At 43.6% G+C, this 55,183-nt stretch carries 56 protein-coding genes and 1 pseudogene (1 of these 57 running past the window's edge); 48 read left to right on the forward strand and 9 right to left on the reverse strand.

Annotated elements, in window-relative coordinates:
• The 36 genes and pseudogenes from ypeB to BLT29_RS13340 form a co-directional block, all read left to right on the forward strand.
• Positions 1-1,146: the 3' portion of a germination protein YpeB gene (ypeB, locus tag BLT29_RS06815; RefSeq protein WP_090775562.1), read on the forward strand. 231 nt of this gene lie to the left of the window's left edge; 1,146 of the gene's 1,377 nt are visible here — the last part of the coding sequence; its start codon lies off the left edge, out of view; the stop codon is at positions 1,144-1,146.
• A gap of 248 nt (positions 1,147-1,394) precedes the next feature.
• On the forward strand, positions 1,395-2,072 hold the full coding sequence (gene cmk, locus BLT29_RS06820) for a (d)CMP kinase (protein WP_090775563.1): 678 nt from the start codon (positions 1,395-1,397) through the stop codon (positions 2,070-2,072).
• Entirely contained in the window at positions 2,069-2,647 is a 579-nt protein-coding gene (locus tag BLT29_RS06825) for a lysophospholipid acyltransferase family protein (RefSeq protein WP_090775564.1), read from the forward strand. Before cmk ends, BLT29_RS06825 begins: the two co-directional genes overlap by 4 nt.
• Positions 2,648-2,696: 49 nt before the next feature.
• Complete coding sequence (rpsA, locus tag BLT29_RS06830; protein ID WP_090775565.1) at positions 2,697-3,854, forward strand: 30S ribosomal protein S1; 1,158 nt, start codon at positions 2,697-2,699, stop codon at positions 3,852-3,854.
• Positions 3,855-3,968: 114 nt separating this feature from the next.
• Complete coding sequence (locus BLT29_RS06835) at positions 3,969-4,592, forward strand: YphA family membrane protein (RefSeq protein ID WP_090775566.1); 624 nt, start codon at positions 3,969-3,971, stop codon at positions 4,590-4,592.
• A 65-nt stretch (positions 4,593-4,657) separates the two neighbouring features.
• Positions 4,658-5,968, forward strand: coding sequence for a ribosome biogenesis GTPase Der (der, locus tag BLT29_RS06840; RefSeq protein ID WP_090775567.1), 1,311 nt, complete (start codon positions 4,658-4,660; stop codon positions 5,966-5,968).
• A 21-nt stretch (positions 5,969-5,989) separates the two neighbouring features.
• Entirely contained in the window at positions 5,990-6,607 is a 618-nt protein-coding gene (gene plsY, locus BLT29_RS06845; RefSeq protein ID WP_090775568.1) for a glycerol-3-phosphate 1-O-acyltransferase PlsY, read from the forward strand.
• 12 nt (positions 6,608-6,619) lie between these two features.
• On the forward strand, positions 6,620-7,639 hold the full coding sequence (locus BLT29_RS06850) for an NAD(P)H-dependent glycerol-3-phosphate dehydrogenase (protein ID WP_090775569.1): 1,020 nt from the start codon (positions 6,620-6,622) through the stop codon (positions 7,637-7,639).
• A gap of 76 nt (positions 7,640-7,715) precedes the next feature.
• Entirely contained in the window at positions 7,716-7,982 is a 267-nt protein-coding gene (locus BLT29_RS06855) for a stage VI sporulation protein F (RefSeq protein ID WP_090775570.1), read from the forward strand.
• A 201-nt stretch (positions 7,983-8,183) separates the two neighbouring features.
• The gene (locus tag BLT29_RS06860) at positions 8,184-8,387 is read left to right on the forward strand and encodes a DUF2768 domain-containing protein (protein ID WP_090775571.1); all 204 of its coding nucleotides are present in this window, start codon (positions 8,184-8,186) and stop codon (positions 8,385-8,387) included.
• A 24-nt stretch (positions 8,388-8,411) separates the two neighbouring features.
• Complete coding sequence (locus BLT29_RS06865; RefSeq protein ID WP_090775572.1) at positions 8,412-9,137, forward strand: YphF family lipoprotein; 726 nt, start codon at positions 8,412-8,414, stop codon at positions 9,135-9,137.
• Between the two features lie 223 nt (positions 9,138-9,360).
• Positions 9,361-10,839, forward strand: a complete 1,479-nt coding sequence (gene spoIVA / locus BLT29_RS06870; RefSeq protein ID WP_090775573.1) for a stage IV sporulation protein A — start codon at positions 9,361-9,363, stop codon at positions 10,837-10,839.
• Positions 10,840-10,995: 156 nt separating this feature from the next.
• Positions 10,996-11,553, forward strand: a complete 558-nt coding sequence (gene folE / locus BLT29_RS06875) for a GTP cyclohydrolase I FolE (protein ID WP_090775574.1) — start codon at positions 10,996-10,998, stop codon at positions 11,551-11,553.
• Between the two features lie 83 nt (positions 11,554-11,636).
• Positions 11,637-12,395: a heptaprenyl diphosphate synthase component 1 gene (locus BLT29_RS06880; protein ID WP_176763844.1), complete on the forward strand. Its 759-nt coding sequence runs from the start codon at positions 11,637-11,639 to the stop codon at positions 12,393-12,395.
• A complete protein-coding gene (locus BLT29_RS06885; protein ID WP_090775576.1) occupies positions 12,396-13,115 on the forward strand; it encodes a demethylmenaquinone methyltransferase in 720 nt (239 codons plus the stop codon).
• A 15-nt stretch (positions 13,116-13,130) separates the two neighbouring features.
• Positions 13,131-13,997 carry a UbiA-like polyprenyltransferase gene (locus BLT29_RS06890; protein WP_176763845.1) on the forward strand — a complete coding sequence of 289 codons (867 nt, stop codon included), beginning with the start codon at positions 13,131-13,133 and terminating at the stop codon, positions 13,995-13,997.
• Between the two features lie 27 nt (positions 13,998-14,024).
• Entirely contained in the window at positions 14,025-14,873 is an 849-nt protein-coding gene (locus BLT29_RS06895; RefSeq protein ID WP_176763846.1) for a menaquinone biosynthetic enzyme MqnA/MqnD family protein, read from the forward strand.
• 46 nt (positions 14,874-14,919) lie between these two features.
• Entirely contained in the window at positions 14,920-15,891 is a 972-nt protein-coding gene (gene hepT, locus BLT29_RS06900) for a heptaprenyl diphosphate synthase component II (protein WP_090775578.1), read from the forward strand.
• 165 nt (positions 15,892-16,056) lie between these two features.
• Positions 16,057-16,500, forward strand: a complete 444-nt coding sequence (ndk, locus tag BLT29_RS06905) for a nucleoside-diphosphate kinase (protein ID WP_090775579.1) — start codon at positions 16,057-16,059, stop codon at positions 16,498-16,500.
• Positions 16,501-16,614: 114 nt separating this feature from the next.
• Positions 16,615-17,889, forward strand: a complete 1,275-nt coding sequence (locus BLT29_RS06910) for an AAA family ATPase (RefSeq protein ID WP_090775580.1) — start codon at positions 16,615-16,617, stop codon at positions 17,887-17,889.
• Between the two features lie 27 nt (positions 17,890-17,916).
• A complete protein-coding gene (gene aroC, locus BLT29_RS06915) occupies positions 17,917-19,089 on the forward strand; it encodes a chorismate synthase (RefSeq protein WP_090775581.1) in 1,173 nt (390 codons plus the stop codon).
• 2 nt (positions 19,090-19,091) lie between these two features.
• The gene (gene aroB / locus BLT29_RS06920; RefSeq protein ID WP_090775582.1) at positions 19,092-20,174 is read left to right on the forward strand and encodes a 3-dehydroquinate synthase; all 1,083 of its coding nucleotides are present in this window, start codon (positions 19,092-19,094) and stop codon (positions 20,172-20,174) included.
• 2 nt (positions 20,175-20,176) lie between these two features.
• Positions 20,177-21,469 carry a 3-phosphoshikimate 1-carboxyvinyltransferase gene (gene aroA, locus BLT29_RS06925; RefSeq protein ID WP_090775583.1) on the forward strand — a complete coding sequence of 431 codons (1,293 nt, stop codon included), beginning with the start codon at positions 20,177-20,179 and terminating at the stop codon, positions 21,467-21,469.
• 270 nt (positions 21,470-21,739) lie between these two features.
• The gene (locus BLT29_RS06930; RefSeq protein ID WP_090775584.1) at positions 21,740-23,008 is read left to right on the forward strand and encodes a tetratricopeptide repeat protein; all 1,269 of its coding nucleotides are present in this window, start codon (positions 21,740-21,742) and stop codon (positions 23,006-23,008) included.
• Between the two features lie 130 nt (positions 23,009-23,138).
• Positions 23,139-23,675, forward strand: a complete 537-nt coding sequence (locus BLT29_RS06935; RefSeq protein ID WP_090775585.1) for a ReoY family proteolytic degradation factor — start codon at positions 23,139-23,141, stop codon at positions 23,673-23,675.
• Positions 23,676-23,796: 121 nt separating this feature from the next.
• On the forward strand, positions 23,797-24,255 hold the full coding sequence (locus tag BLT29_RS06940) for a YpiF family protein (RefSeq protein WP_090775586.1): 459 nt from the start codon (positions 23,797-23,799) through the stop codon (positions 24,253-24,255).
• A 94-nt stretch (positions 24,256-24,349) separates the two neighbouring features.
• Positions 24,350-24,426 (forward strand): annotated as a pseudogene (locus tag BLT29_RS14070) (transposase); the annotation flags it as partial.
• A 426-nt stretch (positions 24,427-24,852) separates the two neighbouring features.
• Positions 24,853-25,179: a hypothetical protein gene (locus tag BLT29_RS06945; RefSeq protein ID WP_090775587.1), complete on the forward strand. Its 327-nt coding sequence runs from the start codon at positions 24,853-24,855 to the stop codon at positions 25,177-25,179.
• 258 nt (positions 25,180-25,437) lie between these two features.
• On the forward strand, positions 25,438-25,935 hold the full coding sequence (locus tag BLT29_RS06950; RefSeq protein ID WP_090775588.1) for a Rieske (2Fe-2S) protein: 498 nt from the start codon (positions 25,438-25,440) through the stop codon (positions 25,933-25,935).
• Between the two features lie 16 nt (positions 25,936-25,951).
• A complete protein-coding gene (qcrB, locus tag BLT29_RS06955) occupies positions 25,952-26,623 on the forward strand; it encodes a menaquinol-cytochrome c reductase cytochrome b subunit (protein WP_090775589.1) in 672 nt (223 codons plus the stop codon).
• Between the two features lie 28 nt (positions 26,624-26,651).
• Positions 26,652-27,434: a menaquinol-cytochrome c reductase cytochrome b/c subunit gene (locus BLT29_RS06960; RefSeq protein ID WP_090775590.1), complete on the forward strand. Its 783-nt coding sequence runs from the start codon at positions 26,652-26,654 to the stop codon at positions 27,432-27,434.
• Between the two features lie 59 nt (positions 27,435-27,493).
• Entirely contained in the window at positions 27,494-28,105 is a 612-nt protein-coding gene (locus BLT29_RS06965) for a DUF1405 domain-containing protein (RefSeq protein WP_090775591.1), read from the forward strand.
• Between the two features lie 108 nt (positions 28,106-28,213).
• The gene (locus BLT29_RS06970; protein ID WP_090775592.1) at positions 28,214-28,993 is read left to right on the forward strand and encodes a sporulation protein YpjB; all 780 of its coding nucleotides are present in this window, start codon (positions 28,214-28,216) and stop codon (positions 28,991-28,993) included.
• 205 nt (positions 28,994-29,198) lie between these two features.
• The gene (locus BLT29_RS06975; RefSeq protein ID WP_090775593.1) at positions 29,199-30,095 is read left to right on the forward strand and encodes a DUF6612 family protein; all 897 of its coding nucleotides are present in this window, start codon (positions 29,199-29,201) and stop codon (positions 30,093-30,095) included.
• A 76-nt stretch (positions 30,096-30,171) separates the two neighbouring features.
• Positions 30,172-31,389, forward strand: a complete 1,218-nt coding sequence (locus BLT29_RS06980; protein WP_090775594.1) for a DUF418 domain-containing protein — start codon at positions 30,172-30,174, stop codon at positions 31,387-31,389.
• Positions 31,382-31,558 carry a hypothetical protein gene (locus BLT29_RS13340; protein WP_176763847.1) on the forward strand — a complete coding sequence of 59 codons (177 nt, stop codon included), beginning with the start codon at positions 31,382-31,384 and terminating at the stop codon, positions 31,556-31,558. Before BLT29_RS06980 ends, BLT29_RS13340 begins: the two co-directional genes overlap by 8 nt.
• Positions 31,559-31,607: 49 nt before the next feature.
• On the opposite strand, the gene BLT29_RS06985 is transcribed toward BLT29_RS13340, so the two are convergent.
• On the reverse strand, positions 31,608-32,789 hold the full coding sequence (locus BLT29_RS06985; protein ID WP_090775595.1) for a GNAT family N-acetyltransferase: 1,182 nt from the start codon (positions 32,787-32,789) through the stop codon (positions 31,608-31,610).
• Between the two features lie 368 nt (positions 32,790-33,157).
• Here BLT29_RS06985 and BLT29_RS06990 point away from each other — a divergent pair, with 368 nt between their 5' ends.
• Both BLT29_RS06990 and BLT29_RS13345 read left to right on the forward strand, forming a co-directional pair.
• Positions 33,158-33,910, forward strand: a complete 753-nt coding sequence (locus BLT29_RS06990) for a type II toxin-antitoxin system SpoIISA family toxin (protein WP_090775596.1) — start codon at positions 33,158-33,160, stop codon at positions 33,908-33,910.
• A gap of 77 nt (positions 33,911-33,987) precedes the next feature.
• Entirely contained in the window at positions 33,988-34,134 is a 147-nt protein-coding gene (locus BLT29_RS13345) for a hypothetical protein (RefSeq protein ID WP_176763848.1), read from the forward strand.
• A 156-nt stretch (positions 34,135-34,290) separates the two neighbouring features.
• Here BLT29_RS13345 and BLT29_RS06995 read toward each other — a convergent pair whose 3' ends face one another.
• Positions 34,291-35,772, reverse strand: a complete 1,482-nt coding sequence (locus tag BLT29_RS06995) for a YncE family protein (protein ID WP_090775597.1) — start codon at positions 35,770-35,772, stop codon at positions 34,291-34,293.
• 122 nt (positions 35,773-35,894) lie between these two features.
• Between BLT29_RS06995 and BLT29_RS07000 the strand changes: the two genes are divergently transcribed.
• Together BLT29_RS07000 and BLT29_RS07005 are read left to right on the forward strand one after the other, a co-directional pair.
• Complete coding sequence (locus tag BLT29_RS07000; protein WP_090775598.1) at positions 35,895-36,908, forward strand: S66 family peptidase; 1,014 nt, start codon at positions 35,895-35,897, stop codon at positions 36,906-36,908.
• A 28-nt stretch (positions 36,909-36,936) separates the two neighbouring features.
• The gene (locus tag BLT29_RS07005; RefSeq protein ID WP_090775599.1) at positions 36,937-37,656 is read left to right on the forward strand and encodes a YebC/PmpR family DNA-binding transcriptional regulator; all 720 of its coding nucleotides are present in this window, start codon (positions 36,937-36,939) and stop codon (positions 37,654-37,656) included.
• A 110-nt stretch (positions 37,657-37,766) separates the two neighbouring features.
• On the opposite strand, the gene BLT29_RS07010 is transcribed toward BLT29_RS07005, so the two are convergent.
• From BLT29_RS07010 to BLT29_RS07030, 5 genes are all read right to left on the reverse strand, one after another.
• Positions 37,767-38,213 (reverse strand): ASCH domain-containing protein, encoded by a 447-nt coding sequence (locus tag BLT29_RS07010; RefSeq protein WP_090775600.1) that lies wholly within the window; start codon positions 38,211-38,213, stop codon positions 37,767-37,769.
• Positions 38,214-38,215: 2 nt separating this feature from the next.
• A complete protein-coding gene (bshB2, locus tag BLT29_RS07015) occupies positions 38,216-38,893 on the reverse strand; it encodes a bacillithiol biosynthesis deacetylase BshB2 (protein ID WP_090775601.1) in 678 nt (225 codons plus the stop codon).
• Positions 38,890-39,264, reverse strand: a complete 375-nt coding sequence (locus tag BLT29_RS07020; protein WP_090775602.1) for a YojF family protein — start codon at positions 39,262-39,264, stop codon at positions 38,890-38,892. Before BLT29_RS07020 ends, bshB2 begins: the two co-directional genes overlap by 4 nt.
• Before the next feature lie 117 nt (positions 39,265-39,381).
• On the reverse strand, positions 39,382-40,527 hold the full coding sequence (locus BLT29_RS07025) for a S8 family peptidase (protein WP_245701135.1): 1,146 nt from the start codon (positions 40,525-40,527) through the stop codon (positions 39,382-39,384).
• 284 nt (positions 40,528-40,811) lie between these two features.
• The gene (locus tag BLT29_RS07030; protein ID WP_090775604.1) at positions 40,812-41,999 is read right to left on the reverse strand and encodes an MFS transporter; all 1,188 of its coding nucleotides are present in this window, start codon (positions 41,997-41,999) and stop codon (positions 40,812-40,814) included.
• Between the two features lie 181 nt (positions 42,000-42,180).
• Between BLT29_RS07030 and BLT29_RS07035 the strand changes: the two genes are divergently transcribed.
• From BLT29_RS07035 to BLT29_RS07055, 5 genes are all read left to right on the forward strand, one after another.
• Positions 42,181-42,456 carry a hypothetical protein gene (locus BLT29_RS07035; protein WP_090775605.1) on the forward strand — a complete coding sequence of 92 codons (276 nt, stop codon included), beginning with the start codon at positions 42,181-42,183 and terminating at the stop codon, positions 42,454-42,456.
• Positions 42,457-42,734: 278 nt separating this feature from the next.
• Positions 42,735-45,587 (forward strand): 2-oxoglutarate dehydrogenase E1 component, encoded by a 2,853-nt coding sequence (locus BLT29_RS07040; RefSeq protein WP_090775606.1) that lies wholly within the window; start codon positions 42,735-42,737, stop codon positions 45,585-45,587.
• Positions 45,588-45,589: 2 nt separating this feature from the next.
• Positions 45,590-46,825, forward strand: coding sequence for a 2-oxoglutarate dehydrogenase complex dihydrolipoyllysine-residue succinyltransferase (odhB, locus tag BLT29_RS07045; protein WP_090775607.1), 1,236 nt, complete (start codon positions 45,590-45,592; stop codon positions 46,823-46,825).
• 60 nt (positions 46,826-46,885) lie between these two features.
• Positions 46,886-47,089: a DUF6501 family protein gene (locus BLT29_RS07050; protein ID WP_090775608.1), complete on the forward strand. Its 204-nt coding sequence runs from the start codon at positions 46,886-46,888 to the stop codon at positions 47,087-47,089.
• 18 nt (positions 47,090-47,107) lie between these two features.
• On the forward strand, positions 47,108-47,680 hold the full coding sequence (locus BLT29_RS07055; protein WP_090775609.1) for a tetratricopeptide repeat protein: 573 nt from the start codon (positions 47,108-47,110) through the stop codon (positions 47,678-47,680).
• Between the two features lie 137 nt (positions 47,681-47,817).
• Here the strand turns inward: BLT29_RS07055 and BLT29_RS13865 are convergent, their stop codons facing one another.
• A complete protein-coding gene (locus BLT29_RS13865; protein ID WP_090775610.1) occupies positions 47,818-50,199 on the reverse strand; it encodes an alpha-helical endospore appendage domain-containing protein in 2,382 nt (793 codons plus the stop codon).
• A gap of 574 nt (positions 50,200-50,773) precedes the next feature.
• Here BLT29_RS13865 and BLT29_RS07065 point away from each other — a divergent pair.
• Genes BLT29_RS07065 through BLT29_RS07075 form a run of 3 tightly spaced genes read left to right on the forward strand, consistent with a single transcriptional unit; the run spans position 50,774 to position 54,000 of the window.
• A complete protein-coding gene (locus tag BLT29_RS07065) occupies positions 50,774-51,889 on the forward strand; it encodes an HBL/NHE enterotoxin family protein (RefSeq protein ID WP_090775611.1) in 1,116 nt (371 codons plus the stop codon).
• Positions 51,890-51,912: 23 nt separating this feature from the next.
• Positions 51,913-53,073 (forward strand): ClyA family alpha-helical pore-forming toxin, encoded by a 1,161-nt coding sequence (locus BLT29_RS07070; protein ID WP_090775612.1) that lies wholly within the window; start codon positions 51,913-51,915, stop codon positions 53,071-53,073.
• A gap of 27 nt (positions 53,074-53,100) precedes the next feature.
• Positions 53,101-54,000: an HBL/NHE enterotoxin family protein gene (locus BLT29_RS07075; protein WP_090775613.1), complete on the forward strand. Its 900-nt coding sequence runs from the start codon at positions 53,101-53,103 to the stop codon at positions 53,998-54,000.
• Between the two features lie 92 nt (positions 54,001-54,092).
• Here the strand turns inward: BLT29_RS07075 and BLT29_RS07080 are convergent, their stop codons facing one another.
• A complete protein-coding gene (locus tag BLT29_RS07080) occupies positions 54,093-54,989 on the reverse strand; it encodes an RpnC/YadD family protein (protein WP_090775614.1) in 897 nt (298 codons plus the stop codon).
• Between the last annotated feature and the right edge of the window lie 194 nt (positions 54,990-55,183).

Genomic DNA, 55,183 nt, shown 5'->3' on the forward strand with positions numbered 1-55,183 from the left:
CGAGTGACAAGTCTGGCGCAAAAAAGTCTCGCCGATTTGCCATTACAAGGAACAGATTTAGAACAGTCGGAGGAGTATTTGTTTAAAGTCGGCGACTTTTCTTATCGTACAGCCGTCCGTGACCTTGAAAAACAGCCGTTGACACCACAAGAGTATGAAACATTACAAAAGCTTTATACACAAGCAGGAACAATTCGTTCATCTTTGCGAGAGACGCAGGCGATGATGATGGGGCAAGATATGAAGTGGCTTGCACTTGATGAATCGAAAAGAGATGAACCAACTGCAGCTGCGGGGCAAAATGCGTTTGAAAAAGTGAATGCTTCTGTGCAAGGATTTAGTGAAGTCGAGTGGGGGGCAACGGATGCAGCCATTCGCAATTTGAACGGTGAATTAAAAGATGCCCTTGCAGGACGTCCGAAAGTGAGTAAGGAAGAAGCGAAAGAAAAGGCGCGTCTTTATGTTCAACTAGATGAAGAAGCAGAGATAAAAATAAGTGATTCTGCGAAGGCGCTTAAGTATCCAGCGTATTCACTTGTGCTAGAAGATCCTCAAAATCATGTGCGATATCATATGGATATGAGTGTTGAAGGTGGCGAGCCTATTTGGTTTATGCAAGATCGACAAGTGACCCAAACAAATATTGGTTTGTATGAGGCGGAGCAAAAAGCAGAAGAATTTTTAACAAGAACGGGTAAATCATCTATGCGTTTACTAGATAGTGCACAGTATGGTCATATCGGTGTATTCACGTTCACAAGCGTGCAAGACGAGGTGCGTATTTATCCAGATACAGTCATTGTTGAGGTAGCGCTAGATGATGGTGGAATTTTTTCATACGTTGGAAGAGGTCACATCATTTATCATGACGCCACTCGAATCATACCAACACCGATATGGTCAAAGGAAGCAGCTCAAGAAAAATTAAATCCACGTGTCGATGTGATGGAGAGTCATATGGCTGTGATTGAAAATGACCGTAAAGAAGAAGTGCTTACTTATGTATTTTATGGGACGATTGATAGGGATACGTACCGGATTTTTATTAACGCACAGACGGGTGAGGAAGAAAAAGTGGAGCGGATGGATCGCCCTGAAGCGCCATATCAACCAAAAGATCATGAGATAAAGGAAGTTCTCCGATAAGGAGAGCTTTTTTTATCGAGGGCTTGAAATTTGGTCAAATGATGGGATAATAAAGAAAGTAGCCTCATGTCGGTTTTCTGTGTGTAAGTATGGTGAGTAAGGATTGAAATCTGAAGCGCTTCGTTGTATTGTAAAAGAGAGGATGGAGAGGCTCACCTTGGGACTAAATTTGTATGTGTAGGAACATAGGTGATTTCTTGAAAACAACTAGAGCAGTTGAAACATGGTAGGAGTGTGTTGTAAAGAATATGAAAAAGACGGTGAATGTGGCAATAGACGGACCAGCAGGAGCTGGCAAGAGCTCAGTTGCAAAAAAAGTAGCCGAGCGGTTACGTTTTCTGTATATTGATACGGGTGCGATGTATAGAGCCCTTACATATGCAGCAATCAAAAAGAACTTGGACTTACATGATGGAGAGGCGCTGGCGGACCTTTTATCAGAAAGCGAACTCTCACTCGTTCCTTCTCCTGAACAAACAGTTGTCTATTGGGATGGGAGTGAGGTAACGGATGATATTCGAACGAACCGTGTTAATGCTCAAGTGTCGCTTGTTTCTAGTCACCAAGCTGTCCGTGAGGCGATGGTTGGGAGGCAGCAAGCCCTTGCTGCTGGTAAAGATGCTGTGCTAGAAGGGAGAGATATTGGTACGCATGTGTTGCCGCAAGCGGATGTCAAAGTATTTTTGACAGCGTCGGTTGAAGAGCGCGCGCGCAGACGTCACTTGGAACAACAAGAAAAAGGTTTTCCATCTCACTTTGAGCAGTTAAAACAGGAAATTGCAAAACGTGATGAACTGGACTCCACTCGGACGCATTCCCCATTGAAGAAAGCCGAGGATGCGACAGTCATTGATACAACAGCAATGGGGATGGATGAGGTGATTACAGCGATCTATTTGCTGGTGAAGGAGAAATTGGCGCAATGAGCTTGTATCGTACAGGTCAAGTCATTTGTAAATCATTTTTTAATATCAGTTACAAAGTACAAGTGATTGGGCAAGAGCATATTCCTAAGGAAGGTGGCGTGCTATTATGCTGTAATCATTTAAGTAACTTAGACCCGCCACTATTAGGCGCTTACTTACAGCGCCCCGTTCACTACATGGCAAAAAAAGAGCTGTTTGAAGTACCGCTCTTTGGTACATTACTGTCAAACTTGGGGGCTTTTCCAGTCAAACGTGGTGCCGGCGATCGACAAGCACTTCGTACAACGTTGAATATGTTGAAAGAGGGTAAGATGATTGGTCTATTTCCTGAAGGGACCCGTTCAAAAACTGGAGAAATTGGAGAAGGGCTGGCTGGCGTTGGATTCTTTGCCGCACGTAGCGAGGCTGCAGTTGTTCCTGTAGCCATTATTGGTCCGTACAAGTTTAGAAAACCGTTGACAATCGTTTACGGGAAGCCACTCGACATGCAACAACTTCGTGAGCAGAAGGCGTCTGCGGCGGAAGTGACAGCGGTCATCATGACTGAGATTAAACAGCTAAAAGCGCGTTTCTAAAGTCATTAGATAAATGCCGGCATGACCGGATTGAGGGAGGAATTTGTTGATGGTAGAAAAAATGAATGAAGACGTTCATGAGATGAAAGTTTTTTCAGTTGGGGATGTGTTAAAGGGGAAAGTAACAAAAGTAGAGGATAAACAAGTGTTTGTTGATGTTGGCTTCAAGGTAGATGGGATTGTTCCCGTAAGTGAACTATCAAGTTTACACGTTGAAAAAGCGAGCGATGTTGTTGCACTTGATGATGAGTTAACATTATTTGTAACAAAGGTGACTGATGATGAATTAATTTTGTCAAAGAAGGAAGCGCTGGCAAAAGAAGCATGGAAGCGCTTGGCGCAATCGTTTGAGCGTGGTGAGATCATTGAAGCTCCTGTTGCAGAAGTAGTAAAAGGTGGCCTTGTGGTTGATGTAGGTGTGCGTGGATTCATCCCAGCTTCGTTAGTGGAGCGACACTATGTTGACGATTTTTCTGACTACAAGGGGAAAACATTGCGCTTAAAAGTGGTCGAAATGGAACAAGAAAAAAATAAACTGATTCTTTCTCAACGTGCTGTTTTGGATGAGGAAATGGAAGAAAAAAAGAAAGACATTTTAAAGTCATTACAGCCCGGTGATGTTGTAACAGGAACGGTTCAGCGCTTAACGAGTTTTGGCGCATTTGTTGATGTAGGTGGTGTGGATGGTCTTGTACACATCTCCCAAATTGCACATGAACGTGTAGAGTCACCTCGGGACGTATTGAGTGAAGGGCAAACATTGCAAGTGAAGGTGCTCTCTGTCGATCCAGATAGTGAGCGCGTGTCACTATCTATTAAAGAAACACTTGCTGGACCGTGGGAAAAAGTAGCATCAACGTTTCAAATTGGTGATGTTGTTACAGGTACTGTCAAGCGGCTTGTATCTTTCGGTGCGTTTGTTGAAGTAGCACCAGGTGTGGAAGGACTTGTGCACATTTCTCAAATCTCTCATCAACACATCGGTGTACCACAAGAAGTGCTAGAAGAAGGGCAAGAAGTGCAAGTGAAAGTATTAGACGTGAATGGTGCTGAAAAGCGCATTTCATTGAGTATACGTGAAGCAAGCAATGACCAGGAAGACATGTCTCAATTCAAAGCGTATGAAGAAAAACGTACTGATGACGCAAGTGGTTTTTCCTTAGGAGATATGATTGGGGATCAATTAAAGAAATACCGAGACGAATAAGAGCTCTTGTGGATACGAAAAGAGTGACGTGTATGACCGGGTAGGGATACGCGTACTCTTTTTTTGTCTAAATGCAAGCCTATCTGCCCATACTAGTGCAGGGAGGTGCCTTGGGTGGATGGGACATTGGTGTACTGGTTGGGCTGGTTTGTATGGGTGATCGGAACGTTCTTTTTACAAAAGAGTCAACAAAGAATATTGCTTTGTATGTGTGTGCTTGCTTTACTGGCTTTTTTACCGTGGGTTATTTCGTTTGGGACATGGTCAATTAGTCTTGGGTATGTGTTCTCACTTAGTGTTGGTTATTTATTTTTACGGACATTTTCCTTTAAACAATTGCTTCATACGTGGTTTGTCACGATGTGTATTGCGGGTGCGTATATAGGGATTTTTGTGCTGATTCAAAATGATCCTGTGTTGTTATTGATAGATTTTCCTTATATTGTCATGTGTTGTATGCTCATTGTGGCATTTTTGTTGGCAAAGAAAACGACCATTCGTTTATGTAGTATTGCTATAGGCATGCTACATGGGGAGGCGGTGCAGGCATACATCATTGGACAGCAAGGTTACATGTATACAGTTGGATCACTTGCTTTTTTTGATATATGGGCTATGTCTTTGGTAAGTGGGGCAAGTCTTTCTTTTGTCTTTTTCTTAATAGAAGTGTTAAAACAGCGTGTGCAGAGAACGACCAATCCATCAGTAAAGAGGATAGACAAGCATGCATCAGTTTAGTAAAATGAAAAGGTTAGTACCCAATTGAGTTTATAGAGTAGTGGGAGAAAGGTAGTGAAGGAACGTTGAAACCTGTTGTTGCGATTGTCGGTCGCCCAAACGTAGGAAAATCAACAATATTCAATCGTGTTGTAGGAGAACGTGTTGCGATTGTAGAAGATTTACCAGGGGTGACGCGAGATCGATTGTATAGTAAGGGCGAGTGGTTAAATCAGGAATTTTATGTCATTGATACAGGCGGAATTGAAATTGGTGATGAACCACTGCTCGTCCAAATGCGTCATCAAGCAGAGATTGCTATTGAGGAAGCACATGTCATCATTTTCATGGTCAATGGTCGTGAAGGTGTCACTGCAGCAGATCAAGAAGTGGCCAATTTGTTATTTCGTTCGAAAAAGCCAGTGGTATTAGCGGTAAATAAAGTCGATAATCCTGAAATGCGCGATAGTTTATATGATTTTTATGCACTTGGTATGGGGGAACCGTATGGCATTTCTGGATCGCATGGGTTGGGCATAGGTGATCTTTTAGATGCGGTCATCGCACACTTCCCATCTGACCAGGAAGAAGAGATACGAGAAGATACGATTCAAATGGCACTGATTGGACGTCCGAATGTTGGGAAATCTTCTCTTGTGAACGCATTACTCGGCGAGGAACGCGTGATTGTGAGTCAAATTCCTGGTACGACGCGGGATGCGATTGATACGTCATTTACACGTGATGGACAAGATTATGTTGTGATTGACACTGCTGGGATGCGTAAACGTGGGAAAGTTTATGAGGCAACAGAGAAATATAGTGTCCTTCGGTCGTTAAAGGCGATTGAACGTGCCAATGTCGTGTTAATTGTTTTAAATGGGGAAGAAGGCATTATTGAGCAAGACAAGAAAATTGCTGGTTATGCACATGAAGCGGGGCGGGCCATTGTCATTGTCGTAAACAAATGGGACGCTGTTGAAAAAGACGAAAAGACCATGCAGGAATTTGAAAAAGACATTCGGACAGAATTTCAATTTTTATCTTATGCCCCGATCTGTTTTCTGTCAGCAAAAACGAAGCAACGTGTTCATTTGCTGTTGCCGCAAGTACAAAAAGTAGCTGAAAATCATCATTTACGTGTTCAAACACACATATTAAATGATATGATCATGGATGCTGTTGCGATGAATCCTACACCTACTGACAAAGGCAAAAGGTTAAAGATTAATTATGTGACACAAGTAGCAGTCGGGCCACCTACTTTTATATTTTTTGTCAACGATCCGGCGTTGTTGCATTTTTCGTATAGGCGTTTTTTAGAAAACCGTCTACGGGCAACATTTACATTTGAAGGGACACCGATTCATATTATCGCTCGAAAAAAGAACGACTAATCATTTATAGGGGGAAAATAAGTGATCATTGCGCTTGTCGTTACGATTTTTTTAGGCTATCTGTTAGGATCGATCAGTTTTAGTTATCTTTTAGCAAAGCACTTGCGAAAAATTGATATTCGGACGTCTGGTAGCGGAAACGCCGGTGCGACGAATACACTTCGGGTCCTTGGTGTGGGCCCAGCAATTACTGTATTGGTCTTAGATATTTTAAAAGGGGTTGTCCCAGTCTGGGTTGCATTACTGTGGGTGGGGGAGAGCAGTCCTGTTATCCCAGCGCTTGCCGGCTTGGCAGCAATTATTGGACATAACTGGCCGGTTTTCTTTCACTTTCGTGGTGGGAAAGGTGTGGCGACAACAATTGGGGTACTTGCGACATTACTCTTTTATCCGTCCTTCATCGCAGGCTGTATTGCAATTATTAGTATTGTCGTGACGCGTTATGTGTCACTCGGATCATTATTGTTTGGCATCATGACTCCGGTCATGGCTTGGTGTTTACTGCCGTTTCGTTTTTATCCATATGAGTATATTTTTTTGTCGATGTTGCTAATGATCGTTTCTCTATGGCGTCATCGTGAAAATGTGAGTCGTCTTTTATCAGGAACAGAAAATAAGATAGGGAAAAAACAGATGTAGGGAGTGGTAATCATGACAAAAATCGCGGTCATTGGTGCAGGTAGTTGGGGTAGTGCGCTTGCACTTGTGTTGGCAGATAATGGTCATGAGGTGCGTTTGCATGCAAGACGAGAAGATCAAGTTGATGAGATGAACCAGTGTCATACAAATGAATCTTATTTGCCTGGGGTTGTGTTTCCGGCATCGATTCGAGCTTATACAAAGATGAAAGAAGTACTGCAAGGAGTAAGTGTTGTTTTAATTGCGGTGCCAACAAAGGCAATGAGGGAAACGATGCGCGCACTTTTGCCTAGTTTAGCAGAAGACGCAATGGTCATTCATGCAAGTAAGGGGATTGAACCAGTGACGCATAAGCGTGTATCGGAAATCATTGCTGAAGAAGATAAACAGATGAAAAAAATTGCTCATATTGCCGTGTTGTCTGGACCAAGCCATGCAGAAGAAGTAGCTTTGCGTCAACCGACAACTGTCACAGTGGCTTCAGAAAATATTGAGGCAGCACAGTTTGCCCAAAATTTGTTTATGAACAAGCAATTTCGTGTCTATACAAATCCCGACCTCATCGGTGTTGAGATGGGCGGTGCGTTAAAAAACATTATTGCGCTTGTGTGTGGGATAACAAATGGCTTAGGTTTAGGTGATAACACAAAAGCAGCAATTATGACGCGTGGTCTTGCAGAGATGAGTAGACTCGGTGTACATATGGGTGCAAACCCGCTTACTTTTTCTGGGTTATCTGGTTTAGGCGATCTCATTGTGACATGTACAAGTGTGCACTCTCGTAATTGGCGGGCTGGTCGTATGATTGGTGAGGGGTTGTCTATGGACGAGGTGCTGGCGCAAATGGGGATGGTTGTCGAAGGCGTTCGCACGACAAAAGCAGCGTACGAATTGGCACAAGAGAAAGGTGTGGAGATGCCGTTAACAGAGGCGCTCAATTCTGTGTTGTTTGAAGGAGTGACACCGCAAGAAGCAACAGAACAGTTAATGGCGCGTATGCGCACACATGAGGTAGAAACGTTATTTGAATGAACGTAAGGACGTTTTGGGCACCATTTTAGCCCTTCTGCATACGATAAGGAGAAACATCGTAGGAAGGGGGATAATCATGTTTAAAAAGAATGACTCATTTTTTGATGAGGTGCAAAAGGAAACAAAAGTAAATCCGCAAGAACTGTTACAATTGGCAAGTACAGTGAGCAAAGCAAATTTAAAAGATGAAGGTACAATTAGAAAGCTCATTCATCGGGTTGCGTCATTGGCAAATAAGCCGGTTTCTCGCGAAAAAGAAGATAAAATTGTTGAAGCGATTTTAAACAATGATATGCCAGCAGATCTGTCTTCTCTTGGGAAAATGTTTAATAGCAAAAAGTGATTTTGCTTATACATCTCTGACATGGTCAAACGTCCAAGCCAAATGTTGTAGCCTGCATATACTTTAATAGAGCACCTACTACTAAAAAGGGCATTAGCAAAAAGGGTTTAGTCAAGCCAGGAGCAGAATGCCCCATTCTGTTCCTGGCTCTCCTTTTTTTGCCCATATTTATGTTATAATGACGAGGATGGGGGTGTGAAGATGTCTCAAGCAATGTTGAATATGTACATATCGTTTGTTGGTTTATTATTAATGTTTATTTCAGCAGGCACTGCGTTATGGGCGCGGACAAAGTTATCTGGGTTAGCCGCGAAAATGGTTCTGACAGTTTCTTTTTGCTGTTTGCTCATTGCAGGTGTCATTGTATTTTATATTGTTGTTGGTGGACCAACGTCAAAAGCATAATCTATAAGAGAAAGAGGTGGATCAATGAAGGATCGACTAAAGCTTGTTTTTGCTAGTTTATGTATCGTGTTGTTTAGTGGCTGTTTTTTCCCGAATGAGCAGCGGGTTGAAAACCAAATAACCTATCCGGATCAATTAGCGAGTGTTCAAACGGCCATTGAGCAATTTCAAGTAGACAACGGAGGATTGCCCATTCGGACGTTCGATGAGTCGGTCCCGATGTATCACCGTTATGTCATTGACTTTAGTCAATTGGTTCCACGGTATATGCAGACCCCTCCAGGAACGGCGTTTGAGAACGGGGGGACACATCAGTATGTGCTTGTCAACGTAGAGGACGATCCGCAAGTAAAAGTGATTGACTTAACGAGTGTGAAGGTCATTCGTGAACTACAAGAACGGGTGCGCGATTATCGTCGGGCGCATACATACGCACCTGTTGAGGAGACACTTGATCAAGGATTATTTACATTAGACTTTGAGGCTTTGGGATATGAAGAAGCTCCTTACGTGCAAAGTCCGTATCATGAGACAATCCGCTTGCCATTGTTATACACGAACGAAGGCAATGTGGTCATTGATTATAAGATGGATTTAACCATGTATATGCAGGATGCTGCTGAGATTCCTGAAGAAGGCATTGATTTACGTCCATTATTATACGAAGAGTCTCCGTATGCCCCGGCACATTCTGTCCCGTATTCCCTTGATAAAGAAGGAGAAATCATCTATGATCGCGGTTTAGAGTGAGTCCGAGTATAAGTGAAAAACAAGGTCTATTTTGCCTTTTTCGTTGATACACTATCAATGGAAGGGGCATTTTTTGTATCGCCTCCCATCTCGTATGGGGTGCAGGGCGAAAAAATTTCCATGCAGTTAGTCATAATAAATGGACAATGTCATAGACATGGTAGTGGTTAGAGCTTGGGAGACTCGGCTGCATCAATTTTACTTGACATGGGAGGGGATCTTGTTGGAGAAGATAGATATCTTTAAAGATATCGCAGAGCGAACGGGTGGCGATATTTACTTAGGGGTTGTGGGCGCTGTTCGCACTGGAAAATCAACATTTATTAAAAAGTTCATGGAGCTTGTTGTATTACCAAATATTGAAAATGAAGCGGATAAGGTTCGCGCGCAAGATGAACTACCACAATCTGCTGCAGGAAGAACGATTATGACGACAGAGCCGAAATTTGTCCCAAATCAAGCGGTGTCGATTCATGTAGATGAAGGGCTGGATGTAAATATTCGCCTGGTGGATTGTGTTGGTTATGCTGTACCCGGGGCGAAAGGATATGAGGATGAAAATGGACCAAGAATGATTCACACACCGTGGTATGAGGAGCCAATTCCTTTCCAAGAAGCTGCAGAAATTGGCACGCGAAAGGTCATTCAAGAGCACTCTACTCTTGGGGTTGTCATTACGACAGATGGCACCATCGGAGAGATTCCTCGATCAGAATATGTTGAGTCTGAAGCACGTGTCGTTGAGGAATTAAAAGAGGTTGGCAAACCGTTCATTATGGTCGTTAATAGTATCAGACCACATCACCCTGAGACAGAGCAGCTGCGGATGTCTTTAGCAGAAGAGTATGACATCCCTGTGCTAGCTATGAGCATTGAAGCGATGAGCGATTATGATATTAATAGTGTATTACGAGAAGTGTTGTTCGAATTCCCAGTGCATGAAGTGAATGTCAATTTACCAAGCTGGGTGATGGTACTAAAGAGTGATCACTGGCTTCGAGAAAATTATGAGCAGTCTGTTCGTGAGACAGTGAAAGATATTAAGCGGCTTCGTGATGTAGATCGGGTTGTAAGTCACTTTGGAGAGTTTGAGTTTATTGAAGAAGCAAGGTTAGCTGGGATTGAAATGGGGCAAGGGATTGCAGAAATTGATTTGTATGCGCCAGATGAGTTGTATGAGCAAGTGTTGAAAGAAGTGGTTGGTGTAGAAATTCGCGGTAAAGACCATCTCCTTTCATTGATGCAAGATTTTGCCCATGCGAAGTCTGAATATGATCAAGTGTCTGATGCATTACGGATGGTCAAACAAACAGGGTACGGGATTGCTGCACCGGCACTGTCGGAGATGAGTTTAGATGAACCAGAAATTATTCGCCAAGGATCACGCTTTGGTGTCCGGTTAAGAGCAGTTGCACCATCGATTCATATGGTGAAAGTCGATGTTGAATCAGAGTTTGCACCAATTATCGGTACAGAAAAGCAGAGCGAGGAATTGGTTCGTTATTTGATGCAAGACTTTGAGGAAAATCCGCTCTCAATTTGGAACTCTGACATTTTTGGCCGTTCCCTCAATTCAATTGTGAGAGAAGGGATTTCTGCCAAGCTGTCATTGATGCCAGAAAATGCCCGCTACAAACTGAAAGAGACGTTAGAGAGAATCATTAACGAAGGGTCAGGTGGTTTAATTGCCATCATCTTATAAAAAACCCGGAGCAAGAAAAAACTCATTGCACACGCGATGAGTTCTTTTTGCTTTTCTGGCGTTCTTTTGCTACGATTTAGAAGGAGCTTTAGATAGATCAGATGTCAGATTTCTGTCCTCTGATCTCTGATTTCTGATTTGATGGAGGGGCAAAGGATGATCAACCACGATAAACTACAACAGGCCGTAAAAATGATTTTAGAGGCGGTCGGAGAAGACCCAGACCGAGAAGGACTGAAAGATACTCCAAAGCGGGTAGCGAAGATGTATGGAGAAATGTTTAGCGGTCTTTATGAAGATCCATCAGAGCATTTAAAAACGGTGTTTGCTGAATCGCATGAAGAACTTGTTCTTGTAAAAGATATTCCCTTTTATTCGATGTGTGAACATCATTTGGTTCCTTTTTTTGGAAAGGCACATATTGCGTATATTCCAAGTGATGGTGTTGTCACTGGCTTGAGTAAATTGGCACGCACAGTCGATACTGTGGCACGTCGCCCCCAAGTACAAGAGCGGATGACAAAAACGTTGGCTGATACATTCATGCAAGCGTTGCAGCCTCAAGGAGTGATGGTCATTGTATCAGCCGAGCATATGTGTATGTCTATGCGTGGGATACAAAAGCCGGGCGCAAAAACGGTCACAACGGCCGTACGAGGGATGTTTGAAGAGGATGCGACAGCACGAGCAGAAGTATTGAATCTGGTACAGTAAGATGAATGTCAGTGCATCATGATTTTGATGTCAGTGCACAGTCAACATGTGCTATAATGAAGGATGTAGAGAGGATAAGAAGGATGACTAAAAAAGAGACACCTGGGCAAGTATCTGCGATGTTGGTACAAGCATTTGAGAAATTGGTTCATCATGGTGATTTAAAAGTGATAACCGAAGATGTCTCACCAGACCCGTGGTTATTATGGCTGCTATATACTGTGTTATGTGAAAAGATGCCACAAGTACGTGCGCAAGGGATTACATTGGCAGCGAGTTGTGTGGAAGCAGGCGGAGACATTCACGAGCAAGTCTCATTACAAGATCGCTTATCAGATGAGGAAAAAAGGGAGCGACAGTTATATGTATTAGCGGGCGATTATTGTAGTGCGCTATACTACGAGGCTTTAGCGGCAGTAAATGCATTTGATATGATTGCGTTATTCGGATGTACGCTACAACAAATTTATGAACAAAAAATGACAAGTTACATGAACGAGACGGTCTCTTTTGACACAAGACTTGCACAGGTGAGGGATGTACGTTCCCTTTTGACAAGAGAGATTTTAAAGCAAGTGGGTCAAGAGGCGTATGAGGGATTATTTGTAGATTATATTTTGCTTTCAGCGATGTTGAAAGAGGAGTCAGCAATTCATACACATGCGCATACACCATTGCGACTAGCATTAGCACAAGAGCGTTCATTAGATGTTCAAGCAGCGGTATGGCACGAAACAAAGATCGCGATTTGTACACGACTACGCACATATGCACATGCATTCCCACAATTTATGCCAGCGATTATAGCCATGGTGGCCATATGTGAGAAGGAGCTGCATTAAATGAAACAAACAAAAGAAGCGCGTGTCCATGAAGTCTTTCAATCTATTCATGAAAAGTATGATATGATGAATTCAGTCATTAGCTTACAGCGCCATGTTGCATGGCGGAAAGACACGATGAAGCGGATGCAAGTTACGCTGGGGGCATCTGCACTTGATGTGTGCTGCGGGACGGCAGATTGGACGATCGCTTTGGCGAAACAGGTCGGAGAAAAAGGGCGCGTCATTGGCTTGGATTTTAGTGAAAATATGCTTTCGGTTGGGCAAGAAAAAGTCGATGCGTTACGTCTCAATCAAGTTGAACTTATTTGTGGCAATGCGATGTCATTACCATATCCAGACGACACATTTGATTATGTGACCATTGGCTTCGGTCTCCGCAATGTCCCAGATTATATGCAAACGTTAAAAGAAATGCGCCGTGTCGTGAAGCCGGGTGGACAAGTCGTATGTTTAGAAACGTCAAAACCAACAATTCCTGTTTTTAAACAACTTTATTTCATTTATTTTAAGTATATGATGCCGTTCATTGGCAAAGTCTTTGTGAAAAAATATGATGAATACGCTTGGTTACAAGAGTCGACAATGTCGTTCCCAGACCGAAAGAAGTTAGCAGAGATGTTTCGTGAAGCGGGGCTTGTTGATGTGAAAGTAAAAAGTTACACGGGCGGCGTGGCAGCCATGCATGCTGGTTATAAACCGCACAAATGTAAGTCGTAGAGGGGTATCGTTGTTGTGACAAAAATAAAGTCGTTTTTGCGAATGATCAAGATTGAGCATACCATTTTCGCCTTGCCATTTGCTTTTTTAGGCATGATTCTCGGTAGTTTGATGGTGCAGGGACATGTGCCTACTGTTTGGCAATGGTTTTGGGTGACGATGGCCATGATTGGAGCGAGGAGTGCGGCAATGGCTTTGAACCGTGTCATTGACGCAACGTTTGATAAAGACAATCCACGGACAGCGAAGCGAGAAATTCCTGCCGGCAAGTTGACTGCATTTGATACGTGGATCTTCATTACTGCGTCGTTCCTGTTGTTGTTTGTGTCTGCCGCTCAGTTAAACCTTTTATCTGTCATTTTGCTGCCAATCGCAGTCTTTTTTCTCGTTTTCTATTCTTACACGAAGCGGTTTACGTGGTTGTGTCATGTTGTGCTAGGGATGACAATTGGTATCGCGCCATTAGGTGGTTGGGTGGCGGTCACGGGACAATTATCCGTTGCATCGTTTTGTTTGTTCTTTGCAGTGTTATTTTGGCTTGCCGGGTTCGACACTGTGTATGCAACGCAAGATGCAACGTATGACCGGGAGAAAGGTTTACATTCAATTCCGAGCATGTTTGGTGTGAGGCGAGCGCTCTTTATTGCACGGCTGTTTCATGTCATGAGTTTTTGTTTTTTTGTCGCACTATACTTTGTCACACCGTTAAATTGGCTATATGCATTAGGGGTATTATGTACTGGTGTAATTATGATCTACCAGCATGCAATTGTTTCAGAAAACGATTTATCAAAAGTGCAAGTGGCGTTTTTTCCAATGAACGGGACATTAAGTGTTGTGCTGTTTTTGTTTGCACTTGGAGATTTATGGTTGTTCTTTTAATTGTTCATGATGCGAGGAGGGCTGAACATGGCTTTAAAAGTTGGGGAAATTCATTATGCAAATATGCGCCCTTTCTTTGAATATATTGATCGGAACAAGTGTCGCACGGAAGGTATGACATTTATACGTGATGTGCCTGCGCAAGTGAACGAGCATTTGGCAACCGGCGCAGTCGATGTGGCAGCAATCTCATCGTTTTCTTACGGCATGCATGCGAATGAATATGTGTTATTACCTGACTTGTGTGTGAGTAGTGCAGGTGCTGTGCATTCTTTGTTGTTGTTTTCAAAAGTACCATTGCCTTCTCTCTCGGGAAACAATGTGGCACTGACAACGAGTTCTGAAACAACGGTTCATTTATTAAAGCTCATATTGAAACAGTTTTACCAAGTGGATGTGACTTATCAATTAATGCGTCCGCAATTAAGGGAGATGTTACGTGATCACGAGGCAGCACTGCTTATTGGTGATGATGCGATTGTTGCGCGGGCGCAAAGCATCGCGCCCTATGTATATGACCTCGGTGAACTTTGGTATCAATGGACAGGATTACCGATGACATACGCACTTTTTGCAGTTCGGAAAGCCGTTGCTTACGAGAAATCAACACTCGTTAGTGCGTTGTACAAGCAATTTAGGGAAAGCTATACGGAGGCACGTACGAATGTTTATGCGCAATTAAGTAAAAAGATGGCAACCAATCATCGTGTGGCGCGGCCATTTTGGCAACAATACTTTCGTGACTTATGTTACGAATGGTCAGCACCACAACAAAAAGGACTATTATATTATTTCCAACTTTGTTATGAAGAAGGATTTATACCAAACCGTGTTTCACGTATTGAAGAGTGGGGAACGGTAGGCACACAATCTTGATAAAGAAAAAACGACGCAGTATATGTGCTGCATTAGGGTGGCATTTATGGATTTAGCAAACATTTATAAGCAGTTTCAAGCAGACATTACGTATATTGAGCAAGAACTGACTCGGACCCTTGCTGCACAACACCCTGTTTTGCGAGAAGCAGCGACAGATTTGTTACGTGCGGGTGGAAAGCGGATTCGACCGGTACTCGTATTATTGGCGGGGAAATTTGGCACATATGACCTTGAGCGGCTCACCCCCATGGCAGTCGCCCTTGAGTTAATTCATATGGGTTCACTCGTCCATGATGATGTCATTGATCATGCATCTCTTCGCCGTGGGCATCCGACCGTCAAAGCGCGTTGGGATAATCGGGTGGCAATGTACACAGGTAATTATATTTTTGGTCATGCAATTGAAACGACAAAAGTATTTCACGATCAGCGTGTACATATGATTATTTCCAACGCGATGAATGAAATGTGTCGCGGAGAAATTGCACAAATTCATGACCAATATCGCTGGGATCAAAATTTCCGTACATATTTACGCCGTATTAAACGTAAAACGGCGCTGTTAATCGCAGTCAGTTGTGAGCTTGGCGCGATTGCTGCTGGTGCACCGGCACTCGTGCAACAGAAGCTCTATCAATTTGCTTACTTTATCGGCATGTCGTATCAAATTATGGATGACATTTTAGATTTTGTCGGTACAAATGAGCAGCTTGGCAAGCCAGCTGGCGGAGACTTGCGCCAAGGACATATTACATTGCCAACATTGTACGCGCTCCGAACGGACGCGCAGTTAAAAGAAATGTTGCAACGTGAGTTAACGGAACAAACGGCAAGTGACATTAATATGGAACCAATCTTATGGCGAGTGCGTGACTCTGGCGGAATTGACTACGCACAAATGATGAGCGACCGTTATTTACAAAAAGCACACGCTGCTTTACATGCACTGCCAGAGTGCGAGGCAAAAATGTATTTGACACAAGTGGCTGCGTATGTGGCGCGGCGGAAATATTGAGTGGAACCCCGAATCATAAGTGTTCTTTTTAGACAGTAAGGTTCGGGGTGCGTTTCATCCTCTCTCTGCAAAAAATACAACTTTCCCTTGTAAGCGTTTGCCAACTTTGGTATACTTAGAGGCGCTCGTGTAAATTTAACATTTAAAATGAAGTGAGGGAAAAATATGGAACGTACATATGTGATGATTAAGCCCGATGGTGTACAACGTCAATTAATTGGGAACATTGTTTCTCGGTTTGAACAAAAAGGTTTTAAGCTTGTTGCTGGAAAGTTTGTGACATTATCGAAAGAAACAGCCGAGACGCATTATGGTGAGCACCGTGAGCGCCCGTTTTTCGGTGAGTTGGTCGATTTCATTACTTCAGGACCTGTATTTGCAATGGTCTGGGAAGGAGAAAATGTTGTTAAGGTCGCGCGTACGTTGATTGGTGCAACGAACCCAGCAGAAGCAGCGCCGGGAACCATCCGTGGTGATTTGGCAGTACAAGTAGCGATGAACGTTGTCCATGGCTCTGACTCGGTCGAGAGTGCGAACCGCGAAATTGACATTTTCTTTCGTGCCGATGAATTGCAAGCGTATACGAAAGCAGGGCAAGAGTGGGTATAATATGACAGACGAAGCACATCTCTTTTAAGAGGTGTGTTTTTTCGTGTTCCTGCGGGCAAATTTTACCGAATCGTGGTACACTCATGTTATTGAACGAGCAGAGGAGAGAGACAATTGAATCAGACAGAGAAAAACCTTTATACATTAGCGGAAAAGCCAACGCTTCAGCTTACAAATTATGATCAAGTTGGTGGCTTGATTCGAAAGATCGAACAAGCACTTTATGATGTATTACAAGTACGCTACCAGCTATACCAATCGCAAGAATTTGGAAGTGCAATTGGGTTAATTCTTGAAGAGGACTTGAAACAACAAGCATCAACTGTCACACATGTCGCAAAGATTTTTGCGGAGTTGGAAAATAAGTCTTATGAATATGATGAGCTAGAAGAAGAGCCTGATTATCACATTCACTATTTCCCATACAACCATGTTTTTGCTTACAAAGAAGAAGGTGTTGCGTTTGCGCGTGTACCGATGTATCAAGAAGGAAACTTTTTCGCGATTGATCTCGTGTTCGCTACTTCAGATGAGACGATGAAAATATTTTTGCAACAGTTGCGGGCCCGGGAATGGTCGCAAAGTCGTGACCATATTTTAATGTTTTCTGATTCAGAGGAAGGCATGATTGAGAGCAAAGAACGCATTTCTACACGTATTTATCGTGAAGACGTCGTGATGGCACCGGAAGTGAAAGACGAATTATATCGTTCAATCGACCAATTCTTTGCAGAAGATCGTTCTTTTTATACAACATATAATATCCCATACAAGCGTGGGGTGCTATTATATGGGCCACCGGGGAACGGGAAGACAACATTAGTGAAGTCGATTGCAGGAAGTGTGGAAGCACCAGTCGCGTATTGGCAAATCACTGAATTTACATCTAGTGAAACGATTGATGAAGTGTTTCAAGCGGCCCGTCGCTTAGCACCACTTATTTTGGTGATTGAAGATATTGATTCGATGCCGGATCATGTCCGGTCGTTCTTTTTAAATACACTAGACGGGGCTGCTTCAAAAGAAGGGATTTTCGTCATTGGAACAACGAACTATCCAGATCGAATTGATCCGGGCTTAATGAATCGGGCAGGGCGTTTTGATCGAGCGTACGAGATCCCACTGCCAGACAAAATGTTGCGAAAAGAGTTCATTGAAAAGCGTGGGTTTGATTTGTTTTGGAATGAACGAGAACGAGAGATACTTGCTGAAAAAACGGATAAGTTTTCGTTTGCGCAAATTGGTGAGTTATACGTGACAGCCGCGATGCATTGGCATCAAACAGGTGAAGCGCATTTAGAAGAAATCATTGCTGGTATGCGGAAAGAGTTAAAGAAAAGCGAAAAGGGCACGTGGTATGAAGTGAAAAGCGGACTAGGATTTAAATAGACGGTAGTAGGAAGGAGTGGATCACCGGTGCGCTTTTTAACCGCAGGGGAATCACATGGACCACAATTAACGGCAATTGTTGAAGGGGTGCCTGCGGGCCTCACTTTAACTGCCGATGACATTAATGTTGAACTAAAGCGGCGCCAAGGTGGCTATGGTCGTGGACGCCGGATGCAAATTGAACGCGACCAAGTCCAAATCTTAAGCGGTGTGAGACATGGTTTGACAACGGGGGCACCGATTACGTTTGTCGTTGAAAATAAAGACTGGCGCAACTGGCAAGATGTGATGGGCGCTGCGCCGATTACAGAGGAAGAAGCGGGCAAGGTGCGACGTCAGGTGACGCGCCCGCGCCCGGGTCATGCCGATTTGAATGGTGCGGTGAAGTACGGCCATCGTGACATGCGCAATGTGCTCGAGCGTTCTTCGGCGCGAGAAACAACCGTACGTGTCGCGTGCGGAGCGCTTGCAAAAGTGTTGTTGCGTGCGTGTGATATCGAAGTTGCCGGGCATGTGTTAGAGATCGGCGGCGTCCAAGCACAAGCGGTTCATTACGATGGGCTTGCGGATTTACAAGCGCGTGCGGAAACGTCGGCGGTACGCTGTTTGGACGTTTCGGCAAGTGCAAAGATGATGGCAGCTATTGATGAAGCGAAGCAAGCAGGTGACTCACTTGGGGGCATCGTTGAAACGGTCGTGTCCGGCGTGCCGATTGGGCTCGGTAGCCATGTTCATTATGACCGTAAATTGGACGGGAAGATTGCCGGTGCCGTTATGAGTATTAATGCGTTTAAAGGCGTTGAGATCGGACTTGGTTTTGCGGCAGCGCGCTTGCCGGGTAGTGAAGTGCACGATGAAATTATATGGGATGCAGAGAATGGTTATATGCGGAAAACGAACCGCCTCGGTGGTTTTGAAGGTGGCATGACCACGGGGATGCCGCTCGTTGTTCGCGGTGTGATGAAGCCAATTCCGACGCTATACAAGCCACTTCAAAGCGTCGACATTGAGACGAAAGCGCCATTTGCGGCGAGTGTGGAACGATCAGATGCTTGTGCGGTTCCTGCGGCTTCCGTCGTTTGTGAAAATGTTGTAGCTTGGGAAGTTGCTTGTGCGTTGCTTGACATGTTTGGTCATGATCAGTTGTCAATCATTCAAGCAGCGGTGAAGCGACATCGCCAAGCCGCAAAGGAGTTTTAATCATGTATACGGTGGACGTAAAGACCACGACAAAAACATACCAAGTGGACATTGCTCAACATATGTTCAATCAAATGGGGAAAAACATTGAAACATATGCACCGGCGACAACGTATCTCATTGTCACTGATACAGAAGTGGCTAAGAGATATTTACAGACTTTAAAAGACACGTTCAGTCCTGAAACTCGTGTGTTGACATTTGTGGTGCCTGCAGGGGAACAGTCAAAGTCGTTTGCTCAATATGAAGCAATCCTTACGTATGCATTTTCCAATCAGCTCGACCGTGCGTCTGTCATTGTGGCATTTGGCGGTGGGGTTGTCGGCGATTTGGCCGGTTTTGTTGCTGGTACGTATATGCGCGGCATTCGCTTTGTCCAAGTCCCGACAACATTGCTTGCCCATGATGCGAGTGTCGGTGGCAAAGTGGCGATCAACTTACCTACCGGGAAAAATATCGTCGGTGTTTTTCATCAACCAGAAGCGGTCTTGTTTGACCCGGGTTTGTTGCGATCATTACCGGACAAGGAGTGGCGCTCAGGTTTTGCAGAAATTGTAAAACTTGGTTTCATTGCTGATCGTGACTTTTATAATCGGCTCAGTGCCTGTGTCACAGCACGTGTTTCCCTATCTGAAGCGGCACAGATGGAAATGATCGCATCTGCCATTCGAATCAAGGCGGCCATTGTTGCTGAAGATGAGCGCGAGCACGGGATTCGCGCATATTTAAATTTTGGTCATACAGTCGGCCATGCCCTTGAGGCTGAGCTTGGTTATGGTGTATTGACGCATGGAGAGGCAGTGGCAGTCGGTATGCGCATTGCACTCAGCGTTAGTGAAGAATTAGGGGGAGGACAGCTTCCAATTGGATCATTTACAAGTTGGTTTACAAAGCTTGGCTATGATTTGACGTTACCTGCTGACATCGACGTTGATCGTTTGTTGCAGCGTATGCATGCAGATAAAAAAGCCACTGAAGGGCATTTAGTCATGGTATTGCTGTCGGCCGTTGGAGAGGCGTATATAACGGAAGTTGATCCAACTGTTGTGAGAAAACACATTGCAGCAGCTAGAAAAGAGGTGTAAAGATGAATCAAACAGTGTATCCGAATTGCCACGGTTTACGAGGGGCCATCACTGTCCCGGGGGATAAGTCAATTTCTCACCGGGCAGTCATGTTCGGAGCAATCGCAGAAGGTGTGACGACAATTGAAGGTTTTTTACCGAGTGAAGACTGCTTACGAACAGTCGCTTGTTTCCGGGCTTTAGGTGTTGAGATTGTGGAAGATGGTTGTCACCTACGTGTTGTTGGTAAAGGATTCGCTGGACTAACGGAACCAATGGAGGTATTAGACGTCGGAAATTCAGGGACGACGCTCCGTCTTTTGCTGGGGATTTTGGCGGGGCGGCCGTTTCATGCGACGCTCGTCGGTGATGCGTCTATTGCGAGAAGGCCGATGGCACGAGTGACGCGGCCACTAAAAGAAATGGGCGCGACGATTGACGGTCGTAAAGATGGACAATATGCACCCCTCGCACTACGTGGCCGGCAATTAACAGCACACACCTATGCATCACCTGTAGCGAGTGCGCAAGTGAAGTCAGCGTTATTATTTGCGGGTTTGCAAGCGGAAGGAACGACGACGGTATCAGAACCGTATGTGTCGCGCGACCATACGGAGCAAATGCTGAATGCGTTTGGTGTTGAGCTACAGCGTAACGATTCACACGTATCCATTAGTGGTGGACAAGCCCTTCAAGCACAATCGATCAACGTACCGGGCGATATTTCTTCGGCAGCATTTTTCCTAGTAGCAGCAACGCTTGTGCCAAATAGCGAGGTCATCCTAAACAATGTTGGCGTAAACCCGACGCGTGCTGGCGTGTTGAATGTATTGAAAGAAATTGGTGGTGAATGGACGCTGAAAGATGAGCAATTACTCGGTGGCGAGCCCAGAGGAAACATTCATGTCCGCCACGCGGCTCAGTTAAAGCCTTTTCATATCTCTGGTGAACAAATTCCAACGCTTATTGATGAGATCCCAGTTTTGGCAGTGCTCGCGACGCAAATCGAAGGAACAAGCGTCATTTGTGATGCGGCAGAGTTGAAAGTAAAAGAAACAAACAGGATTGCGACAGTCATTAGTGAATTAACGAAGCTTGGGGCGCGAATTGAGGAAACAGAAGATGGCATGATCATTTATGGGGGGACGCGACTTCATGGAGGTATCGTCCAATCTCATGGTGATCATCGTTTAGCGATGGCGCTTGCTGTTGCCGCGCTTATTGCAAAAGAAGAAGTAATGATTGAAGATAGTGAGGCGGTGGATGTATCGTACCCATCATTTTTCACACATTTGTCTCGGTTATCTTCACGATGAACAGATAAAAAAGACCCCTTCGTCTGTTTGCGGAGGGGTTTAGCCATAAGCAGCTAATCATGTATGGATAGGAGTGGAGAGAAACCATACGCTACTTAGATCATAAACGAAAGCGCTTACAAAGTCAATAGACATTTTGTAAAAATGTTGGATTCTCTTCAATGACAACAGAAAATTTGTTTCTAATGGTAGTAATGGAAAAAAGTTGAACGATGCTCCTTTTTTACGCTAAAATGAAGAGGGAGTACGTAGATTGAAATGTGAAGGAGAATGTGCGTGACAATAAGAGAGCGTGTATGGCAAGCAATTGAGCAGGGAGATACAGAAGAAGGGTTGCGTATTTTAGCGCAAGCAAAGCAGACAGATGATCATGAACAACTGTTTTATGTCGCGGAGTTATATCGAGAGCTTGGGCATTTAGAAGAGGCAAAGGAAATTGTGGAGACACTGATCGGTTTGTACCCAGATGAAGGATCTCTATATATGTTTGCAGCAGAGATGATGATCGATCTTGATGAAGAGGAAGAGGCCATTGAGCTGTTATTAGAAATTCAAGCAAGTGATCAAAATTTCTTGCAAGCACAGTTATTACTGGCGGATTTATACCAATTACAGGCATTAGACGAAGTGGCTGAGCAAAAGTTGTTAGCGGCCTATAAACAAGCACCAGAGGAAATGATTTTAACTTACGCTTTAGGGGAATTTTATCTACAGCAAGGCGCATATAATAAGGCGATCCCTTATTTAAAACGGGCTTTTTATTCGGGAGAGGATTTTGGCACCATTGATGTTGGACTGGCTTTGGCAGAAGCCTACAGTGCTACGGGTCAATTTGAAGAGGCATTGGCATTATATGAGCAAAGTGCTGATGAGAAAAAAATGTCGCCGACAACGATGCATCAGTTCGGATTGACTGCGTATCAAGCAAAGGATTATGTCGTTGCGATTGAGCAATTGGAAGCAGTAAAAACGCTGGATCCAGATTTCACAAGTGTGTATGCCCCACTGGCTGCAGCATATGAGGCAGAAGGCCGTCTAGATGAAGCGTTAGAAACGGTTAAAACAGGGATGAAACTAGACGAATTCAATGATGCTTTGCCGCTGCTTGCGGGGAGACTTGCATTAAAGAAACAAGCATATGAACAAGCAGAGCCTTACTTACGGCAAGCTATGGCCCTTAATCCGGCTAATGTGGAGGCGCTGCAAGTACTCTCAATGCTGTTACGTGAGCAAGATCGTCCAGAAGAATTACTCGAGTTAATTTTACATGCCCGCGAATTTGAGGAAGTGGATGTACTTTTTACGTGGCACGAAGCATACGCTCATGCAGCGTTAGAACGCTATGATGAGGCGGCAAAGAAGTATGAAGAAGCATATATGTCGTTTCGAGAAGATGGTGACTTTTTAGCCGAGTATGGATTGTTCCTGCTTGAAGAAGGGCAACGCGCGCGTGCGCTGTTATTGTTGAGACAAGCGTTACAGCAAAATTCCGCGCGGACTGATTTAATAGAGGTGGTCGCTTCACTTGAAGCAGAGTGAAAAATGTAATTTTGTAAAAAGAAATTGCGGGGGAAAACAGGATTTGCTATCGGAAAAGGCGAATATGTAACCAAGTAAAAAGTAACCGCATCATCGGTGAGCCAACGATCTTTTGGGGGAGGGGAGAACATTGCGTAATATCGTTCCCGTTGTGGATAAAAAGGCATTTTTACGAGGTTTTCTCAAAAAGCATCAGCTGAAACGAAGAGAGTGTTCCTGGTTACTCAATTATTTAATGAATGATGATCAATTAATGGAGAAAGTGCATTTCTTGAGTTGTTGTGAGGGAACACCGAAAGCACTCATTATTTCAGCACAAGGCGTTGATCACATCCCGTTCTCTTTTCGGAAAAACGATCATGTAACGACGGATTGCGAGAAAGCATTTCATGACATCCGCTTGAATCGTACGGAAGAAGTGTACATTGAGCTACACTTTCCAGACACGGATTCATATGCACAGTATTTGTCTGTGTTAGAAGATAATCCGTATTTTCCTGATACAGAGCGTCTAGATGCTTTGGAGAAGAAAGCGGAGACAGTTTTGACGGAAGCGGTTCGGACCTTCCAGCAAGAACGGCTCCGAAAAGAAATTGATGAGGCGCTAGACGTAGGGGATAAAGAGGCTTTCATGTTGTTAACAAAAGAATTAAATGCATTGCGATAAGAACGCAAGCAGAGTCCATGAGGGCTCTGTTTTCATGTGAATAATGGTTGAAAGCACTCCCACTATTACTTGCTTTTTGTTATACTAAAAGGAGCTGGTAAATAGCGAGAGGGGGATTTCAATGCGGTTTCGAACAGATGATATGGACACATATTTGCAGTCAAAGGATTACGTAGACACGATGATGATTCCGCTTGTGCAAGTGACTTGGCAACAAGATGCAAAGCGCATTGTACAAGCAGCGGAGTTTTTAGCGTTGTTAGCAGGAGAAGTGGAGCGTCAGTTCCATGGGCGTATGATGTATTGTCCCGGATTTACATATGCGAGCATGGAGGAGATGAGTGACCATGTGGAGCGGTTAAATAAGTGGCGTGAGGAAATGAACGAAGCCGGTTTTAAGCATATACTACTGTTGACGACGGATACTACATGGAAAGAAGTTGAATCGTCTCTTTCCGGAATGAAACTACTTTTCGTTGCGCCGTTGCCGCTAGAAAGTTTGGCGGTACAAGACCAACAAGAAATGTTGTCACAACAAGTGCGTACGTTGTTACCTACATTAATGGAAGTGTGGCAGTGAGGAGTTTTCCATACCTTGAGAGAGAGTTGTGGCTTTTAATTTCCGAGAGCGTTGTTTAGCTCTCCGCTTATGAATACTTGAAATGTAGATATAAGACGAATTTTCAGAGCTAAAGAGACGATATTAGGGCAACATCTATGGACGAGAGGTTATTTTTGTGCAACAGTAGGAGATGGTTAGGGGGAGAGATTCTACGGTATTATATAGAGAATCAATCTTGAAAAAAGAGAGACGGCATTTTTAAGGTGGATGAAGTGAGTTCGGTCACACGGGGTGTGCTTAAGAGTAGGGTCTTTCAGAAGGCTTTAGTCTTGAATATGACTTCTAGTAGGTGGTAGAAGATTCTGGCCTTTAATGGTTGTTTTTGCTAACAAACTTCTGATATAATAATTTACAAATCATTGATATCTCTTTTGCAAAGGCATTGTTAAGTGAGAGCGTCTACAGCAATTCGGGGTATAGATAAAATATTAGAGAAAGGAGAGGTGTGTTGCAAATATATTTATTATGGAATTAGATGAAAGAAGATCAATCAGTAGGGCTTATGATTGATTTGGAGCGAAGAACTTTTATCAACAAATATGGAGGTATAAGACTATGAAAAAAGTAAAACAACTTACATTGCTAACAACAGCTCTTTTAACTACTTTCTTTGTTTTTGCAACAACATTTGGAGGAGAGGTTGCACATGGACAGGTAATACAAGAGAAAAATGCCATCACAAAAAATATGTCTGTACAAAGTAAGAGTACTATAAAGTATGGAGAAATGAAAAGAACGCTATCAAAGCCTGTGTCAAAATACCACGTTAGCTACTTACTTAAGGGTGGGAGATATATGGGATGGCTTTATCTACACAAGAAATGGAAGGAAGGAAACCTGTGGTATGCATCTTATTCAGGGACACTTAAAAAAGTAAAATAAAATAATAACAAAAAGAGCACATGGTCCATGTGCTCTTTTTGTTATTAGAGATTTTTCTCAAAGATCAAAGGAATAATGATTTTAAGTAGAATTATATGACTATTTCCGATGTAATCGAGAAAATTTGATATGGGTACAATGAATAGCATATATTGCGTAATGTACATACTTATAGTATGATGGATACGTCCTAGTATGATTTGCGCTAATGCGCATAGCAATGAGCAAAGCTGATTTTAGATGTTAGGAGGGGAAAAAGTGAGCGAGAAGGATCATAAAGTATCGAGACGGCAGTTTTTATCGTATACGCTCACGGGTGTCGGTGGATTTATGGCTGCCGGGATTTTAATGCCAATGGTACGATTTGCCCTAGACCCAGCGTTAAAAGCAGGCGCTGCTGGCGAAGGGGACATGCTGTATGTATGTGATGTCGATGAACTGACGGATCAACCAAAGAAATTTCCATGGAAATTTGAGCAAGTTGATTCTTGGTACACATCGACGGTGAAAAGTGAGGCGTATATTTACTTAGATGGTGAAGACATTGTCGCCCTTTCTTCTATTTGTACGCACTTAGGCTGTACAGTCTCGTATGAAGAAGCGAAAAAAGAATTTTTATGCCCATGTCACGGGGGGAGATTTGAACAAGATGGAAAAAATATTGCTGGAACACCACCGACTCGACCGCTTGATGTGTTTGACGTGAAGGTGGAAGAAGGGAAAGTGTACCTCGGTGAGAAGAAGCGAAGAGGATAAGAGGGGGTGAATGTAAATGTTACAAAAGTTGTATGATTACATTGATGAGCGCCTCGATATTACACCGATGTGGCGTGATATTGCAGACCATGAAGTGCCAGAGCATGTGAATCCAGCGCATCACTTTTCCGCGTTTGTATATTGTTTTGGCGGATTAACGTTTTTTGTGACGGTCATTCAAATTTTATCAGGGATGTTTTTAACCATGTATTATGTCCCGGATATTGTGAATGCGCATGCATCTGTATATTTTTTACAAAGTGAAGTTGCACAAGGTGTCATTGTGCGGGGGATGCATCACTGGGGTGCGAGTTTAGTGATCGTAATGATGTTTTTACATACGTTGCGCGTCTTTTTCACCGGTTCGTATAAGAAGCCGCGTGAATTGAACTGGGTTGTTGGTGTCCTAATCTTTTTTGTCATGCTCGGTCTAGGTTTGACAGGGTACTTATTACCATGGGATATGAAAGCGTACTTTGCAACGGTCGTAACGCTTGAGATTGCTGAGAGTGTGCCGCTCATCGGTGATTTTGCCAAAGCATTGCTTGCAGGGGGAGAAGTTGTTGGTGCAGCAACGTTAGCACGATTCTTTGCGATCCATGTCTTTTTCTTGCCAGCCGCGTTATTAGGTTTGCTAGGTGCACACTTTATTATGATTCGTCGTCAAGGGATTTCAGGACCATTGTAAAAGTCACAATAAGAAGGAGGTTTATTTCATGCAACGAGGAAAAGGGATGAAATATGTTGGCGACTCGCGTGTGAAAGCGGAAGGGCGCATGCGTAATGTTCCTAAAGACTACTCAGAGTATCCAGGAAAAACAGAAGCATTCTGGCCAAACTTCTTACTAAAAGAGTGGATGGTTGGTGCGGTCTTTTTAATGGGTTTTCTCGTTTTAACATTGGCTCACCCAGCACCATTAGAGTCATTAGCGGATCCGTCTGATACGGGCTACATACCGCTTCCCGATTGGTATTTCTTATTTATGTATCAGCTATTGAAATATGAATTTGCATCGGGTGCGTATAATGTATTGGGAACGGTCGTCATTCCGGGAATCGCTTTCGGTGCATTGATGCTTGTACCTTGGTTAGATACATCGAAAGAACGTCGCCCGTATCGTCGTCCGATTGCAACATCACTCATGTTGTTAGGTGTAGCTTCCGTTGTTTTTCTCACGTGGGAGTCTGTTGCGCAACATGATTGGGAAGCAGCAGCAGAGCAAGGAAAGTTGCAAGAGCCTACGGACATAGATATGGAAGCACAAGGCTATGAGATTTATGCGTCCCAACAATCGTGTATAGGTTGTCATGGTGATCAAATGACGGGTGGCGCAGGTGGTCCGAACTTGCTAGAAACGGAAAAAACACCCGAAGAAGTCATTGAGATCGTGAAGAACGGTCAAGGCGCGATGCCAGCTGACCAATTTGATGGCAATGATGAAGAACTAGAGATTTTAGCCGAGTATATTGCCAACCATGGTCAAAATCCAGAAGAATGATACCGAGGGCTACCTTCTGCTTTTTAGCAAGGGGTAGCTTTTTTGTGAGGGGTGTAAGAATGTTTGCATATATGATTGGATTACTTGGCCATCGCTACAGTTTATGGGCATTACTTATGATCAATGGGCTTGGCACGATTTACGGTTACATGTGGTATTGGAAACAACTACAAGCAACGCCGCTTGCGTTCATTCCTTTTGTACCTGACAGCCCTACTGCCAGTTTGTTTTTTGTGCTCGTACTCATTGGGTGTTTACTCAATCGACATTGGGGACTATTACAGGCGTTTGCAGCAGTGACGCTCATAAAATATGGCGTTTGGGCAGTTGTCATGAATGTGTTTCAAGTGATAGAGGGGGCACCATTCCATTGGCAAATTTGGATGCTGACATTATCGCATGCAGGTATGGCGTTACAGGCACTGTTATTTATGCCGTTTTTTCGTATTAAAGGTTGGCATTTGATGGTCGTGTTCACGTGGGTCGTATTAAATGATGTAATGGATTACTTCTTTGACATGCATCCATGGTTGAGCAGTTATATTATGCCTTATATCGGACAAATTGGTTTGTTTACTTTTGGATTGAGCTTAGCTTCTGTTGCACTTGTTTATTTTTTACGGAGACCAGAACGAAGCGAGAAAACAGAAGCGCTGGTCTCGAGTGACTGATCTTTGTATGCGACAATCTGAAAGCGGGCTTCTGAATTCTAACCTTTGTAAAGTCATATCACTCCTTTTTTTCTCATAGGATGGAGAGAACGGAAGGGGGGACAAGTGATGCGTCAATGGTTAATTGGATTGATCTTGCTAATTCTTCTTACGGTGCCAATGGTGAATGCGGCGAATACCGCTAAGGATCATCAGGCATGGAAAGAATTAAATCATATTGCTAACCAAGTGTTGCAGTTAACGAATCAAGAAAAGTATGAAGAGGCAAAGCGGTTAATGTCGTTGTTCGCGGACACCTTTTTAGCACATGAGTTTCAAGAAGAGAATTGGACCATGTCGGTACTGCGAACATTTACGATGTCTTATGAAAATGCGTTACATGCATTAACTGCTGTGCAATTGCATCCTGACGAACGTCAAAGGCAAGTGATGTCATTTCGGCTAACCGTGGATGCGTTATCTAACCGAGGTCAGCCCCTTTGGTTGCATACAGAGAAAGACATGTTACAAAAGCTTGCAGCGCTGGCGGAGGCTGTTGAGCTAGGAGAGAAACAAACGTTTTACCATCGGGTCAATGACCTCACATCTTTTTATGAAATGATCCGTCCAGCACTCAAAGTGCAGTTGCCACAAGAGGATATCGGGCGTATTGACGCAAATGTTACATTTCTTTCACATGAATCATTTACATTTGAACAAGCACCTGCACATATTGAAAAAATGAAGGAAGACTTTATAAAAGTGTATGAACAACAGTCACTTAGTCAGTTCGATCCATCGTTAATTGGTGTGATTACAACCATCGGTGGTGCCGTATTCATCGCCTTAATGTATGCAGGTGTAAAAAAGTATCGAGCAGAGAAGCGGAAAGTAAAAGCAAAACAATAGCGATATGACGTTTTGACTTTCTTTTGTATCTCCTTTATAATAAGCTTACGTCATATCGCTATTGTTTGGAAAGATTGGTGACAGCCAGTCTTTTTTATAAAGAATTTATAAAGCTTGTGTTACAAGTATTGTCTGCGACGCATCTTTGCATTAAGATAGATTCAAGATGAATACATAGTTTCACACTGTGAAGGGGAGAAAAAAGTTGAAAAAAATATTTATGACAACAACCGTATTTACAAGCATTGTTGCATTGGCAGCTTGTGGTGACAACGTCCCGACTGATGGTGAGGGAACGGCAAAAAAAGAAGGCAGTAATGCTTTAGACGCCGCGAGCATTTTAATGAAGTCTCAAGATGCAATGGAAGAGGTAAAAAATTTACAAATTAATACAGATGCGAAAGCGGAAGTAGGTATTGGTGATGGTAAACCTGGCATGAGCATGGGGATTAATGCGTCACTTATACAAAATGTATCACTCGATCCGGCGGCGCTATATCAAGAAATGACCGCAACTGTTGTGGGAGAGGAAATAAAAAATGAGCAGTATGTGACGGACAAAGGCATCTATTTAAAAGATCAATGGACCGATCAATGGACGGTTGTTGAAGATGATGATGAAATGATGGAAATGACGCCATTTGATGGTTTTGATTACAGTGAGTACCTAGATGTTCTCGTTAAGTTTGTAAACTATCTTTCTTATGAAGAGAAAGAGGATGTTTATGTCGTAAAAATTGATGCAGTCGATGAAGCATTAGAGGAAATTGCAAAAGAATTTGATTTTGAAGAAGGTCTTTTAAATGATTCTGGGCTAACTAAAGAGGAGTTAGACGCCTTTTCGTTTTCGGACTTCTCGTTAGCGTTATCGATTAACAAAGACACGTTTATGCAGGAGCGCATTCAATTAGATATGAAGATGGAAGGAAAAGCAGAGGACTTCACTCTCTCTGTGAACATGACTTCAGATAGCAAGTTATCAAAGTTTAATAAAGTCGATCAAATTGATGTCCCGCAAGATGTCATTGATGCAGCAATTCCTTTTTCTGAGTTGGAAGAGCAGCACGGAATGGGATTTGAAGATAATGGTGAAGGTGTATAATTCATGAATCATAGAGCCGCTAATACAATTAGCGGCTCTACGTTTGAACTTAGCAGACAATGGAGAGGGGATATATATGAAAGAAACGGGGATTTCTTTGAATGAACGGATTCACACGCTCGATATCATCCGTGGTTTTGCGTTGTTTGGCATATTGCTCGCGAATATGATTTTTTTTAAGACGCTGGTGATGAATAAGAAAACATCCTATCTTGAAGTGGCAACACTTCCGGAAGACACGTTGGATGCAATCGCCACGCTGTTCACTTCTTTTTTTGTGACCGGAAAATTTTACCCTATGTTTTCGTTATTGTTTGGATTGGGATTTTACATTTTCTCAAAGCGACTTCTTGAAAAAGATTTATTACCAAAGTCATTGTTTATACAACGTCTCTTGTTTCTACTCGTAGTGGGGCTGGTGCATTTAACTTTTGTGTGGAGTGGCGATATTTTGTATACGTACGCATTAACAGGATTGTTTTTACCACTCTTTTTCCATCGGCAGTTAAATACATTACGTCATTGGATTGTTTGGCTGCTACTTGGTACGTCTGTACTCACGTTTGGTCTCACATTCTTAATGGTTTTCGGTGTACACGTAGGTATTGATATGGATCCTGAATCAGTGGCTACTATGGAGGCGGCCGAACAAGTCGGGGCAGCGGTGATGAGCTCGGGAAATTATGTAGAGATTTTGCAATACCGGTTTTGGAATGAGTCGTTACGGAAGGTGTTTTTTGAACCTCTTGTCACGATACCAACCATCCTCCCGCTCTTTTTAATCGGTTTATACATGGGGAAAACACGGATGTTTCAGGATGTGAAGAAGAACATGCGACGTTGGCGGATGTTACTTCTCATCTCAGCTTCTGTTGGATTGCCACTGATAGCACTCCAGGGGATGTTGATGTATGATGTGTTTAGTCTAAATGTAGCGCTTACGTTCGGTGTGGTAGCCGCGCTACAACAAATTTCTGGTGTCGCCCTCATGCTAGTATATGTCTCATTGTTTGTATTGCTATTACAAAAAGACTGGCTCCAAAAGCTGTTCATGCCTCTTGCGGTCACAGGTCGGATGGCGCTCACAAATTATTTAATGCAATCGCTCGTCTGCACGACAATTTTTTACGGGTATGGACTTGGTTTATTCGGTAAAGTATCTAGTAGTCAAGGTGTACTAATTGCATGTATCATCTTTGCTTGTCAAGTAATACTGAGCCACTTTTATTTAAAGCGGTTCAAACAAGGTCCGATGGAAACATTGTGGCGGAAATGGACGTATCGCAATGCATAAAAGAAACGTTTTTGTTGTATTCGCTGTAGCGGGTGTCCTAATTTTGAGCGCATGTACTTTCTTTGATCAAGAGGATGACTCTTCTCATCGCGACGATGGGCGCCCTGATTCTTATGTAGAACCGATTCCGGTTGAGAAAGTAGAAGAAGAAGTGATTCGTATCTCATGAAATACAATACACCGCCAAGATCCCATATGCGATCTCGGCGGTGTGTTGTTTAAAAGTAATCAGAGAACCATGGCTGGTTATCTGGAATGATGTTTTCTAAATATGCGACATGGTCATCATCTGCATGCAGTCGACCAATTTCTTTTAAATCTGAGGCGCGCTTATAATTAAGAAGCATCGTCACAAGTGTTTGGACATCCGTCTGTACGTCTGCTTTGTCTGCAGAAAGGTCAGTCGCAGTCACGCACGTTTCTTCGTCAAAAGAAATGTTGAATGTACCATTATTCCATTCGAGCATTGGATCGGTGACATGCATTGTAAACGATTCAGTTGCATGCTTTGTAAATGGAAAGGCAGATAAGAATGCTTGCACATCGACAATCCGCGCCATATAGTAAGGAGAAATCTTTTCTTCGATCTCACTATCTTCTAGGAAAAAGGACAACGGTTCATTAGTAAAGATTTTCCCTTTAATATGATATACCATTGAAAAGTGGGCACGGATAAAGTTCCAAATTCCTCTACGTGCTTCTTCATTGATAAAAATCATTTCTTTTACATAGAAGGTTTCGTTTTCAACTTTATAATACATATAACCAGTTGGTGTGTCATGAGCATCATAGTAGATGCAAGCAGTTAGTTCGTCTTTTTCCCATTTGAAATGCTCAACCCAAGCAAGGTCATTACGAATCATTGCGGCATTTTCTTTATGTGAGAAGTGTTTGTATGCAGTACGAATATCTTTATGATCAAAATCGACACGTTCAATGCGACCGGGGACTTCATACGCCTTTGGTAATTGTGTGTCTCGAACCGAGTAGGAGATGACATCAGAGATGATTTCCCAGCCTTTTTTCCGGTAATAGGGAATGGAGTATGGAAATAAATAAGAAATGGTTTGCCCTCGTGCCCTCATAGAAGTGAGGCTCTCTTTCATTAAATCATTCATTAATCCGAGACTAGCATACTCTGGATAAGTACCAACACCTGTTACGCCACCCATTTTAAAGGCACGTCCATGTATGTTGACACTAAATGGGTATACGGCAATTTGTGAGATGAGTTTGTTATCTGAAAACCAGCCAATCACATCGCAAGACTTGATAATGGGTTTCTTCCATTCAAGCATTTGACGAGCACCAATTTGAGAAACATCTTGATTGGTGACTTGAAAGACATAATTTAATAAGTCGATTGAATCCTGCATATGCGCTTCTCCTACACGCCGCATTTCCAAAGCATCTTTTCGTTTTCGACTGCTATTGCTACTGTCCATCATATCCCTGACTTTCTGTAAGTGATTATTGGTTATTTTAACGAATAAAGTGTGCATCGTCAAATCATATGTTTTACACAGAGAAAATGTGCATTCTTTTCTAAATAAATGTACTGATTGATCATGAGCGAACATACATTTGTGGAAAGGGAGATGACTTGATTTGTAGAGATATGTATTTGTCGAGGTAGTTCAAACACGATCTTCTCCTAGGATCAAAAATTTTATGGGCGTTTATTGCCGATTTTAGTTGTGAAACAAGCCTATTTTTACATCTTTGTTCATACATTGTATAAAACGCGTAGGAAAGGGGGCACAGAGCGATGCTGTTATTGTATCAAATCATTGTATGGGTAACGGTTTTGGGGCTATCCTTTTACGTATTCGCTTCATGGAGATGGGAAGAAAAGACAAGAAAAAAGTTAGGCGTCATACGGAAAATATGGTATGCCTTATTTATTGTCGGTGCAGCACTGGCATGGACACTTCATCCTTATAGTTTATTTGATCGTTGGCATCATTACGTCATTGTAGCATGTGTCTTCGTTATTATCGATGCGTTCATTTTTTTGAGTGCATATATCCAAAGAATTGGCTCAAGTTTGTTTACAATTGATACAGGTCACTTAATCGAACAAAATGACCAAGTACTTGGTATGCAAAGGAATAAGCTGAAGGCATTTTTTCGATTATTAAAAAATGATGCCATCAACGTCTATTTTGGTGGTCAACGTGCATATATTACCGGTGTGAGAGAAATCTTAACGAAGTTCGCGGAGAAGACGGAGATCGAAGCGAGCGTGTTTCCCTATATGACACAAGCGGATAAAGATCATGTGCTCCTACATTTTCGAGATCGTTCTGCTGTGGGCGCAACATTAGAACGACAAGATGTGTATTATGGTGATAAAGAAAAGCTTGTGTACATCCCGGTTATTTTGCAAGGAGAAAGTCATGTCATTAAACTGTCGTCTAATGAGCGATTAACAGAGTTTGATGCATTGTTGTTTGCTTCGCTTGTGGCGATCTATGATTTACTTTCATCGGGGAGTGAGGAGGATAGTGAAAACGCGTAATTGTGCTGGGAGGACTCACGAACTCAGGTTCATGCACATAGCATATCGTAAACAATTTTTGAGTGGGTGAGGCGTGAATGAAAAAGATGACGAAGAAATCAACAAATAGTGTACTTCCTGCATTTGTTGCTTCTCCGTTTACAGTCGATCTTCAAAAGAAAAATAAGGAGGCCATTCAACTATTTAAAAAGAAATGGCGCTGGAAAAAACGTGCACAAAAGTAGATGGCAGCCTCGGAAGTGAGCGAGTTTTAGGTCAGCACTTATAAAAAATTGGAGACCAAACGGTCTCCAATTTTTTATGTTTTTTTCGAATTACTTGGATTCATATTGCGTGTGCAAGGCTTTCGTTCTAAAATATGAGTAAGGTTGTTTAAATGTTCAATTTACAGCGATCCCTGCTGGACCTGCTCCTACTAAAAATGTACCAATGATTGAATTCGAAGTGGTTTCAAATACGCTGATTTCATTGTCCCAAAAACGTGTAACATATCCGAGGGCACCGTCAGAGGTAATAGCGAGACCAAAGGATTCACTGGCAGGGATGGTTTGCACGATTGCATTTGTTGATGTGTCAATAACTGAAATGACAGGGGCTAACGCATGTGTTACGTATGCACGTGTGCCGTCAGGTGTGATTGTAACAGAAGAAGGACTGTCACCAACAATGACGGTCGCCACAACCATGTTGCTTGCTGTTTCAATGACTGAGACGGAATGATCATTGTTTATATCGGTTGCAAAGTTTGTCACATACGCATACGCCCCATTGGGTGTAACTGCGACACTAGAAGGGAATTCACCGACGGTAATGTGGTCAGTCACTGTATTTGATGCAGTTTCAATGACAGCAACACTGTCTCCGGCACCGTCGGTTACATACACATATGCCCCGTCTGGTGTGACATCGATCCCTATCGCGCCACTAACAGAGATGGTTTCAGTGATCGTATAGCTGGTCGTGTCAACGACATATACAGTGTCTGTATTAGGACTAGTAATATACGCATACGCACCATTTGGGGTAATTGCAGCAAAGTGTGGGTTTGACATAATAATGGTGGCGACAACAGTATTGCTATTGACATCTAGGACGGAAGTTGAATTTTCACCAGAGTTTGGGACGTAAGCATTGTTTTTATCTGGGGTGAGGGCGATATGAAAAGGGCTTTCTCCAACAGGAACGGTGTTGATGATATTTCCTGAAACGGATTCAATGACTGAAACATCGTGTGTGCCAGCATTTGTCACATATAATAAAGATTGTGAAGGATCCCCATGGCAATCAGGTAATACAAAGGAACCTGTTAATTGTATGAGGGTACTACCCCCAGGAGATGGTGTGGTGTCAATTTGAATACTGTTCGGATCTACTTCGATTAAATGAAAGTTTGGGCATGGGACCGGTGCGAACTCACTTGTGTAACAAACGACTTGATCCATGCATACTTGCCCAAATTGACTGAGTGATGCACCGGTGCTCCCGCCACCTGGCGCGACGATCGGTCCTAGACTTACAAGAAAAGATAAATTGCCAACGACGCGTAATTTCCGGATTGTCGTTGTTGCGGCAAGCGCATCGTCGTTGCAAGGGCTGTCAACCTCGGTTTCAATGGTGCACGGTTCAGACGTACATTGCAAACAATTGGTTTGGAATGTAAACACAGGTATAGGGGCTGGATCAATAGGGAGTTGGAAAGGGCTTTGTAATAGAAATTCTACTTGAAAAGGGACTTCTAGTTGACAAGGCTCTTCGCAAACAGGAAGGGCAGCTGTTGTAGATATATTTTCTGGTCGACGGAGGTGAGCTGATTTTGATTGTTGGGCTAAAAATGATGACAAAGGACGTTTTTCTTCGAGCATTTTGGACACTCCTTTAAGGTTTTGGTCATTTCCACCTTATGCATATGTCAATATAGATTGCCCCAGACCAAAATTAGCGCCCAATTTAAGTGAGAACATGACAATCAGAGAGGACAGATACGATGATTCGCTATCCAGTTTTCCAGCAATGTAAAAAAGTCGCAGTGACGGCACCATCTTCAGGTGTTGAGCCTGAATTACACCATTTAATTACTAAAGGAACCGCTCGAATGGAGGAGCGTGGTTTTCGCGTTATCGTCGGTGACACGACGTGGACACAAGTAAAAGCGAAATCAACACCTGCGCCTATTCGCGCAGCCGAACTACAGAAATTTTTGCAAGACGAGGAAATTGGGTTGATCATGCCACCGTGGGGCGGATTTTTGTTGATTGAAATTTTGCCATACCTTTCATTTGAAAACATATCGCCAAAATGGATTCTTGGCTATTCAGATACGAGTGTGTTATTACTCGTATTAACGTTAAAGACAGGCATTGCGACAGCGCAAGGCACGAACTTTGTCGATGTGCGGGGAGAGGTAATGGATGAGACGACCGCGCGCTTTCTCGATGTATTACAAACAAGGAGAGGAGAAGAAGTGACGCAAATAGCATCGCCATTTTTCCAAACGGAGTGGCAATTTGACAACCCAACGCCGCATATCTTTCATTTGACGAAACAAACGGAGTGGAAGACGATTTCAGGTGCGCCATTTGATTGTACTGGTCGATTACTTGGAGGCTGTATTGATGTTATCCGCCATTTAATTGGCACGCCATTTGGGGATGTGGCTTATTTCCAGCAACATTTTATTGATGGAGAACCCATTTTATGGCACTTTGAGAACTGTGATCTTAAGACAGATGATTTACGCCGCACACTCGTGCAAATGCGTTTAGCCGGTTGGTTCGACCATTGTGTTGGTATTGCTTTTGGACGCAGTCCTGCAAATGATCCGGTTGAAGGTTATGAGATTGAAGATGTATACAAAGACCTATCAGATGAACTAGGTGTGCCGGTTGCGTATGACTTAGACTGGGGGCACCAGCCACCACAGTTGACGCTTGTTAACGGAGCGCGTGCACGTCTCGTTGTCGAAGGTGGTACCGGAAAACTAACGCAATCATTTGTTTAAAAAAGATGTTTGAAAGAGAGTGAGAGACATGGGGAGAAAGTGGAATAATATTAAGGAGAAGAAGGCGGCGAAAGACGCGAATACGAGCCGCGTTTATGCGAAATTTGGGCGTGAGATTTATGTGGCCGCTAAAAGTGGAGAACCAGATCCAGCGTCAAATCAAACGTTGAGGTTTGTTTTGGAGAGAGCGAAAACATACGATGTCCCAAAAAGTATTATTGACCGGGCGATTGAAAAAGCAAAAGGAGGCACTGAGGAAAACTATGTAGAACGGCGTTACGAAGGGTTTGGTCCAAACGGATCCATGGTTATCGTTGATGCGCTCACAAACAATGTGAACCGCACCGCCTCAGATGTACGAGCGGCTTTTGGGAAGAATGGCGGCAATATGGGGGTCAGTGGCGCTGTTGCCTACATGTTTGATCCAGTGGCGGTTATTGGCTTCCAAGGCATGACAGTAGAGGCGGCTCTAGATATGTTGTTAGAGCAGGACATTGATGTCAAAGATGTGTTAGAAGAAGAGGACATGATCATTGTTTATGCTGATCCGGGACAATTCCAAGCAGTGCAAGCAGCGTGTAAAGAAGCAGGCGTGACCGAATTTGTGGTTGCGGAACTGGCGATGTTGGCACAGTCAGAAGTGACGCTCTCTCCTGATGCACGCAAACAGTTTGAGCAGATGGTCGATGCGTTAGAAGCGTTAGAGGATGTGCAGCAAGTATATCATAATGTGGCGTTAGAAGAGTGAAATAGGCGACCATTTCGGTTGTGACAACTGTTTCTACCAGGAGTGACGTCGTAATTCAATGAAATGGTAAGCAGTGATACAAGTAGAGTGTGAAAAAGGAAAGAGACATGTCATTTGTGTGCATGTCTCTTTTCAATCAGATGCTGAAGTCCCACTTGTACATTTTCGTCAAGTTTTACCCAGATCACTGCACCGGTTGGATGGGTATACGGTAATGGTGAAGGGAGTTTGTATGGGGTAGTAAGTTGCCATGCATACGTTCGTTTGTATGGAAGTAACGTTTCTTTCTCCTTTGTGTTGCCATAGTAGATATTTATACGATTGTACGTGTGAAGGTCAAGCGGACCAGTCACATTGACTAAGTAGACGACACCGGCAATGGTACCGGTCCCGCTTGGAATGATGGCGATTGGCCCTCTTGTTTTCGTGTTTGTCCCGCGTATTTCAATGCTTTTTTGGCCTGACAAAATCATGCTTGCCCATGGTTCTCGAACTATGAGACCGTGAGTAATTGGTTCTGTGTATGTGTGAAACAACGGCAATTGTGCATCTATCATGATCAATCTCCTTCTGTAAATGGAAACGTCCAAAAGCGTTCGTATGCAATCCGCTGTACAGCTTCTGGGACCCCGGCGTAGTAAGCGGCTTCTAAGTCCGGTAATGTCCAAGCAAGTTGTGAGGCATGGGCACGTAATGCGTTTAATTTCACATCTGCATAACGGGACACATCATGAACGACATCAGCTTTGCCAATGTTTGCTTCGTGGTTGTTAGAAAAGGCGACCGCATGGAAAGTTGGGCGGTCAGGAATAGGGATTTCTTGTAAGGCATCAGCCACTGCGCGACCCGTCGTATCATGATCAGGGTGCACGGCATAGCCAGGATAAAAAGAAATGACAAGGGAAGGAGAAAGCTCGGCTACAAGTTGCAAGACAAGATTTTTTAATACTTCAAGCGGCTCGAATTCTAACGTTTTATCACGAAAGCCCATCATTCGGACATCAGAAATGCCCATCACTTTGGAAGCTGCTTGCAATTCTTTGCGACGAATATGCGGTAAAGACTCGCGTGTGGCTACGGGAGGGTTCCCTAAATTGCGCCCCATTTCACCGAGTGTTAAGCACGCATAGGTTACTGGCGTGCCTGCCACAACATGGGCGCGAATTGTTCCTGCGGCAGCAAAGGCTTCATCATCTGGATGAGGGAAAATGACAAGTACATGTCGTTCTGATCTCATGGTGTAATCCTCCTCTCACATGAAGTTGGAAACGGGGTTGGACTTAGCTGAAAAGCGATCGCAAGCTTCCCACTATGATCGAGTCCAGCTAGTAAAAGGCGGTTATGTTGATCAATCTCATAATGGGTCAGTCCTTCGCCGTACACCCAACCGATGTCTAATTTTAAACCGACACGATAAGGGCCTGTGCCGGTAATTTTTCCATGTGAGTATGTAATATGAGCGTTTCGAATATACGCACTGGCAGAGAAAAATGATTCATCGACATGCGATGCGTAAGCGCCGTTTGTTGTCTCTAAATGCAAATATATAGGTGTATCAATAAATGTCTCGAGGTATGTTTGAACTTTTTCACGGCAAATGAGATCCAAGGGTATTCCCCCCTAATGAATAATACCATTTTTATTATATTATACGTGGAGATGGCATGGCGCGCAATAAAAAGGGGCTCCGAAGAACCCCAATGTGTGATCTACAAATTTGTTTCACTACCGTGTTGCGCGATCAGCATTAAGTAAACCATATCCATATTCAAATCGAGACCGGAGAGAATCCGCCTCTGTGAGCAACCCCATCTCAATTTGGCTCGCTGTCCATGCCGGATGCTTCTCTTTCAACAGTGCTGCAGCGCCTGCAACAGCTGGCGTTGCCATAGAAGTGCCGGATGCACGCACGTAGGAGCCGTCTAAGAAAGTGCTAAGTACGTCCACACCAGGCGCAACGATGTCCAAACCAGAGCCATACTGTGAGAAGCTAGCACGGCGGTTGTTTTCGTCAACGGCACCGACAGAGAGTACAGATAGATAGCGGGCTGGATAAGATACAAAAGGATGGCCGTCATTGCCACTTGCTGCGACAACAAGCACATCATTTTCACGTGCGGCATCAACGGCTGCTTCTAATGTGCGGGAGGGGGCATTACTGCCTAGACTTAAATTGACAATATCCATATCATTTTCGATCGCCCATTCAATGCCTTGGATGACGACACTTGTAAGAGCCGAGCCAGCGCTACCTAAAACATTGACAGCATATAGGTCAGCGTCAGGAGCAACGCCTACAATACCAATATGATTATCACGGGCCGCAATTGTCCCTGCGACATGAGTGCCATGTCCGTTTTTATCGGTGTAACTTTCCCCATCTATAAAGCTGACCCCACCAGCAATGCGTAGATCAGGATGGTTGGCAATGCCAGTATCTAGTACGGCTACTTTGACTCCTTCACCAGAAAGGTCGCGCCGATGAGCTGCAGGTGCCCCAATTTGCATGATATTTTCTGGGGTTGTTTGACGCGAAATCGTCATGAGTGCATCTTTTTCAACATAGGAAACGCCACCAGCTTCTTGTAGCTTACGCGCCTCTTCAGCGGTTAGGCTTGCGACAACAGCCGGTGTCTCTTGATATGTGTGCGATACTGAAAAGTTCATCATTTCATTAACAGAAAAAACACCTTCTCCAGGGTTCTCCATCATGTCTACAAACCCTTCTAATGCTTGATCATTCTGAAAACCGATAAAGTAGCTTTCTTTTTTCTCCTCTGCAGCAGATGCAAAGGTAGCTGATCCTACGGCGAACAATGTGGCAGAAATAAGACAGAACAATTTTTTCTTTTTCATAATAAAAATATTCACTCTCCTATTGTGGTTGTTCTTCAAAAGTTGGCACTATTTTGGCGTTGTGTCAACTTGATGAACCCCATGTGTTTTTATCTGAATAGACTACAATATAGCATAAGATCGAGCGGCAGGTAATTGGGAAAATGCTTCTATACAGATAGGTGAACTTTGTTTTAATGACAAGTTTTTTGTCGCCTGTATATATGATGAAGGAACACGATAAAGGGGGAAATTGTTTTGATAGGAGGTTGGGAAAAAGTTGTGGACGCCCATGCGTTGGCGTCCACCGAGTAAAAAAGTTATGCGTGCATGTTTTCTTTTCTTTGTTGTTTTCTTTGCCATACAAAAGCAAACGTTGTGGTGATGGCCATAACGACAAACCCTAGTAAAAAAGGAGAGTAAATATGTACGTCATAAAAAATGCCAGCAATAACCGGACCGGCAACGTTGCCAATGCTCATATACGCATTGTTCATGCCCATCGCAAACCCTTGCTCATTCCCTGCAAGTTTTGAAATGAGTGTTGTAATGACTGGACGTAAAATAGATGTTGCTAAGAAAATAAAGAGCGTCACAACAAAAAATAGCGTATAGGTCGAGGCAAATAATGATAATAAAAAGCCTACGGTTGTTACTGCTAAAAAGTACGTAAGGGTACGTCGTTCACCAAATCTACGAACAAGCCGATCGACGACAAACAGTTGTACAATGACGCCGATGAGACCCGTTGATGTGATCATTAAGGCAATTTGTTTTGGTGTTGCCCCAAATTGATTATCAACAAATAAGCTTAAAACAGATTCATAAGCAAGCAAGCCGAAACTCATAACGAGTGTAAGGATGAGTGGGATAAAGTAAGGTTTTCTCACGCTTTGAGCAATTTTTTTCACCATGGAGTCGGTGGATGATTCTCTACTGTTTGTCGTAGGTTGTGTACTTTCTTTCAAAACGATCATGGAGAATAAAACAGCGACAACAGACAAGAGTGCTGATGCGAGCAACGGAGCCCTTACACCAAAATCAGCAAAGAAACCACCAATACCGGGTCCGACAACGATCCCCAATGAGATGGAGGCTGAAATGAGACTGTTTCCGCGCGCCCGTTGTTCAATCGTTGTAATATCCGCAATGTAAGCAAAGATGGCGGGAATGAGTAGAGCGGCACCGATACCACCAATGATGCGAGACACATAAACAATCCAAATGTTGTTTGAAAAATAAAAGACAAACATCGATAAAGTTAAGAAAACAAGGCCGGCAATAATCATCTTTTTACGTCCATACTGGTCAGCCCATTTTCCGGCGACAGGAGACATGAAAAACTGTGCAGCTGCAAAGAGGGCAATAATCAACCCCGCTGCCTTACCTCCTTCACCAAGTCCCATCAAATATTCAGGTAAAATAGGGATGACAATTGCAAAGCTGGCAACAGCAATAAACATATTAATCATTAAAACGATCATTTTTTTGCGTTGATCTATTGTCAAACGGTTTTCTCTCCTCGCTATAGTTAAGATGTAACGATCTCAGACTGTATTATACAATTTAGTTAAACGAAATAACAAGCACAAAACTCGTGTAAGAAAATCACCGCAGTGACTCTGCATTATGGTATGATAAATAAGGTTTTATTACACATAGGATGTTTAAGTGAAAGAGGAGACGTGTATGATTGAAGTGACAACGGCAACACATTATCCAGTCCAAATAAAGCATGTACAAATGATACATCAGGAGCGCTTTGATTGGTGGGATGTTGTGCAATTTTCTTTCACGCTTGATCCAGCACCAGCGCCATTTTGTGCACCGGGTGCGCAAGTCGTGCTAAATAAGCAAGGTGTCCCGATTGAGTGGGTTTTTCAAGAAGAACGATGTGATGAGCCAACGTTTCAGTTAGAAGAACAAGAGGTGCAACAGCTTGTATTATTTTGGAAAAAAGTATAACATGGAGACGAAAGATCAGTGGAATATGTCAATCGCGACAAAAAACGCTAGATTTTTGGGCGTAAACACGCTAAAATTTAAGAGGTTATTTTGTCTGTCGTGTGAGACACATGAGGTTGTTTTTTGAGCAATACTTCTAAACGTGATAAAATAAGTTTGGAAGCGCTTTGAACCGACATCGTTTCATGGTAAAAAGCAGATGAGATGTAAAATGCTATATTTTAAAGGATAAAATGCTAAGTGTGGTTTGAAACAATCTTGTAGGAGGTCTATATTACATGTCAAGCAAGGAGCACAGTCAACAAACACCGTGGCAAAGGTTTTATGGTCCAAACTTAGGTGTTGCTGTCGAGCTATATGAGCAATATGTGGCTGATCCAAGCACAGTAGATGAAAAAACGCGTGCACGATTTGAACAGTGGGGCCCGCCTGTATTAGAAGAACGCTCAAGCTCAGTTGTTACAAACGAAGGAGATACGCTACTTGGAATGGACATGGCGCGTGCCATTGCCGGAGCGGTGAAGTTGGCTGATTTTATTCGGGCAAAAGGTCATCAAGCATCGGATATTCAACCGATTTGGAAGCAGGCTGGATCGAACGATTTGCTTCAATATGCGCGCTTTCAAGTAACGAAAGAAGCGCTTTTACAAATGCCAGCGCAATTGATTTGTCCAGATGCACCTGCTCATATAGAAAATGGGTTACAGGCAATTGAACATTTAAAGGATGTTTATACAAAGACAACAGCGTTTGAATTTGAGCATGTGCAAGAGGAAGACGAGCGGAATTGGTTGCGCCGCAAAGTTGAGTCTGAGACACATGCGGCCCCTTTAACAAAAGAAGAAAAGAAAATGCTACTTGAAAGACTTACGGCGGTGGAAGGGTTCGAGAAATTTTTGCACCGGACTTTTGTTGGTCAGAAGCGTTTTTCGATTGAAGGGGTAGACGCACTTGTACCTATGCTTGACCGAGCCATTGGAGAAGCACAAAATGCAAACGCGGCCCATGTGATGATTGGCATGGCGCACCGTGGGCGTTTAAATGTATTGGCGCATAATCTAGGAAAACCTTACAAAGCCATTTTCTCCGAGTTTTTACAAGCAACAAATGAGCTGAAGGCACCATCAGAAGGCTTGGGAGAAACGTATATTGGCTGGACAGGGGATGTGAAGTATCACCTTGGTGCCGACCGACAAATTAAAAGTGGACAAAGTGAGCATATGGTTGTTTCACTGGCCAACAACCCAAGTCACTTAGAGTTTGTTTCGCCAATTGTCGAAGGGTATGCGCGGGCCGCCCAAGAAGACCGGCGTGAAAAAGGTGTGCCTAAGCAAGATGAAACAAAAGCAATGGCCATTTTAATTCATGGTGATGCGGCATTTCCAGGACAAGGAATTGTAACAGAGACGTTGAATTTGAGTCGCCTCGCAGGTTACCAGACAGGCGGCGCCTTGCACATCATTGCCAACAATAACATTGGGTACACGACAGAGACGCATGATTCGCGTTCTACTACATATGCAAGCGATCCGGCGAAAGGTTTTGAGATTCCGATCGTGCATGTGAACGCAGATGATCCAGAAGCTTGTTTAAAAGCAGTTGCGCTCGCGGTGGCATATCGTGAGACGTTTAAAAAAGATTTTCTGATTGACTTGATTGGTTACCGCCGCTTCGGTCACAATGAGGGGGATGAACCAGCTGTCACCCAACCAGAGCTGTACACACAAATACGTAAGCATCCAACTGCCCGTAGCTTATATGCGGAGCAATTGGCACAAGAAGGCGTGCTCGCAAAAGAAGAGGCAGACAAACTGGATTCGGACATGTACACTTACTTGCTTGAAGAATATAACAAAGTCGCAGCAGATAAATCAGAGAAAACATACGAACTATCGCCGCCGGACTTTATTGTGAACGGGTTACCAAAGATAAAAACGGGTGTTTTAGAAGAAAAGTTGCGTGCTTTCAATGAGCAACTTCTCACATGGCCTGAGTCTTTCCAACCGAATCAAAAGCTAGAGCGAATTTTAAAACGTCGTTTGACTGCTTTTGATGGTGGTGGCAGTGTCGACTGGGGGTTGGCAGAAGTGCTCGCATTTGCGTCAATCATTCATGATGGCACACCGATTCGTTTAAGTGGTCAAGATACAGAGCGGGGAACATTTGCGCACCGTCACTTAGTGTTGCATGACCGCAATGATGGGACACAATATGTACCGCTACAATCCTTTTCAGAAGCGAATGCATCATTTGCGGTATACAATAGCCCACTCTCAGAGCAAGCGTGTGTTGGATTTGAGTATGGTTACAACGTATTCGCGAAAGAAACACTCGTTTTGTGGGAAGCCCAATTTGGGGATTTTGTGAATGGTGCACAAGTCATGTTTGACCAATGGGTGTCTGCCGGTCGCGCGAAGTGGGGGCAAAAATCGGGCTTGGTCATTTTATTGCCGCACGGTTATGAAGGTGCCGGCCCAGAACATTCCAGTGGCCGCGTGGAGCGTTTTTTAAGCTCTGCAGCGGAAAACAACTGGACAGTCGCAAACTGTACGTCAGCTGCGCAATATTTTCACCTGTTACGACGACAAGCGATGATTTTACAAAAAAATACAGTGCGCCCACTCATCGTGATGACACCAAAAAGCTTATTGCGTAACCAAGCGATTGCTTCAACGACGGAACAATTTGTCTCTGGCTCTTTTCAGCCGATTTTAGAAGAACCATTGCTTGGTGCTTCACGCGAGTCAGTGGAACGGATCATTTTATGTAGTGGGAAAGTAGCCGTTGAGTTACAGGACCATATTAAAAAGCATGAAGAAAATTGGGATTGGCTCCACATTATTCGGGTGGAAGAACTTTACCCATTCCCACGCCGCGCGATTCGGGAACGGTTAAAAGAGTTTCCGAACTTAAAAGAAGTGAAGTGGGTACAAGAAGAGCCGAAAAATATGGGGGCGTGGTCGTTTATCGAGCCGCGCTTGCTAGAAGTGTTGCCTGAGGCTGTACCGCTTAGCTATATTGGTCGAACGTATCGTTCCAGTCCAGCAGAAGGGGCATCGAATGCGCATAAAGCTGAACAAAAACGTATCGTGACAGAATCATTGACGCGTAAAAATGAAGGAGGCCGTTAACGGTGGCGGAAATTAAAGTACCAGAACTAGGGGAATCAATTACAGAAGGAACGATCTCGCAATGGTTAAAATCAGTTGGTGACTATGTGGAGCAAGGGGAGTTTATTGCGGAGCTTGAGACAGACAAAGTGAACGCAGAAATTCCGGTTGAAACGGCAGGTGTCATTAAGGAATTCAAGCGTGAGCCGGGTGATACGGTTGAAATTGGTGAAGTGATTGCGATTATTGATGCAGGTGGATCAGCGGGTGCGGCATCGGTAAGTGAGCCGACGCCTGTAGAAACGCCAGCTGCTGCACCTGAGAAGGAAGCGCCGGCTCCTGTCCTAGAAGAAACGAAAACAAAAGGGGAGCGCCCACTTGCTTCGCCTGCAGCGCGTAAGTTGGCTCGTGAAAAAGGGATCAATCTAAATGAAGTGACGCCACTTGATCCAACAGGAAAAATTCGCAGCCAAGATGTTGCCGCGCATGCAGCGCGTCCGACGCAGCCAGTAGCAGCGGTAGCGCCGCCGGCTGTCAATCTGGATGTGGAAGATGCAAAGCCAGTGGAACGCGAAAAAATGTCGCGCCGTCGCCAAACGATTGCAAAACGCCTTGTAGAAGTACAACAAACATCAGCAATGCTAACAACGTTTAACGAAGTCGACATGACCGCAGTGATGGATTTGCGTAAACGTCGTAAAGATGCATTCCTTGATAAAAATGGCGTGAAACTTGGGTTTATGTCGTTCTTCACAAAAGCAGTTGTCGGTGCGTTAAAGGAATTCCCATTATTGAACGCAGAAATCCAAGGCGATGAGATTTTAGTGAAGAAGTTTTATGACATCGGGATTGCCGTTTCAACGGATAGTGGTTTAGTTGTACCAGTATTACGTGATGCCGATCGTCTTGGCTTTGCCGGCATCGAGCGTGGAATTGGTGAGTTAGGGAAAAAAGCGCGTGACAACAAGCTACAATTGAATGATATGCAAGGCGGCACATTTACGATTACGAATGGTGGGGTCTTCGGTTCATTATGGTCGACACCAATTTTGAACGCGCCACAAGTTGGGATTCTTGGCATGCACAAAATCCAAATGCGTCCAGTTGCGATTGACAATGAGCGCTTTGAAAACCGTCCAATGATGTATTTGGCGCTTTCTTACGACCACCGGATTGTCGATGGAAAAGAAGCGGTTAGCTTCCTTGTGAAAGTAAAAGATATGATTGAAGATCCAGAGCAATTGTTGTTAGAAGGATAATCATAAAAGGAGAGGCTGGTTCGCCAGTCTCTCCAATTTATCGTAGAGGAGGAAGATCATATGATTCACCGGCAGTGGGAGCAAAAAGAACCGATTCGTTATATTACGTGTGTACATACAGATGCTAAAAAGTACACAGTGAAAAATGCATTGACTGTAGGTAAAAAATATCCGCTGAAAAATGAGACCGATGAGTTTTATTTTATTGTCGATAACACTGGCAAGATTGGTGGCTACGAGAAAACGTATTTTGAAGGGGCATAATGATCTAGGGGAGAGGCATTGTCAACAAAAACAATTCCATATGACATGGGCTTCATTTTTGATGAGCACTTGCGAGAAATACCAAACTGCACAGAAGAAATGACAAAAGGAATCGCCTATTTAAAAGAGCAGTTGCACGAAACAGAAGATCAGACGGAACAAACTCGGTTACTCGGTCAAATGGGTGTGTATTTACGCATGGTTGGTTCGTTGGGGGAAAGTTGTGAAGTGCTAAAGAAGGCCCTGTCTCATGCCAGACAAGCGCAATTACCGCAACGGATGTTTGTCAACCAGCTTCGTTTAGCTCATACGTATCAATGGATGGGGAATTTCAGTCGATCGAATGAAATATTTGCTAGGTTGCAGCGAGAGGTAGAAAAAGAGGAATTGATGCATTTACGTTCCTTTTTTTATCAGCATCAGGGGAAAAATTTATTTGATCAAGGACGATACATAGAAGCACGAGATTGTTTTCGGACAGCGCTTGCGATTCGGAGAGAAGAGGGGGCTGATGAGGAATTGCTTGCTTCGTCGGAGAAGGCGTTGGCTGTGTGTGGGCATAAATTTCGTGTGGATGGTAGCGATGTATAACGGGATTGTCTTATTGGTGCATAAGACAATCCCGTTCCATTTATGGAATATTTAACTTCACTGGCTCCAATGTTAGAAAAAATAGATGATGTTTTGAAGAGCATTTAGATTTCCTTGTAACGGTTGGTTCACGCCGTTTAACTATATAGCGGTCCGGTTAAACGTAATCCTTCTAGAACGCTAACACTTCTAAAGCCTGTAGCTGGAAGAGCGGAAGTAATAGTAGCAATAATATTATTGTTTATGCCATCAATCACAGAGATATTATTATCAGCAACTTTTGTTACATAAATAAGGTTTGTTCTCGGGTTAGCACCTGCAGTGTATGCACCAGTTCCCACCGCAATAGTAGCAATTGTGTCTAAGGTAATCCAGTCAACAACGAGGACACTTTGCAAATTGGTTGCAACAACATAGATTAGATTAGTATTTGGATTCACGGTAATTCCTTGTGGTGCTGCACCTCCAGCAAGTGGAATTGTCGGCATCAGTGTTTGATTGGTTGCGTTGATGACAGAAACATTATCTGAGCCTTGATTGGAGACATAAACTTGGTTTGTGCTTGGGTTGGCAACGATACGGAACGGATTCGTGCCGACGGTAACCGTGGCTGTAATCGTTTGTGTGAGTCCGTCAATCACAGTGACATTGTTACTAACATTATTAGCACAATAAACTAAATTAGTATTAGGATCAACAGTCGGATTTGCCACTGGATCACTTCCTATGTTAAAGGCTGTGACGACTGTGTGATTCAAACCTTCAATAACGGAAACTTGATTTGTCGGAGCACGATGGGTGACATAAAGAAGATTCGTATCTACGTTAATTCCGAGACCATAAGGGTTAGCAGCCACACTAATAATGGTTGAGATTGCTTGTGTGGTGAGGTCAATGACTGAGACATTGGAACTACCCTGGTTGATGGCATAAAGAAAGTTCGTATTTGGATTGACTACAAGGCCACGTGTATCTGTTCCTGTTGTATCAATTGTAGCCAAAATATCTTGTGTGTTTCCGTCAATGATGTAAACTGAATGTTGCCCGCTATTTGAAATGAAAACTTCATTGACTGTTGGATCAGGTCCAGTCGGCCCGGTAGCCCCGGTAGGTCCTGTAGATCCAGTAGGTCCGGTGGCTCCAGTAACCCCCGTAACGCCAGTCGCGCCAGTAACGCCAGTAGGTCCGGTAGGTCCAGTGACGCCAGTAGGTCCAGTAGGTCCGGTGACGCCAGTAATCCCCGTAACGCCAGTCGAGCCAGTAACGCCGGTAGGTCCGGTAGGTCCAGTGACGCCAGTCGGTCCAGTAACACCGGTGGGTCCAGTAGGTCCTGTAGATCCTGTAGGTCCAGTCGGTCCAGTCGGTCCGGTAGCCCCGGTAGGTCCTGTAGATCCTGTAGGTCCAGTCGGTCCAGTCGGTCCGGTGGCTCCAGTAACGCCGGTAGGTCCAGTAACGCCAGTAGCCCCCGTAACACCGGTAGCCCCAGTAACGCCGGTAGCGCCAGTAGCCCCAGTAACGCCGGTCGCCCCAGTAACGCCCGTGACACCAGTAGCGCCGGTCGCCCCCGTAGCGCCAGTGACACCTGTGGCGCCAGTAACCCCGGTAACGCCAGTAGCGCCGGTCGCCCCAGTAACGCCGGTAGCGCCAGTGACTCCGGTAACGCCAGTAACGCCGGTAGCGCCAGTAGCCCCAGTCGCGCCAGTAGCCCCAGTCGCGCCAGTAGCGCCCGTCACTCCAGCACCAGTCGGTCCGGTCGGTCCTTGTGTACCGAGCTCCTCCCAAGGGTTCCAAGTTGTGCCTGTGTCATCGGTCGCGCTTCGTACATAAATCGTTGGGTTACCAATAAGCAATTGTAAAATCGATGTGGTCGGTCCCGGCGTGATGACAGAAACATACAATGTCCATATCGGACTTGTAAACCCGAGTGGACCATTCACAGGTCCGCCTGCATTTCCTTCAGAACTGTACACACCCTCGGTAATAAACGAATCTAAATCACTACCAGAAGGCACTTCTTCATAAGGAAAAGCGCCGACATCCTCAGCATCTAGCGTTAAACTTCCATCTGGTGCAGCAGTAATGCCGTTGATGTTTTCAATGCCGCCTGGAATATCGCCAATCGTAATGGTGACAGTACCTGCCCCATCTGGAAAAATCCCATTAATATTGGTCACGCTTCCAGCAGGTCCCGTCGCTCCAGTCGCACCCGTCGGTCCGATCAACGTAGGAATGTTTGTCGCTGCTTTCATTTTCGATTCAAGAATAATTTCTTTCTTGAAAATCGTATCAAGCATGTCCGCAGCACTCTCGTTGATCGCTAGAATTTCTTGTAGTGTAGCTGGTGGACCAGTAAGCCCATTTAATGTTCCAAGAGCGTATTGAATCTTCTCTCCTTCCGCATTAATAATGTGTGCCAAACCCATTTCCTCCATTGCGATCGATGCGAGCAGTAAATTGACGACATCATCACGGTCGAGGGTAATATTGGGCGTGAAATTTGGCATGTTTGGTTGAGACATGTTCACACATCCTTTTCGGTTATTTTTAAGTAAGCTAGAACAGAGGTTGTTCGCTCCATTCAGGGTATGTTTTTTTTTTTTTTTTTGTTCGGGCTATTTGGTATTAAGTTAAAAGAAGAAGTGGCTAATGAGGGATTGATTGCTTCGTCGGAGAAGGCGTTGGCTGTGTGTAGAGAAAAGTATTTGTAAAAATAAACGACGTTTTCTTTTAGTTATCTTTTTTGGTGGAAGTCTGGTGGAACGTTTAAAGCGATTTGCCAGATTTTTTGTGTACATATGTTTAGGGGATTGCTTTATTAAGGCTCGATTTTTTTAATATACGGTATTAGATATTAATGATAACTGCATGTTACGGAATGCTTATAATGGAATATTTTGGTTCTTGTCTTATGTAAATCAGAGGTTTATGGTAAAGGTGTGGATCTTGAAGTGATGTTCATCGCTTTGTTGACGCGCGAATGGATAAATTGGAGGTGACAGGGAAAGGGATTGCGGCGCTGTCTGCAGGTGTCAACATGCTAAAAGTATCGACAGCAATTGCGACATCAACTTGTGTGAAGAGGAGTCTGTTTATATGAAGAAATCGACGATTGTGTCAACTTTGTGTATTGCCTTACTTACGACCACATTAGTACCAATGGATGCTTTTGCGAAGACGGAACAAGTAGTTTCTGAAAATCGCACAAATATGGTTGATACAAAGAACCAGTTGGAAGCTGTCATCGATCAATTAGGTGCACAATCTGTTTCCATGCAAGCAGATGCATTGACTTTGCTTCAGCAACCGAACATGTCCATTGCGGACATGCCGGAGTTGTCTAAGTATCTTCAACGTACGAAAGAAAGTGCGACGAATTGGCTTGATACGTTAAATAAGCGAGTGTTGAAAACCAATCAAAACATGATGGCGTTTGGTCAAGATGTTGAAAGTTACTATGATACCCTGTCTGATTTAGCGACACGTGTTAATGAAGATGAACAAGCGAGAGCGGATTTTGCCCGCGGGATCCAATATTTACAATCCGTGTTAGCGGATGATCAAAATGAAACAAACGAGACGATGGCACAATTAGCAGATCTACGTCAAACGAGTGATTATACGTTTGACAAGTTTTCTGCGGATGTAAATGAATCTTTAACGCAGTCATCGTCAAAGACACAGGAAGCGAATCGACATATCGTCGCGCTTACGATAAAAATTCAACAAAACCGTGATTTTATGATTGCATCAAAGCTGCAACGATTGGAAGACTTTATTCTAGTTTTTAGAAGCGCTGATAGTTTGACGGGTTTAGGGAAAGTATACGGCACAGTCATCTCGACGATTGTCAATAGTGTTGAAGTACAGCGTGCCGCTGATCAAATCATTGATGCCCAAAAGGAAATCAATGAATGGGAGTCTACACTGAATGAGGAATCGTTCCAATTGACGCACCTCAATATGCTAAAGCAGATCTTTGATAACTTCCGGAGTCATTTAGGTGAGAATGAAGCAACACTTCGCATATTTGGTGAAGGTTTAGGCATGCTCGAACAAGACATGAATGAACTTGTTCAGATGGTAAATAAAGCAGACGTAGATGTGACAGCATTAACGGCGCATTTATCTCAATTTAAGCAAACGGTGATGGAAATTGCCACTCATGCTGAGAAACAAGCGAATACGCTGGCTGGAGTTAAATATCAATAATTTTAGCGAAAAGAGGTATTCAAATGAATAAAAAAATAAAAACTCTTACGTGTTTAACAGTCATGACGGCAATGTTGACGACAACCGTGGTTCCTGCTACTCACGCTTTTGCAGCAACTAATGCTGTGCCAACTGAACAAGCTGTTTCCGCAGAGGACGAGCTTGTACCAGCCGAGTTAGAGAACGTGTTAGCAAAAACGGGTTCGCATATTGCCGTGTTAGATGAGTATGCGATCTTGGTGAATGCGCAAGCACCGTATGATTTTTCTGCGACAAGTATAGACAAGGGATTGATTGATAAAATTGTTGCCGATCAACAAACAGCGAAAGCCAATGCAATAAAATGGGTTGATCAAGTCAAACCACAGATCATCCAGACGAATGAAGATATTTTCGCTTTTGGGACAAAGTTTGATAAGTACTATGAGACATTGGTTCGTGCGGCCGATGAAGCGGATACGTCGAAGCTAAAAAGCGGTATCACATCGCTTTATAAGAGCATCCAAAATAAACAAAATGACGTGACCGATTTGATTGGTGTGTTGAAGACATATCGCAATGCGGTTGTAGATGATGGAGAGAATTTTTCTACCAATGCGACGAATGTGGCAAAAGCATTTGATGCAAATACGGGCAAGATTGAGCAGTTGCAAGATTTAATTGCGGAGTACCAAAAGAACATTGATGAAGGTACGGATTTAGTGACAGAAGGGGTTTCTTATGAGGCGCCCGGGATTGTATTAATGGTGCTAGGGAAAGTGCTTGTCTTTTTAGGAAACACAACTGGAATTTCAATGGATTTAGCTGGTATGGGTTTAACCGCAGACGGCGCTGCGTTAGTGACCAATGGGATACAGATGATTAAAAGTGGTAAAGATGGCATTCGCGATGCAACGGCACAATTGTCGCAAGCTGAGGGTCAAGTCGCAGCACTGTCTTTAAATAAGGAACGGCTTCAAACCTTTACGAAAGAAATTGACGTGGCAATTCAATCAGCACAAGCAGTGTTGAATCAGTGGCAGCTCATGGGTGCGAAATATGAAACGTTGCTCGAAAAGATCGATCGTGCGACGCCTGAAGATTTGCTGTTTATCAAAGCGCAATTAAAATCTGCGAAGAAGAGCTGGGAAGATATTTTGGCTTATGCAGACAATTTGTATGTTGATTTGACGACTGGTGAGTAATGAAAATATGAGACGAGGGGGATACGTATGTTACATGCAAAAAAGCTTGGGAAATATTGTGCGGCGCTGCTTTGTTTAGCCATTCCTTTGTATAGTGCAACACCGGCGGTTGCAGAGGAAATTCCCACGGTAATGGATGGTTTGACATATCATGTGATTGCGATGCACCCTGATTTTGAAAGTAAGGCACAAGAAGCGGGAAAAGCCGGTTTGTCCGCTGAAAATCAGGCATTGGCACGTCAGCACGAGAAAATTGTTTATGAGCAGGCACAACAGTGGCAGGATTCGTTAAAAGGTGAATCGAATCGGACACGTGATCAAGTCCTCTCATATGATGACACATTCAATCGGATGTTTGATGAGATAATAGACGCGCTCGCAGCAGATGACGAGGACGGCATCCTCGAGCGACTTGACAACATGCAAGATGATGTGACGACGCATAAAGGTGCTGTTACGCAGTTTTTAGATGACTTGCGTACGTATAAATCAGACATTGGTAAAAATGTGTCACTGATGCAAGCGGATATTGATAAGATAGAGAATTTAATGGATGGCTACCGCGCTTCTTTAGATAAGCTATACGATAAACTATCAGAAGATCTGGATGATGTCGTTCGTAGTCAAATTGAGGAAGAAACGTACGATTTATCAGTAAAGATCTATGATCTGTTAGAACCTTTAAGTATGCATTTGTCAACACTCGCTTCAGATATTAAAGGGGTTGATGATGGGGTGTTGAACATTGGTTGGTTGGTAACGTTGGAAGATATGAATACGGGTTGGTCACGATTAGACTCGGCACTGAAGAATTTAATTGGTCAAGTGAAGGAAACAGAAACATTTGACGAAGATTTGTTCAGAGCAGATATGGAGACCACAAAGACTTTATGGACCAATATTTATAGGCAGGCACAGCAATTATAATCACAAAAGCCCTGATCAACAACTGTATGAAGCTTGATCAGGGCACTTGTATGCTGTTGAAGGGAGTTAAATGAGTCTTTTGTGAGGCGGAATTACTCTGCTACAAGCTCTTCCTTCAATTCTTGCACCTTTTCCAAAGGTAACTGTGTGACCTTCGCAATAAAAGCACCTTCAGCACCTTCAAGCAACATGCGTTTTGCTGTTTCGGTCCGTTCTTTCTCGATGCCTTTCTCAATGCCTTCCTCGATCCCTTTCTCCCATGCATCCCGTTCAAAAAATGTCATAATATTATCAATGTCCATTTTCTCCTTGGGGACGAGTTTTTGCACTTCCTCACGCATTGTGTTTTCCTCCTCTTTCGTTAGTGACATGTATGAAGCAAAAAACTTCATTTGTAATGCTTGTTGTTCTGCGGTTGCTTTTCCTTTTATCATGAGCCGCAAAAAGGTTAGTGCGACATCCATTTTCTCTTCTTTATTATAGCCTAATTTCGGTAAAAGTGTCACGATCGCTGGGTTTTCGTGGCGTAGGAATTTGCGCCAAGGAAGGCTCCTTAAGAAGATGTGTTTGTAGCGGAAGGTGAGGTATGTTTCTGATGGCGTGCCAAGCTTGATGTCTGTTGGCGGTAGTTGATTTGGCTGATCATAACTAAAGACGGCAATCGGCAAAATTGTGCATCTGTACTGATCGAATAGACGCAAATAGTAACGTAACATCCGGTACTGAAAATCCAGTTCGTAACTTGCTTGGGCCTCAAGGTGAATGAGGATGACGATGTCATGGTGTTTCATTTTCGTTTTGACAACATAGTCAGGCCGCAACGAAGAACCAATATTACCGTCCGAATGTAACTCAGTAGCGATAGGCTTACATGCACTAAAGTCAATTTCTCTTGCTTCTTCTGGAAAAAATGCTTGCATGAAATCAGTAAAAAAATGGTCAAATAGCTGTTTGAACAACTTGTCGTGAGGGATTTGCTGATTAGACATAGAACGAGGCTCCTTTTTGAGGTATGTGAGGGGGGATAAGAACTTATTCGTCAAATAGGAAGGGGATTCCTACTTTTCTTGGATATATAATGATACAGTGGGGCTGTCCCAAAAGGTCGTAAAAAATGACCTTTAGGACAGCTTTTTCTGTTTTTCAAACAAAAAAACACAAAAAAATCGCCCACTCTGTTAAA

It is taken from the genome of Shouchella lonarensis (assembly GCF_900096965.1).
GTDB lineage: Bacteria > Bacillota > Bacilli > Bacillales > Bacillaceae_D > Shouchella > Shouchella lonarensis.

Bases quoted from the DNA above. Each gene is read 5' to 3' on its own strand.
- cmk (WP_090775563.1), top strand. From the start codon at position 1,395: ATGAAAAAGACGGTGAATGTGGCAATAGACGGACCAGCAGGAGCTGGC.
- BLT29_RS06825 (WP_090775564.1), top strand. From the start codon at position 2,069: ATGAGCTTGTATCGTACAGGTCAAGTCATTTGTAAATCATTTTTTAAT.
- rpsA (WP_090775565.1), top strand. From the start codon at position 2,697: ATGGTAGAAAAAATGAATGAAGACGTTCATGAGATGAAAGTTTTTTCA.
- BLT29_RS06850 (WP_090775569.1), top strand. From the start codon at position 6,620: ATGACAAAAATCGCGGTCATTGGTGCAGGTAGTTGGGGTAGTGCGCTT.
- BLT29_RS06855 (WP_090775570.1), top strand. From the start codon at position 7,716: ATGTTTAAAAAGAATGACTCATTTTTTGATGAGGTGCAAAAGGAAACA.
- BLT29_RS06860 (WP_090775571.1), top strand. From the start codon at position 8,184: ATGTCTCAAGCAATGTTGAATATGTACATATCGTTTGTTGGTTTATTA.
- BLT29_RS06865 (WP_090775572.1), top strand. From the start codon at position 8,412: ATGAAGGATCGACTAAAGCTTGTTTTTGCTAGTTTATGTATCGTGTTG.
- folE (WP_090775574.1), top strand. From the start codon at position 10,996: ATGATCAACCACGATAAACTACAACAGGCCGTAAAAATGATTTTAGAG.
- BLT29_RS06880 (WP_176763844.1), top strand. From the start codon at position 11,637: ATGACTAAAAAAGAGACACCTGGGCAAGTATCTGCGATGTTGGTACAA.
- BLT29_RS06885 (WP_090775576.1), top strand. From the start codon at position 12,396: ATGAAACAAACAAAAGAAGCGCGTGTCCATGAAGTCTTTCAATCTATT.
- BLT29_RS06895 (WP_176763846.1), top strand. From the start codon at position 14,025: ATGGCTTTAAAAGTTGGGGAAATTCATTATGCAAATATGCGCCCTTTC.
- hepT (WP_090775578.1), top strand. From the start codon at position 14,920: ATGGATTTAGCAAACATTTATAAGCAGTTTCAAGCAGACATTACGTAT.
- ndk (WP_090775579.1), top strand. From the start codon at position 16,057: ATGGAACGTACATATGTGATGATTAAGCCCGATGGTGTACAACGTCAA.
- aroB (WP_090775582.1), top strand. From the start codon at position 19,092: ATGTATACGGTGGACGTAAAGACCACGACAAAAACATACCAAGTGGAC.
- aroA (WP_090775583.1), top strand. From the start codon at position 20,177: ATGAATCAAACAGTGTATCCGAATTGCCACGGTTTACGAGGGGCCATC.
- BLT29_RS06930 (WP_090775584.1), top strand. From the start codon at position 21,740: ATGTGCGTGACAATAAGAGAGCGTGTATGGCAAGCAATTGAGCAGGGA.
- BLT29_RS06940 (WP_090775586.1), top strand. From the start codon at position 23,797: ATGCGGTTTCGAACAGATGATATGGACACATATTTGCAGTCAAAGGAT.
- BLT29_RS06945 (WP_090775587.1), top strand. From the start codon at position 24,853: ATGAAAAAAGTAAAACAACTTACATTGCTAACAACAGCTCTTTTAACT.
- qcrB (WP_090775589.1), top strand. From the start codon at position 25,952: ATGTTACAAAAGTTGTATGATTACATTGATGAGCGCCTCGATATTACA.
- BLT29_RS06960 (WP_090775590.1), top strand. From the start codon at position 26,652: ATGCAACGAGGAAAAGGGATGAAATATGTTGGCGACTCGCGTGTGAAA.
- BLT29_RS06965 (WP_090775591.1), top strand. From the start codon at position 27,494: ATGTTTGCATATATGATTGGATTACTTGGCCATCGCTACAGTTTATGG.
- BLT29_RS06970 (WP_090775592.1), top strand. From the start codon at position 28,214: ATGCGTCAATGGTTAATTGGATTGATCTTGCTAATTCTTCTTACGGTG.
- BLT29_RS06980 (WP_090775594.1), top strand. From the start codon at position 30,172: ATGAAAGAAACGGGGATTTCTTTGAATGAACGGATTCACACGCTCGAT.
- BLT29_RS13340 (WP_176763847.1), top strand. From the start codon at position 31,382: ATGCATAAAAGAAACGTTTTTGTTGTATTCGCTGTAGCGGGTGTCCTA.
- BLT29_RS06985 (WP_090775595.1), bottom strand. From the start codon at position 32,789: ATGCGGCGTGTAGGAGAAGCGCATATGCAGGATTCAATCGACTTATTA.
- BLT29_RS06990 (WP_090775596.1), top strand. From the start codon at position 33,158: ATGCTGTTATTGTATCAAATCATTGTATGGGTAACGGTTTTGGGGCTA.
- BLT29_RS13345 (WP_176763848.1), top strand. From the start codon at position 33,988: ATGAAAAAGATGACGAAGAAATCAACAAATAGTGTACTTCCTGCATTT.
- BLT29_RS06995 (WP_090775597.1), bottom strand. From the start codon at position 35,772: ATGCTCGAAGAAAAACGTCCTTTGTCATCATTTTTAGCCCAACAATCA.
- BLT29_RS07000 (WP_090775598.1), top strand. From the start codon at position 35,895: ATGATTCGCTATCCAGTTTTCCAGCAATGTAAAAAAGTCGCAGTGACG.
- BLT29_RS07005 (WP_090775599.1), top strand. From the start codon at position 36,937: ATGGGGAGAAAGTGGAATAATATTAAGGAGAAGAAGGCGGCGAAAGAC.
- BLT29_RS07010 (WP_090775600.1), bottom strand. From the start codon at position 38,213: ATGATAGATGCACAATTGCCGTTGTTTCACACATACACAGAACCAATT.
- bshB2 (WP_090775601.1), bottom strand. From the start codon at position 38,893: ATGAGATCAGAACGACATGTACTTGTCATTTTCCCTCATCCAGATGAT.
- BLT29_RS07035 (WP_090775605.1), top strand. From the start codon at position 42,181: ATGATTGAAGTGACAACGGCAACACATTATCCAGTCCAAATAAAGCAT.
- BLT29_RS07040 (WP_090775606.1), top strand. From the start codon at position 42,735: ATGTCAAGCAAGGAGCACAGTCAACAAACACCGTGGCAAAGGTTTTAT.
- BLT29_RS07050 (WP_090775608.1), top strand. From the start codon at position 46,886: ATGATTCACCGGCAGTGGGAGCAAAAAGAACCGATTCGTTATATTACG.
- BLT29_RS13865 (WP_090775610.1), bottom strand. From the start codon at position 50,199: ATGTCTCAACCAAACATGCCAAATTTCACGCCCAATATTACCCTCGAC.
- BLT29_RS07065 (WP_090775611.1), top strand. From the start codon at position 50,774: ATGAAGAAATCGACGATTGTGTCAACTTTGTGTATTGCCTTACTTACG.
- BLT29_RS07070 (WP_090775612.1), top strand. From the start codon at position 51,913: ATGAATAAAAAAATAAAAACTCTTACGTGTTTAACAGTCATGACGGCA.
- BLT29_RS07075 (WP_090775613.1), top strand. From the start codon at position 53,101: ATGTTACATGCAAAAAAGCTTGGGAAATATTGTGCGGCGCTGCTTTGT.
- BLT29_RS07080 (WP_090775614.1), bottom strand. From the start codon at position 54,989: ATGTCTAATCAGCAAATCCCTCACGACAAGTTGTTCAAACAGCTATTT.